The organism is Rhizobium sp. Root1204 (assembly GCF_001424965.1).
Lineage (GTDB): Bacteria > Pseudomonadota > Alphaproteobacteria > Rhizobiales > Rhizobiaceae > Pararhizobium.
Genome location: NZ_LMCZ01000020.1, coordinates 1 through 54668, shown reverse-complemented (window position 1 = coordinate 54668; position 54668 = coordinate 1). Strand labels below are relative to the sequence as shown.

The 54668-nt window shown below is 56.7% G+C and carries 56 protein-coding genes and 16 pseudogenes; 39 read left to right on the top strand and 33 right to left on the bottom strand.

Annotation, left to right across the window (positions count from 1 at the left end):
- Positions 1-212: 212 nt before the first annotated feature.
- Positions 213-530 (top strand): annotated as a pseudogene (locus ASC96_RS33920) (DUF892 family protein); the annotation flags it as partial.
- Between the two features lie 10 nt (positions 531-540).
- On the opposite strand, the pseudogene ASC96_RS33915 reads toward ASC96_RS33920, so the two are convergent.
- Positions 541-776 (bottom strand): annotated as a pseudogene (locus tag ASC96_RS33915) (IS3 family transposase); the annotation flags it as partial.
- A gap of 1 nt (position 777) precedes the next feature.
- Positions 778-1178: pseudogene (locus tag ASC96_RS33910) on the bottom strand (transposase); the annotation flags it as partial.
- Positions 1179-1744: 566 nt separating this feature from the next.
- On the opposite strand from ASC96_RS33910, the gene ASC96_RS18005 reads away from it, so the two are divergent.
- Complete coding sequence (locus ASC96_RS18005; protein WP_060504508.1) at positions 1745-2242, top strand: DUF4142 domain-containing protein; 498 nt, start codon at positions 1745-1747, stop codon at positions 2240-2242.
- Between the two features lie 387 nt (positions 2243-2629).
- Positions 2630-3481, top strand: a complete 852-nt coding sequence (locus ASC96_RS17995) for a cytochrome c (RefSeq protein ID WP_244482157.1) — start codon at positions 2630-2632, stop codon at positions 3479-3481.
- Between the two features lies 1 nt (position 3482).
- On the opposite strand, the gene ASC96_RS17990 is transcribed toward ASC96_RS17995, so the two are convergent.
- The 8 genes from ASC96_RS17990 to ASC96_RS17950 all read right to left on the bottom strand — a co-directional run bounded on the left by ASC96_RS17990 (position 3483) and on the right by ASC96_RS17950 (position 13533).
- On the bottom strand, positions 3483-3809 hold the full coding sequence (locus tag ASC96_RS17990; protein WP_244482155.1) for a c-type cytochrome: 327 nt from the start codon (positions 3807-3809) through the stop codon (positions 3483-3485).
- A gap of 85 nt (positions 3810-3894) precedes the next feature.
- On the bottom strand, positions 3895-4752 hold the full coding sequence (locus tag ASC96_RS17985; RefSeq protein ID WP_244482150.1) for a cytochrome c oxidase assembly protein: 858 nt from the start codon (positions 4750-4752) through the stop codon (positions 3895-3897).
- 319 nt (positions 4753-5071) lie between these two features.
- Positions 5072-5674 carry a cytochrome C oxidase subunit III gene (locus ASC96_RS17975; protein ID WP_060504502.1) on the bottom strand — a complete coding sequence of 201 codons (603 nt, stop codon included), beginning with the start codon at positions 5672-5674 and terminating at the stop codon, positions 5072-5074.
- On the bottom strand, positions 5671-7584 hold the full coding sequence (gene ctaD / locus ASC96_RS17970) for a cytochrome c oxidase subunit I (RefSeq protein WP_060504501.1): 1914 nt from the start codon (positions 7582-7584) through the stop codon (positions 5671-5673). The genes ASC96_RS17975 and ctaD overlap by 4 nt, the downstream gene beginning before the upstream one ends.
- The gene (gene coxB, locus ASC96_RS17965) at positions 7581-8573 is read right to left on the bottom strand and encodes a cytochrome c oxidase subunit II (RefSeq protein WP_060504500.1); all 993 of its coding nucleotides are present in this window, start codon (positions 8571-8573) and stop codon (positions 7581-7583) included. Before coxB ends, ctaD begins: the two co-directional genes overlap by 4 nt.
- Positions 8570-9109 (bottom strand): c-type cytochrome, encoded by a 540-nt coding sequence (locus tag ASC96_RS17960; RefSeq protein ID WP_060504516.1) that lies wholly within the window; start codon positions 9107-9109, stop codon positions 8570-8572. Before ASC96_RS17960 ends, coxB begins: the two co-directional genes overlap by 4 nt.
- A 261-nt stretch (positions 9110-9370) precedes the next feature.
- Complete coding sequence (locus tag ASC96_RS17955) at positions 9371-11767, bottom strand: FdhF/YdeP family oxidoreductase (RefSeq protein WP_060504499.1); 2397 nt, start codon at positions 11765-11767, stop codon at positions 9371-9373.
- Positions 11768-13320: 1553 nt separating this feature from the next.
- The gene (locus ASC96_RS17950; RefSeq protein ID WP_060504498.1) at positions 13321-13533 is read right to left on the bottom strand and encodes a hypothetical protein; all 213 of its coding nucleotides are present in this window, start codon (positions 13531-13533) and stop codon (positions 13321-13323) included.
- A gap of 611 nt (positions 13534-14144) precedes the next feature.
- Here ASC96_RS17950 and ASC96_RS17945 point away from each other — a divergent pair.
- Entirely contained in the window at positions 14145-14564 is a 420-nt protein-coding gene (locus ASC96_RS17945; protein WP_060504497.1) for a response regulator, read from the top strand.
- Between the two features lie 11 nt (positions 14565-14575).
- Here the strand turns inward: ASC96_RS17945 and ASC96_RS17940 are convergent, their stop codons facing one another.
- Positions 14576-15067 carry a sigma-70 family RNA polymerase sigma factor gene (locus ASC96_RS17940; RefSeq protein WP_060504496.1) on the bottom strand — a complete coding sequence of 164 codons (492 nt, stop codon included), beginning with the start codon at positions 15065-15067 and terminating at the stop codon, positions 14576-14578.
- On the opposite strand from ASC96_RS17940, the gene ASC96_RS32780 reads away from it, so the two are divergent.
- Positions 15054-15446 carry a hypothetical protein gene (locus ASC96_RS32780; protein WP_156397634.1) on the top strand — a complete coding sequence of 131 codons (393 nt, stop codon included), beginning with the start codon at positions 15054-15056 and terminating at the stop codon, positions 15444-15446. The two genes, ASC96_RS17940 and ASC96_RS32780, sit on opposite strands and share 14 nt — an antisense overlap.
- A gap of 72 nt (positions 15447-15518) precedes the next feature.
- Complete coding sequence (locus tag ASC96_RS31935; RefSeq protein WP_200956638.1) at positions 15519-15722, top strand: hypothetical protein; 204 nt, start codon at positions 15519-15521, stop codon at positions 15720-15722.
- A 363-nt stretch (positions 15723-16085) separates the two neighbouring features.
- Here ASC96_RS31935 and ASC96_RS17930 read toward each other — a convergent pair.
- A pseudogene (locus ASC96_RS17930) lies at positions 16086-16377 on the bottom strand (transposase domain-containing protein); the annotation flags it as partial.
- 198 nt (positions 16378-16575) lie between these two features.
- Here ASC96_RS17930 and ASC96_RS32775 point away from each other — a divergent pair.
- The 3 genes and pseudogenes from ASC96_RS32775 to ASC96_RS17920 all read left to right on the top strand — a co-directional run bounded on the left by ASC96_RS32775 (position 16576) and on the right by ASC96_RS17920 (position 18180).
- Complete coding sequence (locus tag ASC96_RS32775) at positions 16576-16734, top strand: hypothetical protein (protein WP_156397632.1); 159 nt, start codon at positions 16576-16578, stop codon at positions 16732-16734.
- Between the two features lie 147 nt (positions 16735-16881).
- A pseudogene (locus tag ASC96_RS17925) lies at positions 16882-17703 on the top strand (IS5 family transposase); the annotation flags it as partial.
- Between the two features lie 228 nt (positions 17704-17931).
- A complete protein-coding gene (locus tag ASC96_RS17920; protein ID WP_244482149.1) occupies positions 17932-18180 on the top strand; it encodes a hypothetical protein in 249 nt (82 codons plus the stop codon).
- Positions 18181-18345: 165 nt separating this feature from the next.
- Here the strand turns inward: ASC96_RS17920 and ASC96_RS32770 are convergent, their stop codons facing one another.
- From ASC96_RS32770 to ASC96_RS33900, 5 genes and pseudogenes are all read right to left on the bottom strand, one after another.
- Positions 18346-18507 (bottom strand): hypothetical protein, encoded by a 162-nt coding sequence (locus ASC96_RS32770; protein WP_156397630.1) that lies wholly within the window; start codon positions 18505-18507, stop codon positions 18346-18348.
- Between the two features lie 440 nt (positions 18508-18947).
- Positions 18948-19564 (bottom strand): annotated as a pseudogene (locus ASC96_RS17910) (NAD(P)H-dependent oxidoreductase).
- An 86-nt stretch (positions 19565-19650) separates the two neighbouring features.
- Entirely contained in the window at positions 19651-20238 is a 588-nt protein-coding gene (locus tag ASC96_RS17905) for a cysteine hydrolase (protein ID WP_060504492.1), read from the bottom strand.
- Positions 20239-20433: 195 nt separating this feature from the next.
- Positions 20434-20631: a hypothetical protein gene (locus tag ASC96_RS33905; protein WP_244482159.1), complete on the bottom strand. Its 198-nt coding sequence runs from the start codon at positions 20629-20631 to the stop codon at positions 20434-20436.
- Entirely contained in the window at positions 20607-20765 is a 159-nt protein-coding gene (locus ASC96_RS33900) for a hypothetical protein (protein WP_244482153.1), read from the bottom strand. The genes ASC96_RS33905 and ASC96_RS33900 overlap by 25 nt, the downstream gene beginning before the upstream one ends.
- Before the next feature lie 869 nt (positions 20766-21634).
- Between ASC96_RS33900 and ASC96_RS17890 the strand changes: the two are divergent.
- A pseudogene (locus tag ASC96_RS17890) lies at positions 21635-22084 on the top strand (transposase); the annotation flags it as partial.
- Positions 22085-22476: 392 nt separating this feature from the next.
- Here the strand turns inward: ASC96_RS17890 and ASC96_RS17885 are convergent.
- Both ASC96_RS17885 and ASC96_RS17880 read right to left on the bottom strand, forming a co-directional pair.
- Positions 22477-22950 (bottom strand): hypothetical protein, encoded by a 474-nt coding sequence (locus tag ASC96_RS17885; protein WP_156397628.1) that lies wholly within the window; start codon positions 22948-22950, stop codon positions 22477-22479.
- Between the two features lie 160 nt (positions 22951-23110).
- Positions 23111-23605: pseudogene (locus tag ASC96_RS17880) on the bottom strand (DUF4334 domain-containing protein); the annotation flags it as partial.
- Positions 23606-24404: 799 nt separating this feature from the next.
- On the opposite strand from ASC96_RS17880, the gene ASC96_RS17875 reads away from it, so the two are divergent.
- The 3 genes from ASC96_RS17875 to ASC96_RS17865 all read left to right on the top strand — a co-directional run bounded on the left by ASC96_RS17875 (position 24405) and on the right by ASC96_RS17865 (position 25574).
- Positions 24405-24800 (top strand): DUF1236 domain-containing protein, encoded by a 396-nt coding sequence (locus ASC96_RS17875; protein ID WP_060504489.1) that lies wholly within the window; start codon positions 24405-24407, stop codon positions 24798-24800.
- Between the two features lie 67 nt (positions 24801-24867).
- A complete protein-coding gene (locus ASC96_RS17870) occupies positions 24868-25194 on the top strand; it encodes a hypothetical protein (RefSeq protein ID WP_060504488.1) in 327 nt (108 codons plus the stop codon).
- Positions 25195-25265: 71 nt separating this feature from the next.
- The gene (locus ASC96_RS17865; protein WP_060504487.1) at positions 25266-25574 is read left to right on the top strand and encodes a hypothetical protein; all 309 of its coding nucleotides are present in this window, start codon (positions 25266-25268) and stop codon (positions 25572-25574) included.
- A gap of 736 nt (positions 25575-26310) precedes the next feature.
- Here the strand turns inward: ASC96_RS17865 and ASC96_RS33890 are convergent.
- Both ASC96_RS33890 and ASC96_RS17855 read right to left on the bottom strand, forming a co-directional pair.
- Positions 26311-26672, bottom strand: a pseudogene (locus tag ASC96_RS33890) (IS21 family transposase); the annotation flags it as partial.
- Positions 26673-27153: 481 nt separating this feature from the next.
- Positions 27154-28467 carry a calcium-binding protein gene (locus ASC96_RS17855; protein ID WP_060504485.1) on the bottom strand — a complete coding sequence of 438 codons (1314 nt, stop codon included), beginning with the start codon at positions 28465-28467 and terminating at the stop codon, positions 27154-27156.
- Between the two features lie 250 nt (positions 28468-28717).
- On the opposite strand from ASC96_RS17855, the gene ASC96_RS17850 reads away from it, so the two are divergent.
- Both ASC96_RS17850 and ASC96_RS17845 read left to right on the top strand, forming a co-directional pair.
- Complete coding sequence (locus ASC96_RS17850; RefSeq protein ID WP_060504484.1) at positions 28718-29014, top strand: hypothetical protein; 297 nt, start codon at positions 28718-28720, stop codon at positions 29012-29014.
- Positions 29011-29253 (top strand): hypothetical protein, encoded by a 243-nt coding sequence (locus ASC96_RS17845; RefSeq protein ID WP_060504483.1) that lies wholly within the window; start codon positions 29011-29013, stop codon positions 29251-29253. The genes ASC96_RS17850 and ASC96_RS17845 overlap by 4 nt, the downstream gene beginning before the upstream one ends.
- 221 nt (positions 29254-29474) lie before the next feature.
- Here the strand turns inward: ASC96_RS17845 and ASC96_RS33885 are convergent.
- Positions 29475-29633: pseudogene (locus ASC96_RS33885) on the bottom strand (IS630 family transposase); the annotation flags it as partial.
- A gap of 824 nt (positions 29634-30457) precedes the next feature.
- On the opposite strand from ASC96_RS33885, the gene ASC96_RS17840 reads away from it, so the two are divergent.
- The 5 genes and pseudogenes from ASC96_RS17840 to ASC96_RS34420 form a co-directional block, all read left to right on the top strand.
- Complete coding sequence (locus tag ASC96_RS17840) at positions 30458-30682, top strand: hypothetical protein (RefSeq protein ID WP_060504482.1); 225 nt, start codon at positions 30458-30460, stop codon at positions 30680-30682.
- 151 nt (positions 30683-30833) lie between these two features.
- Positions 30834-31094 (top strand): BrnA antitoxin family protein, encoded by a 261-nt coding sequence (locus ASC96_RS17835; RefSeq protein ID WP_060504481.1) that lies wholly within the window; start codon positions 30834-30836, stop codon positions 31092-31094.
- Positions 31095-31194: 100 nt separating this feature from the next.
- On the top strand, positions 31195-31389 hold the full coding sequence (locus ASC96_RS17830; RefSeq protein ID WP_060504480.1) for a hypothetical protein: 195 nt from the start codon (positions 31195-31197) through the stop codon (positions 31387-31389).
- 1352 nt (positions 31390-32741) lie between these two features.
- Positions 32742-32933, top strand: a complete 192-nt coding sequence (locus tag ASC96_RS17815) for a hypothetical protein (protein WP_060504515.1) — start codon at positions 32742-32744, stop codon at positions 32931-32933.
- A gap of 406 nt (positions 32934-33339) precedes the next feature.
- Positions 33340-33519, top strand: a pseudogene (locus ASC96_RS34420) (sigma factor); the annotation flags it as partial.
- A 192-nt stretch (positions 33520-33711) separates the two neighbouring features.
- On the opposite strand, the gene ASC96_RS33410 reads toward ASC96_RS34420, so the two are convergent.
- From ASC96_RS33410 to ASC96_RS34270, 3 genes are all read right to left on the bottom strand, one after another.
- Positions 33712-33999 (bottom strand): hypothetical protein, encoded by a 288-nt coding sequence (locus ASC96_RS33410; protein ID WP_060504477.1) that lies wholly within the window; start codon positions 33997-33999, stop codon positions 33712-33714.
- Positions 34000-34150: 151 nt separating this feature from the next.
- Positions 34151-35317, bottom strand: coding sequence for a major royal jelly family protein (locus tag ASC96_RS17805; protein ID WP_244482140.1), 1167 nt, complete (start codon positions 35315-35317; stop codon positions 34151-34153).
- 203 nt (positions 35318-35520) lie between these two features.
- On the bottom strand, positions 35521-35748 hold the full coding sequence (locus ASC96_RS34270; protein WP_060504476.1) for a general stress protein: 228 nt from the start codon (positions 35746-35748) through the stop codon (positions 35521-35523).
- Positions 35749-35912: 164 nt separating this feature from the next.
- Here ASC96_RS34270 and ASC96_RS17795 point away from each other — a divergent pair.
- The 7 genes and pseudogenes from ASC96_RS17795 to ASC96_RS17775 all read left to right on the top strand — a co-directional run bounded on the left by ASC96_RS17795 (position 35913) and on the right by ASC96_RS17775 (position 40662).
- Positions 35913-36377 (top strand): annotated as a pseudogene (locus ASC96_RS17795) (cupin).
- A 576-nt stretch (positions 36378-36953) separates the two neighbouring features.
- Complete coding sequence (locus ASC96_RS33565) at positions 36954-37196, top strand: hypothetical protein (protein ID WP_060504475.1); 243 nt, start codon at positions 36954-36956, stop codon at positions 37194-37196.
- A 70-nt stretch (positions 37197-37266) separates the two neighbouring features.
- The gene (locus ASC96_RS32755; protein WP_156397624.1) at positions 37267-37479 is read left to right on the top strand and encodes a hypothetical protein; all 213 of its coding nucleotides are present in this window, start codon (positions 37267-37269) and stop codon (positions 37477-37479) included.
- A gap of 179 nt (positions 37480-37658) precedes the next feature.
- Positions 37659-37875, top strand: a pseudogene (locus ASC96_RS33400) (IS3 family transposase); the annotation flags it as partial.
- Positions 37876-38685: 810 nt separating this feature from the next.
- Positions 38686-39249, top strand: coding sequence for a hypothetical protein (locus ASC96_RS17785; RefSeq protein ID WP_060504474.1), 564 nt, complete (start codon positions 38686-38688; stop codon positions 39247-39249).
- Positions 39242-39658 carry a phage holin family protein gene (locus ASC96_RS17780; RefSeq protein ID WP_060504473.1) on the top strand — a complete coding sequence of 139 codons (417 nt, stop codon included), beginning with the start codon at positions 39242-39244 and terminating at the stop codon, positions 39656-39658. The genes ASC96_RS17785 and ASC96_RS17780 overlap by 8 nt, the downstream gene beginning before the upstream one ends.
- Positions 39658-40662 (top strand): DUF3618 domain-containing protein, encoded by a 1005-nt coding sequence (locus ASC96_RS17775; RefSeq protein WP_060504472.1) that lies wholly within the window; start codon positions 39658-39660, stop codon positions 40660-40662. The genes ASC96_RS17780 and ASC96_RS17775 overlap by 1 nt, the downstream gene beginning before the upstream one ends.
- Before the next feature lie 664 nt (positions 40663-41326).
- Here the strand turns inward: ASC96_RS17775 and ASC96_RS17765 are convergent.
- The 4 genes and pseudogenes from ASC96_RS17765 to ASC96_RS31895 all read right to left on the bottom strand — a co-directional run.
- Positions 41327-41749: pseudogene (locus ASC96_RS17765) on the bottom strand (septum site-determining protein MinD); the annotation flags it as partial.
- 624 nt (positions 41750-42373) lie between these two features.
- Positions 42374-42988: a general stress protein gene (locus ASC96_RS17755; RefSeq protein ID WP_060504469.1), complete on the bottom strand. Its 615-nt coding sequence runs from the start codon at positions 42986-42988 to the stop codon at positions 42374-42376.
- Positions 42989-43022: 34 nt separating this feature from the next.
- Positions 43023-43343, bottom strand: coding sequence for a PepSY domain-containing protein (locus ASC96_RS17750; protein WP_060504468.1), 321 nt, complete (start codon positions 43341-43343; stop codon positions 43023-43025).
- A gap of 253 nt (positions 43344-43596) precedes the next feature.
- On the bottom strand, positions 43597-44046 hold the full coding sequence (locus tag ASC96_RS31895) for a BA14K family protein (protein WP_082512149.1): 450 nt from the start codon (positions 44044-44046) through the stop codon (positions 43597-43599).
- A gap of 320 nt (positions 44047-44366) precedes the next feature.
- Here ASC96_RS31895 and ASC96_RS17740 point away from each other — a divergent pair, with 320 nt between their 5' ends.
- The 5 genes and pseudogenes from ASC96_RS17740 (at position 44367) to ASC96_RS17720 (ending at position 48219) form a co-directional block, all read left to right on the top strand.
- Entirely contained in the window at positions 44367-45005 is a 639-nt protein-coding gene (locus tag ASC96_RS17740; RefSeq protein ID WP_060504466.1) for a BA14K family protein, read from the top strand.
- 122 nt (positions 45006-45127) lie between these two features.
- A pseudogene (locus ASC96_RS17735) lies at positions 45128-46523 on the top strand (sensor histidine kinase).
- Positions 46520-47170 (top strand): response regulator transcription factor, encoded by a 651-nt coding sequence (locus ASC96_RS17730; RefSeq protein ID WP_060504465.1) that lies wholly within the window; start codon positions 46520-46522, stop codon positions 47168-47170. The pseudogene ASC96_RS17735 and the gene ASC96_RS17730 overlap by 4 nt, the downstream one beginning before the upstream one ends.
- 107 nt (positions 47171-47277) lie before the next feature.
- Positions 47278-47679 (top strand): DUF1236 domain-containing protein, encoded by a 402-nt coding sequence (locus ASC96_RS17725; RefSeq protein ID WP_060504513.1) that lies wholly within the window; start codon positions 47278-47280, stop codon positions 47677-47679.
- A 348-nt stretch (positions 47680-48027) separates the two neighbouring features.
- Complete coding sequence (locus ASC96_RS17720; RefSeq protein WP_060504464.1) at positions 48028-48219, top strand: hypothetical protein; 192 nt, start codon at positions 48028-48030, stop codon at positions 48217-48219.
- Between the two features lie 10 nt (positions 48220-48229).
- On the opposite strand, the gene ASC96_RS17715 is transcribed toward ASC96_RS17720, so the two are convergent.
- A complete protein-coding gene (locus ASC96_RS17715) occupies positions 48230-48661 on the bottom strand; it encodes a hypothetical protein (protein ID WP_082512143.1) in 432 nt (143 codons plus the stop codon).
- Between the two features lie 400 nt (positions 48662-49061).
- On the opposite strand from ASC96_RS17715, the gene ASC96_RS17710 reads away from it, so the two are divergent.
- Positions 49062-49355, top strand: coding sequence for a hypothetical protein (locus ASC96_RS17710; RefSeq protein ID WP_060504463.1), 294 nt, complete (start codon positions 49062-49064; stop codon positions 49353-49355).
- 347 nt (positions 49356-49702) lie between these two features.
- Here ASC96_RS17710 and ASC96_RS17700 read toward each other — a convergent pair whose 3' ends face one another.
- Positions 49703-49915: a hypothetical protein gene (locus ASC96_RS17700; protein ID WP_060504461.1), complete on the bottom strand. Its 213-nt coding sequence runs from the start codon at positions 49913-49915 to the stop codon at positions 49703-49705.
- 30 nt (positions 49916-49945) lie between these two features.
- Positions 49946-50071 carry a DUF6766 family protein gene (locus ASC96_RS34265; RefSeq protein WP_280140016.1) on the bottom strand — a complete coding sequence of 42 codons (126 nt, stop codon included), beginning with the start codon at positions 50069-50071 and terminating at the stop codon, positions 49946-49948.
- 156 nt (positions 50072-50227) lie between these two features.
- Here ASC96_RS34265 and ASC96_RS17695 point away from each other — a divergent pair, with 156 nt between their 5' ends.
- The 6 genes from ASC96_RS17695 (at position 50228) to ASC96_RS17670 (ending at position 53845) form a co-directional block, all read left to right on the top strand.
- Positions 50228-50590, top strand: coding sequence for a hypothetical protein (locus ASC96_RS17695; RefSeq protein WP_060504460.1), 363 nt, complete (start codon positions 50228-50230; stop codon positions 50588-50590).
- A gap of 403 nt (positions 50591-50993) precedes the next feature.
- Positions 50994-51902 carry a hypothetical protein gene (locus tag ASC96_RS17690; protein ID WP_060504459.1) on the top strand — a complete coding sequence of 303 codons (909 nt, stop codon included), beginning with the start codon at positions 50994-50996 and terminating at the stop codon, positions 51900-51902.
- Between the two features lie 54 nt (positions 51903-51956).
- Positions 51957-52451: a ferritin-like domain-containing protein gene (locus tag ASC96_RS17685; RefSeq protein ID WP_060504458.1), complete on the top strand. Its 495-nt coding sequence runs from the start codon at positions 51957-51959 to the stop codon at positions 52449-52451.
- Between the two features lie 55 nt (positions 52452-52506).
- A complete protein-coding gene (locus tag ASC96_RS17680; protein WP_060504457.1) occupies positions 52507-52962 on the top strand; it encodes a hypothetical protein in 456 nt (151 codons plus the stop codon).
- A 174-nt stretch (positions 52963-53136) separates the two neighbouring features.
- Positions 53137-53340, top strand: a complete 204-nt coding sequence (locus ASC96_RS33875; protein ID WP_244482151.1) for a GFA family protein — start codon at positions 53137-53139, stop codon at positions 53338-53340.
- 154 nt (positions 53341-53494) lie between these two features.
- Entirely contained in the window at positions 53495-53845 is a 351-nt protein-coding gene (locus tag ASC96_RS17670; RefSeq protein ID WP_060504456.1) for a response regulator, read from the top strand.
- A gap of 618 nt (positions 53846-54463) precedes the next feature.
- On the opposite strand, the pseudogene ASC96_RS33560 reads toward ASC96_RS17670, so the two are convergent.
- Positions 54464-54668: pseudogene (locus ASC96_RS33560) on the bottom strand (hypothetical protein); the annotation flags it as partial.

Sequence of the window (54668 nt, the reverse complement as noted above, 5' to 3'; positions counted from 1 at the left end):
CTCGAATTGCATTTCATTGATGATCCCGATGGCCGTGATCCTCCTGGCGTGCCTAGCATCCATGATGTCCCAAAGCTCGGTTCCTAACCCGGCGCACCTCAATCATGCGCACTCGTTCGGCCGACTACGATCTTAATTATCTCGAAGATCCCTCTGGAACTTTTACCCGCTGTCACTGTTCGTCAGCGCCAAAATCACCGGAAAGGAAAACCATAGCAGAGCAGACTTTGGACGACCTGTTCCTTAATATGCTGAAGGACATCTATTATGCCGAAAAGCCCATCCTGAAAGCACTGCCGAAGATGGCACGCGCCTCGTAGTCGGAAGAAGGCAAGGCGGCGTTCTTCAAGCACAAGGAACAAACCGAGGGCCAGAGAGCGCCTGCAACAGGTGTTTGAATTTATTGGCAAGCCGGCCCGCGGCAAGACCTTCGAGGCCATTCGGGCATCATTGCCGAAGGCGAAGAGATCGTGGAGGAGTTCAGGGGCTCGGTCGCTCTGGACGCTGGCCTGATCGCTTCAGCCCAGGCTGCAGGCCGCGCACCTTCATCACCCGATAAACGCGTTTGGCATTCGGCCATAGGAGGTTCTCGCTGCGCGCTTTACGGCGTAAGATCGCATGAACCCGGCGATATCCATAGGTCGGCATCTCGGAGATGATCGCTTTGATTTCATCGATGAGATCATCATCGGCGAGCGGCGGCCGACCACGGGCTTTGGAGGGACGCTGTTTCACACGCTGAGCCATGTTTGACCGGGCAACACCAAAAGTCTCGCNGAGATCATCATCGGCGAGCGGCGGCCGACCACGGGCTTTGGAGGGACGCTGTTTCACACGCTGAGCCATGTTTGACCGGGCAACACCAAAAGTCTCGCACACAGCCGTCATCGGGAACTTCCCTTCGGCAATGACAGCGAGCGCAACAGACGTTTTTTTGGGCCGGTGGCGATCTCAAGCGGCTCTCTGAGAATCTCGCCTTCCATCGTCTTCTTGCCGAGCAGGCGCTGCAACTCTTTGACCTGGTGCTGAAGGGCACGGTATTCGGACGCCGGAACGACATCTTCCTCGGCAGCAGTTGCCGTCAGAGCCCCTTGAGTGGCAAGCTTACGCGAGGTGAATAACTGGTTCGGCTGAATGCCGTAGCGGCGAGCAACAATGCTCACCGTAGCGTCCGACTCACATGGCGATCCCGTCCGGAAAAGCCCTTGCTGCTGCCTGATGAACAACCCTGTCCGGACCATGGACCCCTTGCTCACATTCCGCCTAGCAAACAGCGTCAAGTGTTGTGATGAGCGGCGATGGGTCTGGCGGCTTTGGCCTGCCCGATCTGGCTCGGCAACAGGGCTTCAGATTTGAACGTGATCGACAAACGCAACATAACCCATTTCAGTCGCTCCATTATCACGTCGCAACCGCGGCCCTCTCGCCTGCAACATCGCCGAGCTGTCCGCAAACCCTCTGCTCCTACAAGATTTTCCGAAGGTTAAAGGGGAAGTTGACGCATTAAGCCCGTTGGAAGCGTGGTGTCACTCGGTGTGTCAGTCCCCCTTTAACAAATCAGGTGATCGTCAGCAATTAGCACACACAACCTTTCTTGCAAGAACCTACGTGCTGGCGTTACCTCACCAAACAGCTTAGCGTCCGCCTGATCGACGAGGACAAGGCTTGTTGAGGTCAATTTCCCTGCAAGGAACTTTCGGTCGACATCAAAGTTCGATCCCGTCGCTAAAGTTGGGAAATTCCGATGCCAAAAAACACTATTTTCCTCGCGCTTGTTTTTGCCATGATACAATCATCTGTCTTGGCCCACGAAAGCCTGTCCCCACAGGACTTTGCGCGAGAAGCCGCCATCTCTAACACTTTCGAGCTCGAGGCAGCCCAACTTGCTGTTGAGCGCGCCAATGATCCTCGAGCCGTGTCATTTGCGAAAGATATGGTTCGTGACCATGGCAGGGCAGCCACAGACTTGGCGGAAGCGGCGAAAACGGATGCTGTTCGTTTCACGTCTCAACTCGATGAACGGCGAAAAAAGCAACTCGACGCGTTGGTCGGCGCGGCAGAAACCGATTTCGACCAGGCATATTTCTCTACTCAGGTCACGGCCCATGAAGAGACAGTCACCTTGTTCGATACCTTTGCAAAAAGCGGCAACGCCGGGGCTCTGAAAACATTCGCGCAGAAGACACTCGGGACGTTGCACATGCACAATGTTCGGGTTCATGACCTAACGGATCAGGAATAGCTTTAAAACGCCGTCACGCCGCCTCGCGCGCATTGAGGCGGGTGGAGCTTGAAGAATCGCAAGCGTTTGATCTGAGCCGGCAGCACAGGGAGTCGAAGATGCGGAAGAGCACAATGTTGCTAATCGCTTTCACTGTTCTGGTCGTTGGGCGCCTAATCTCTCAGCAGCTTCTTCACCCCGATCCATTTAGGGACGATCGCCAACCGAAAACGTCGGAATAGCTGACGACCAATAGACGTCGATCGGTCGTACGCGCCCATACCGCTGCGAGAGATGCTGAAGGCAGGACGGATACAATGATCCCTAACCGGAAGGAACGTCATGCGTGTCAGGTTTACCCTAATCGCCCTGCCCTTGGCAGCAATCGTTGGTCTTGGCAGCCTATGGATGCTCACGACAGCTCGCCCCCCGTTTGGCCTCAGCAATCCGTTCCCCCTTATGGCTGGTGACACCGAGCGCGGGCGCCAGGTCTTCAATGCGGCTCATTGCGCGTCTTGTCACGCAACGCCTGGGCAGCCAGATCGCCTGAAACTCGGCGGCGGCCTTGCACTCGCCTCGCCCTTCGGCACTTTTCGACCGCCAAACATCTCTCCGGATCCCGTCGACGGGATTGGGCGCTGGGGCGTTTCCGACCTGGCGAATGCACTTGTAGCAGGAGTGTCGCCCGACCGGCGTCATTATTATCCGGCTTTTCCCTATACAAGCTACACCGGCATGACCGCCGCTGACATCAGCGACCTGTTCGCATATTTGAAGACCTTGCCAGCGGTCTCTGGACGGGCTCCACCGCACCATCCCAATATTTTGTTCGCGATCCGCAGATCCGTCGGGTTATGGAAACTACTCTTCTTTGATCCATCACAGCCGAAGCTGAGGAGCAACGTTGAAACTGTTGGTATCGATCGGGGCCGGTATCTCGTCGAAGCGCTGTCGCATTGTGCCGAGTGTCATTCGACCCGTGATGTTTTCGGAGCCATCAAGTCGAGCGCGCGGTTCGCCGGCGGAATCGATCCGCAGGGTACGGGCTTCGTTCCGAACATCACCCCGGTGGGGATCGGCGGTTGGACTGAATCCCAAATTGTTAGAATGCTGGAGACGGGTGACACACCCAATCACGGACGCGTCGGCTCGTCGATGGCCGATGTTGTCAGCAATACCGCGATGTTGTCCGACGATGACCGCAAAGCGATTGCCCAATACATCAAATCCCTGCCCGCGCGTCCGACCCCTGAACCATGATTCAGCGCTGGTACAGGTATGCGGCGACATCCCTCGCCTCGGCCTCGGTAATCCCCGTGATTGGCATCGCGGTGTTCGGAGAGAATCTTTGTGGAGCAACGATCCACTCAACCATATGATCGGACGAATTGGTGAGCACACCACCAATATAAACACGGCCTGAAAGTCCGGAAAGAGGTCCTCCCACCTGGCCGTCCGCGCCTGGTACGCCTGGGATCGTATGACATCCGGAGCACCCGAATTTTCGCAAGAGCGGCAATGCCCGTGAGGCGCCACCGTTTGTCAAAGCCTGCGCAATTCCGGTTCGCTCCTGACGATCGGCAATCATGCCGGCAACCACAAAGACGGTGACAGCCGCAAACAGGCCTGCAGATAACGATAAAAGCAACGTCAGCCGGGTTGCAGCCTTCAGGTCAGACATGGCTCAAATCCCGCGAGCCAGACGCTTTGATCCAAAGGGCCAACATGATCAGCGCCGCGCCCGCATAGACCGTTCCGGCCGGCACCCACATCAGCATGCCGGCAAGCTGCTGGTCCTCCAGAGGCGTCAGTCCCCATGCCCGCGCGTCCGCGGTCTGGGCGAGGTAAAGAACCCTTGGGGCAAGCGCCATCAGGGCTCCGAGAATACCGGTGTGTAGCATCGTCACTAACAGGTGCCATGCGGCGGCCCCATGGCTGCAGCGCCAAAAAATCGACCACCAGAACAGCAGGGCGGTGATCAGGAAACTCAGATGCTGCAGGCGATGCAGGCTGATATCGGTGACGGAGGCATCGAACAGCCAAGGCAGATGCCAGGCCCAGATCGCTACCCCGTGCAGCAACGTGGCGTTTAACCCACGGGTCGACCAGTCCCAGATCCTGCGCATCGCTGCGCTCTTCATCGCGGCACCAGCAATGTGACGCCCGCGCCTCGGCAGGGCCCAAACAAAGGTTGACACCGGACGCGATAAGGCAAGCAGAGGGGCAGACACGGCGATGATCACTTCGTGCTCGATCATGTGGAAGGTGAAGAGGTGCTCGCCCAGCCAATGGAGGGGCGATGTCAGCGCCGCAGCAAGCGTCGCCCATCCACTTATAAAAAATCCGAGCCGCGAAGCGAAAGCGCCGTTGCCATGTGCTACGCGGCGCACCATCTTCACCGATCCCATGCCATAGGCAATCGCCATGATCGCGAGAGGTGCGACGATCCAGGGGTCGAAGGTCCAGGTTGCTCCGTCGGAATGCGCGTCTGTGCCATGGGCCGACGCGGGGCTCATCGCCATGACGAACATGAGGACAATGATCATCTCTCGCATGGGCTTATCAGCAAAGCTGCTGCTCCCTGTAGGAAGACGGCAAAACTAAACAGCAGGCCTCCACACCACCAGAGGATCCCGAATTGGCTCTCTTGATACCCGTCTTTCGATTGCGACGACCTTGCTCCGGCACCCACCGCAGATAGGGAAACGATCACGGCCAAGATGCTGGCAGACAGGGTCAAAGCCGTGTTGCGATTGCAATCGACCGAGGGCAAGATCTGCCCCAGTTGCGTGGTCACACCCCAGAGGCCGACGGGAACGAGCAAAGCGGCATATTGGACGATCCCAGTTTTCATAGCCGCGGAACCCAGTAGATGCAGACGTAGATCGGGATCCAGGTGGCGACCACGAAATTCCAATACATCGCGTTGTCGCTGACATCTCCGAAGCGTCGCAGATTATCGCCGTGATGGGTGAACATCAGGCAGGTGAGAACGAGGGTCTCGACAAGGTCGGTCAGGATGTGAGTCGTGTGCAGTCCGAGCAGCAGCCACACCACCGATCCATAGGCATTTTGGTCCCACTGGATATGCATGGCCGGAAACTCAAAGATCCGGACGACAAGCGGTGCAATCCCGAAGAACGACATGAAGATTAGACCAATACGCACCTTGAACATATCCCGCTGCTTGGCCCACCGGGAGACGAGGAGGTTGGGAACGAGGCTTGCCGCCAGGAGAGCGGTCATGCCTGTCCCGGCGCCCAAGTCGGGCGGTTCGACCCCGATTGGCCAGACCGGCGCGAGGCTCATGAGATAAAGATAAATCACGATAGCCAGTGCGAACCCGGTGCCCTCTATGAGCATAAAGGCAAGCGTACCCCACCATGCAGGGCTCGCGCTGCCGTCGCAATGTCCCGTCAGATCGGAAACGTCCAGAACTACGACCTCTTTCACGATTCGTCCTCCGGTTCGCCCTTGGGCCAGAACCACCCCGTCAACGCTATGGCGACCGGGATTGAACCCCAAACGACCGCCCACGGTGTAAAGATCGACCAGATCAGTACGATGGTGGTGGCGATTGCCGACCAGAAGGGCCAGACCGAGTGACCTGGTGAAGACTCGCGGGCTTCTGGCGACGCATTGACCACCCCCGTGACCAATAATTCACGTCGATCGACCCGCAAACCGCTTGCAACGGTCAGGACTTCGCTGTCAGTCCAGAGTGGCCTGCTGTCGCTAACCACTGGGATGCGCTGAAAATTATAGCACGGCGGAGGTGACGCGGTCGACCATTCGAGCGTCGATGCCCGCCAGGGATTGGCTCCGGCGGACTGGCCGTGACGTGCGCTTCGAATGACATCAATAAAAAACAGCAGGAAACCGGCCGTCAAGATCAAGGCGCTCAGACTGATGAACATGTTCAACCCGGCCCAGGGCATCTCGGGTTGGTAGGTGTAGATCCTTCGCGGCATGCCTTGCACGCCCAGAATGTGCATCGGAAAGAAGGTCAGGTTGAAGCCAACGACAATCAAGCCGAAGACCCACCTCCCCAGCCGCTCGCTCATCATCCGGCCTGTGAACTTCGGGAACCAGTAGTAGATTGCGCCGAGCAGCGGAAACAGGGCGCCCCCGACCAGGACATAGTGGAAATGGGCGACGACGAAATAGGTGTCATGAACTTGGGTATCGAACGGAACCGAGGCGACCATGACCCCGGTCAGTCCACCGATCACGAAGGTAAAGATGAAGCCGAGGACGAACAGGAACGGCGTTTTGAAGATCGGACGGCCCCACCAGATCGTCGCGAGCCAGCAGAAGATCTGCAGGCCGGCGGGAAGCGCGATCGCCATGCTGGATGCTGTAAAGAAACTCTCGCCGAGCCGAGGCAGGCCGGCGACGAACATGTGATGCACCCAGAGCCCGAACGCCAGCACTCCCGTGGTAATCAGAGCCATGACCATCGCCAGATATCCGAAGACGGGCCGCTGCGTGAAGGTCGCGACAATTGTCGAGACCATGCCGACGGCTGGCAGGAAAATGATGTAGACCTCTGGATGGCCAAAGAACCAGAACAGATGCTGCCACAACAACACGTCACCGCCCTCAGCGGGATTGAAGAAGTGTGTGCCGACCAGTCGGTCGAGGATGAGCGAGGTGCTGGCGATCATGACGGCCGGCATGGCAAGTATGACGAGGAAGGATGTGACCAGCATCGACCAGACAAACAGTGGGATGCGATTGAGCGACATGCCGGGAGCCCGCTGTTTGAAGATGGTGACAACTAGTTCCAGCGAAACCGCTAGGGCGGAGATTTCGGTAAAGGTAATCATCTGCGCCCAGATGTCCGCCCTTTTTCCGGTCCCGTATTGCGGGCCAGCCAGTGGCAGATAGGCAAACCAGCCGACATCGGGACCGGTGTCGATTGCAAAAGCCACCCAAAGCAGGATCCCTCCGGCCAGAAACATCCAGTAGGAAAAAGCGTTCAGTCGTGGAAAGGCGATATTGCGGGTGCCAACCATTATAGGAACGAGATAGATCGCCATCGCCTCCATTACCGGCACGGCGAACAGGAACATCATGTTCGTCCCATGCATTGTAAAAATCTGATTGTAACGATCGGGACCGATGAAGCGGGCTTCCGGCTGGGATAGCTGCAGCCGCATGGCAAGCGACAGGAAACCGCCGAGGGCTAGAAACACGAAAGCCGTGACGATGTAGCGCCGACCGATAACTTTGTGATCGACATTTGACAACGCGCCCCAAAAACCGCCCGGCGAGCCCCATGTCGCGTTCAGATGTCGCTCAAGCTCTGCCTCGGTAAGTTGGCTGTCCCGGGTATCCCGATCTGGACTAATAGCGTTCATTTGAGACTGTCCATGTAACGGGAAATCTGGCGCAGTTCGTTGCTTGTGAGTGGTACCATCGGCATGTTGTTGCCGGGTTTGAGTGTTTGAGGGTCGGCAATCCAGGCTGCGAGCGAGCCTGGGGTCGTCTCAAGGAGCCCGGCGCCGATGGTCTGGCGGCTCCCGACGTGGGTCAGGTCGGGGCCGGTTGTTCCCGTGGAGGACCTGCCTCGGACAGTATGGCAAGCGGCACAAGGCTTGGCCAAGAACACTTTTTCGCCGGCCGACGCTTCAGCGTTCATGGTTTGTGATTGGTCTTTTCGCTGCGAGGCGAGCCATCGCGCATAGGACGCCTCGTCGTCGGCCACGACCAAGATTCCCATATGGCTGTGCTGCAGGCCGCAAAACTCGGCGCATTGGCCGCGGTAGATCCCGGGCCGCTCGGCGCGAATGAGCAGGGTATTGCTACGGCCGGGAACGAGGTCCTGTTTTCCGGCAAGACTTGGGACCCAGAAGGAATGGATGACATCGACGCTTTCCAGCTGCAGGCGCACGTCCCGTCCGACAGGAATATGGATCTCGTTGGCAGTTTCGAATTCCAGCGCCGGGTCCCGGTTTGGATACCGGATGCGCCACCACCATTGCTCGCCCTTGACGGCGATCGTGATAGCTTCGCCATGGCTCCCGTCGATCGCGCGCGTCGTGTAAAAACTTGCGATTGTCAGTCCAGTGATGATAACGGCGGTCGCCACCACCGCGCAAGACACCACGATCTTCGTCCAAGGACCGTCCGGTTGGGTTGAAGCATCCCCGGTGCGTGACCTCACCAACGCGTAAATTAGCGCAACGATGACGAGCAGCCACACAAATCCGCAGATCCAGACAAACGTTGTCATCAGGCCCTTGAGATGGATCGCTGGCGCGCCGTCCACATCGAGCGCTGATTGCGAACCGCTGCAGCCCGCAACGCTCGTCAGGACAAACAGAATGAAAAATGCGACCGCTCTCATGGGTTCGGTCCCTGGTCGGGATGAACACGGGTCGGGACTGGCTCAAACAGGATCGCAGCGGGTGCACGGTTTTCAGCGGGGCGGGTTTGCCTTGCATCGTTGCGGCCAGGCGCTGCGACCTTGGCCTGATAGGCTCCAATTGACTGCACATATCCTGCCAGCTGCCAGATCTGCTCGATCGGGATCTTGTCCTTGTAAGATGGCATGCCATGCGGCCGCCCGTCGCGGATGGACGATATAATCGACACCATTTCCGGCCCATACAGCCACCAGCCGTCGAGAAATGAGGGTCCCTTCCCACCCTGACCATCCCCGTGACAAGTGGCGCATCCGAACCAGGAGTACAGACGTTTACCTTGGGCAAGGTTATAGGAAGCGTTTTCATAGGGCTGGCCGAGAGCAAAATCGACATCCGGCGGCGCGCCGCTGATCCCGTTTGGCATGAGTCGGATCTTTTCCAGCTCCGAGGTGACGGCAGGGTCCTGGCGCAATTTCAGGGGTTCCCCGATGTAGCCAAGGAGAGCAGCTAATCCCATGCACGATAGGAAAGCCACAAGGATGCCGAGCCAGTGACGCGTTTTATTGACCGGTTGAGCGAAAGTGAAACGCTGGGCGCCCGGTCCAGAAACGCCAACAAGCGCGCGACTGCCAACCATCGGATTTAGTGTCGAGATTTTCAAAGCTATTGTGGCGGCAAGAGTTGCAGCCAGCGCAGCCGTAGCGAGCTGCCAGAACACCAAACTCAGCCGACTTTTGCGCGTGCGCGACGACATCATCAATCCTGGACCAAGAAAGCTTTAATCGTGAGGCAGTTCGGACGACGGTGTAATCAGGATGGGAAGAAGCTTGTAGGACGGCGTTTTCGATTGGATGTCGTGATGGCCCAGGGGAAACAGCGGATTCGTTTCAGGGAAATACGCCCCGCATGAGCTTCTCGGGATGTTGTATTCGACGACGCGGAATCCAGTAACTGTTCGTACCCTCTCCTCCTCGATCGCCGTGGTGAGATCGACGCTCATGCCATTTGTCAGCCCCATTGCGGCTATGTCTTCGCCATTCATGAAAACCACTTTCCGCGTCCCCTCCACACCGCGGAACCGGTCGCTATAGCCGTAGATAGTCGTGTTGAATTGATCGTTTGAACGCAGGGTCGCCAGATGTAGCACGTCACTTCTCCCGGAGGTCGAGAGATCAGGAAACAGCTTGTCGGGCGTGATGAAATTGGCCTTGCCACTGCTGGTGACCCATTTGCGCTCCCGCGCCGGCAAGGGCCGCGGAAAACCGCCGGGCTGGAACAGCCGCTTGTTGAAATCTCTAAAGGTCTCAGGATAGGTTGCCTCTATCGCATCTCTAATCGTCCCGTAGTCGCCAACCCATTGATCCCAGGGAACATGGGTTTCACCGAGCGTAGCCTTGGCGATACCCGCGACGATCGCGGGCTCGGACAGGAGATCGGGGCTAGCGGGCTTCGTTTTTCCGCGCGACCCGTGGAAGTGAGCGATCGAGCTTTCGATCGAGACGGCTTGGGGACCCGTCGCTTGCTGATCAACCTCGATCCGGCCGAGACAAGGCAGAAGGTAGGCGACTTCGCCATGCAGGACATGGCTGCGGTTAAGCTTGGTGGCGATTTGTACCGTCAGACGCAATTTCCGCCATGCCGCCTCCACCGCTTCAGTTTCCGGGATTGCCTTCAGGAAATTACCGCCGAGGCTCACGAAGGCGCGGCTCGACCCGTCGATGATTGCCTCACAGGTTTCTACAGTCGAGCGGCCCGTCCAGCGCGGCGGTTCGAACCCGTAGAGTTCAGCCAGCTTGTCGAGCGGTGCTAGGCCCGGTTTTTCCGTAATGCCGACCGTTCGTTGCCCCTGAACATTCGAGTGGCCACGCACCGCGCAGATATTCGCACCGGGCTTGCCGATATTACCGCGCAGAAGAGCAAGGTTCACCAACATATGAACGTTCTGAACGCCCATCAGGTGTTGGGTCAGCCCCATGCCATAAATAGTCAGCACAGCGTTTGACTTCGCATAGGTCACGGCCGCCTCGGCCATTTGCACTCGGGACAAGCCGGAAATGCGCTCGAGCTCCTCCCATTGATGTCCGCGCGCAGCTGCGGCAAATTCCTCGTAGCCGGCGGTGTGCTCGTTGATGAAATCGTGATCGAGAACATGCTTCTTGTCGGCGGCGGCCATCGAGGCGGCAAAAGCCACCATTGCCGCGCTTTTGGGATCGGCTGGCTTGTCGTCCTCACCCGCAACTTGCGACAGACTGGATGCCTTGAGCGCATCGTCGGCTTCGATTAGAGCCTTGCAAACGCCGAATAGCGCTGCGATGTCGCCGCCGTTCCTCACCTGATAATAGTCAGAGGATATCGTCGTCTCGTGCCCGGTCAACATCTGGGTCGGAGATTGTGGATTGACGAAGCGCTCAAGCCCCCGCTCACGCAGCATGTTGAAAGTGACGATCTTTGCGCCGCGATCGACCGCATCCTGAAGATCGTGCAGCATCCGAGGAGATGACGTGCCGACGTTCTGGGCGATGTAGAAAATGCAGTCAGTGTTCTCGAAATCTGACAGGATCGCCGTCCCAACGGACGCGCCGAGGCTTTCGGGCAGAGCCACTGACGAACTCTCGTGACACATGTTGGAACTGTCGGGTAGGTTGTTGCTGCCATACATTCTAGCAAACAACTGATACATGTAGCTGGCTTCCAGCGATGCCCGTCCAGAGGTGTAAAGATCGACCTGCTCGGGCGCCAGCGCCTGTAACTCCCTACCGATCTCGGCAAAGGCCTGCCCCCATGGAACCGGAACATATTTGTCGGACGCGGCATCCCATTTCATCGGATGTGTCAGCCGACCCTGCTCTTCTAGGTCGTGGTCGCGCCAGATTTCCAGCTCGGTCAATGTATGGGCGTCAAAGAACGCCCGGTCGGCACGGCGGCTGGTGACTTCCCAGGCCGTTGCCTTTGCACCGTTCTCACAGAACTCCAGCGGATGTGTTTTTGCGGGCTTGGCCCAAGCGCAACTGACGCACATGTAGCCTTCCGGTTTGTTCTGGTGGCGCAACAGTCTGACGCCTCGCACGGGCACATGTTCCCGTAGCAAGATTTCCTTGACGGACTTTGCTGACCCCCACCCGCCGGCGGGTCCAGTATAGGTACGAACTGTCGGCGTGGAAGAACTACCACTCATGACGGAGCCCTCCGCTTGCCTTCACACGAGACCCTACGCTTATACAACGGGTTCAAGCACCGCCTGCTCAATGTCCCATCCGCGCGGTACCCCTCGATCGCGACGAGCAAAGGCGGGTTGAGTGGGCTTGAGCAGACAAAGTGGGCGCCGTAACGCACTTGGAATTCAGAAACGGACGAAAGACTTCTAAAGTCACCAATTGCGCACTTTCGCTCCGACCTAGGCTCGTCGAGTGCAAGGCGCAAGCGACGCCCCCTTCCCCTTTGGAGAGAGTCGGACAAAAACATCGATGCCACCAAGACATTTGGCGGCGCATCTCCTGGCCCGTTGGCGTCCGATGAATGATGCTCGTATGCTAGGAGACCTGAAACGACAGCATCCGACCTGCTGCAGGAACGGTGAACGTTTTGACAGAGCGAAGATGGGGTTCTCGCCCCGATCTGATTGCTAAGTCCATCGGGGCAATAGGTCCGGCCGTATTTGATGTCCACCATTGTCAATCCTCAGACGCATGCAGCACACTAAGGGTACGATTGTATTCGCAATTCATGTGTCGGACGCCTCTCGCCTGGCTCACAGTCTCCTCCACCGGCTCCAAATTCCGGTTCGACAGCAGCGAACCGACACAGCCACTAATAGTTCCGTCGCCGGGAGAAAATTGGGCAGCGCGATGGCAAAACTTCCGGTTCGGCGGCAGCCGACCGTTGGATAACAGCGTACACCTTCAACGACACCCCGTGGAGTCCAAGCGACTTCGAGAGCCCGCTCAAATGGTGTGGAACAATCTGAACAGGAGCCGGTTGGGCGAGGGTCGATTAACGGGGAGAAGTGTGCGTTATGGCAGATGGAGGGCAGGGACCAACTTGGTGGTTTGCTTGGGTCGGCCACATCAACACAAATCTTGGGATGTTGAGATTTCTGGCTGTGCCAGTGACGTTTATAGTGGTTGGCGGCACCATAGCTTGGCTGACCTTTCCATAGCTGAATATTCCAAACGGAAAACCAGCCACAGCGATTGTAGTGACCCTAGAATCTGGGCCCGAATCACGGACGTCCACAGCCACAAAGGTTGTCCGTCGCCGAGATGGCGGGCAACGCTGGCTGATTCTTTAACGACGGAGCAGGAGTTACCGTACTTCTTACCCTTCGTGGTCTTCAGGAAGCGAGACATTCCTCGCAGATACCACAGCCATCAGTGTCAAGGACGGTTCGACGTCCACAGCAAATGCATCGCTCCGTACAATCACCCCCCTCGTCGCGCTGCGGCGGAATTATCTCCACCTCCGCGACGGCCATCAATTGCGCAACCTGGTCTTCCATCTCGAGGCTCCAAATTCGAGGACGGATCTGAGATAGTGAAAGCGTGGCGATGGACAAGGGGGAGCGCATTCATCGCCACCCCGTCATCTGCAAAAAAGCCTGAATCACCCGACCAGGCGATCAAGGTCCGTCAGGTTGCCGAGGGCAGCTACGTCGGAAGGTGCAGGTGCGGACGCAAGCTCGGAGGGATCGCGTACGCTTGCGATAACACAGGGGATGCCGAGTGCCCATGTTCAATGGCGACCGGCGTCACCGTTCGGCCGCCGGGCGGGCATCGAGAACGGCTGCATCAGGGCATTCGGCCTTAAGGAGATCAAATCGTTACGGACGGATCCGGCAGGCCCCAGAACGCCGAAATCGGTGTCGCAAGAGGGCACGAACATTTCGTCTTCGACCATTAGGACAAGCTTCCCGCGTTCGAGGTGGAACACCGCGGGATGGTCCATCAGACCTCATGTACATTGGAATTTTGAGGCGTGCCGTTGGACCTCAGGACTCGTATACGAGTTCCATCGCCCCCCAGCCTGTATCGATGCCCCCTCGATGAATTGCCTTCCATAGCCCTTGCGCGCGGGCGGAGAAACAGGTGGCCCATTCATCTCGCGCCACTCACAGTGGAGAAGGGGCGCCCATTGGCATCGGACTCGATCGCCTAATCGACGTGTATCTCGCCCCCCGGCATTGAGAGAGCGCCGTAATTCACGGCATTGTTCCCCAGTCCGTGGAGGATCATGCTGACGGCCATCACTATTGTTCCCGCGGTCTCGACCGACGAACCGCGGCATGAATTCGGCCTCCATCCATAACCCCGGTCCAATTTTTCAGGATTGAATGTCATTTCCGCACTCTTTTTTGGCAGCAAGTTCGTGCGCGTAAAGCGAGGTCCTCAAGAACCATCCTTGCTTCCCTTACCTTGCCGGCGGCTTCTACCATCGTCGCCGATCTTCAGAGATTGTAGCAAACATAACGCGTCCCAAGCGGATTTATACCGATGACCGCAGTTGGAACAAAAACGCTCAAAGCCTGTTCAAGCTTGCGGAGCGCGAGGAGCCCTTATATGCAGGTGTTCCGCCACGGAAGGACACCCCCGTTGGAACACTCAATTATTCCGCTTTTCGCGGGAAAACACGTACTTATCGTTGAAGACGAATACTTCCTAGCTGATGAAACCCGGCAGAAGCTGGAGGCGAGCGGAGCCATCGTGGTCGGCCCGGTCGCAACCGTTGGCGCTGCGCTCGAGCTACTTGATACAGAACAGGTCGATGCCGCGATTCTCGACATCCATCTGGGCGATGAGCTCGTGTTTCCTGTCGCGGAAGAACTCGAACGACGCGATATCCCGTTCGTGTTCGCAACGGGATACGACCCGTCAGTCCTTCCCGTGAGGTTTACAGGGTTTGCCTTGTGTGAAAAGCCTGCTGAACTTGAGGATATCGCAAATGCACTGTTTGGTAACTCTGGTATCGAATTGCATTAGGTCTGTACTTCCTAAGGATCCAGTGCCTTGCTCAACTGGATCCGCGCCCGATTGACCCTGCTTTTGATGGTGCCCACAGGGACATCACATTCCTCCGCAGCGGCTGCGTAGCTTAAGCCCTGGATAAGAACGAGGTCGACGACGACCCGGTGATTGTCGGGCAATGCGGTGATTGCTCTCTCCAACTCGCGTCCTTGGATTTCCCAGTCTTGTGTCGGAGGTGAAGACGCGCGCGCAGCGCAGTCGTCGACTTCACCGACCTGCTCTCTCCTGGCGACTTTGAACTTCGTACAAAACGTGTTTCGCATGATCGTGAAAAGCCATGATCGAAGCTTCGTCCCTTGTCGGTAACTGCCTGAATGTGCGATCGCCTTGGCCAAAGTCTCTTGGACAAGGTCATCGACATCGATCGTGGATTTGTGAAAGCGACGCGCGAACGCGCGCAGGGCCGGCAGATTTTCCAAAAGTTCAGCGTCGGTGAACCCTGTCATGCGATCAGACATTGTTTCTCTCCTCAACGGAAAACAACTAGATCAAGCCGACCTCGTTCCACACGCCGCGAACTTTTACTACGGTTCGCCCGGCCGACGTCCAACCCTCAACGCATCAGCTCTACACGACTTGTTGGACGTTCTCAGCACCAAACAGCAAACCGCCTCAGCATGGAACACTACCTTGGCAAAATTTCCCTCTCTTCGCAGCCGGTTGCAAAGTAAGGGGAAGCTTTGTCCGCAATTCCCTGCTGTTCAAACCTTTGCGCGTTCGAGCGAGGATGATCAGAAAAAGCGTTTGATATTCTGGATTTACTGCTTCACCGCCATGCTGCGGGTATGTCGCGATCCTAACAACCGGCTCGCATCGGCAAAACTTTTTTCTCAGTGAGGGAACCGCGCGGACATCGCGTGGTTAGGCCACACGTCGCCGAGGAGCGACGCTCAAAAGGAGGAATACCCGATGACTAATCAACAGCAGGGCGGTGGCCAGGGTGGCCAGCAGGGCGGCGGCCAAGGCGGCCAGCAGGGCGGCGGCCAAGGCGGCCAGCAGGGCGGTGGCCAGGGTGGCCAGCAAGGCGGCGGCCAAGGCGGCCAGCAGGGCGGTGGCCAGGGTGGCCAGCAAGGCGGCGGCCAAGGCGGCCAGCAGGGCGGCGGCCAGCGATAGCATCATCGAAGGAGGGAGGCCCGCTGGGTCTCCCTCCTTTTCTACTTCGCTTCCGCCCACGGACTGGAACGACTCTACTTCAATAAGACCTCGGGCATTTTACCGAAGGCTGGGGTCCGTTCTCACTTGCACAGGCTACTGTATGTGATGGAATGTAACCGCCCGATTGCTACCGCATAGATTTTGCTTTGATGCAGAGCGACGAGGAGCTCGTCGTCAACAAAGCTGTCGAGGAAGGGTGTAGACGGAGATGATGCTGCCATAGATTATCATCGTTGGGGACGTTTGCCTCAACAAGCTCCGGGTCCTCTTCGAGAATTTCTGCAACAAATTTGATCGTACGGACGTGCGTAACTGTTGCCATCAGGCTGCCTCGGCAGAGTTTGTGACGAGCGGTGACCAGATCCACGGCAGCAGCTCGTCGAGTCGATTGATTTTGTGATCGTGGATGCGATTAAGCACATCAGCCAAGTATCCCTGTGGATCAAGGCCATTCATCTTGGCCGTCTCGATTATCGCAATGGCCCGCACCAAAGTCTCCGGCCCCGGTGTCGGTTCCCGCGAATAGCCAGTTGCGCCTTCCAACGCCTATCGGATGCAGAGCCCGCTCGGCAGCATCGCTGTCGACCGCTACGCGACCGTCTTCGACGAACAGGCAGAGCGAGGACCATTGCATCGCGGTTCCCCTTGCACAAATTCCCCGTTACAAAACGTCTTGCAATCCGAAGGCGACCGCATCCCTCAAATGAGGTAGAGTTTGCGCGATTGCTCTTTTGATTTTTTCGCTGTGTTGGAACACAATGCGCCTGAACACGTTTGGTATCGCTTCAAAATGTCAACTCGATGTATTCCCATGATTTTGGTAGTCAGCGCTATTGTGATCGCCGCATTCGTGTTCGGCACCGCTTTTGGGCACGGCATCAATCCTGGCAAGCGCTTGAAGCTCAAGGCGGTCGAAAAAGATTTGTCTCAGGCGAACAAAGAACTTCGCAACGGCTACCGCGACGATTGAAGAATACCACCAAATTTTCGAAGATTGGGAAAAGCGCAACGCTTCGCGTAAGTCGGCTGTGGTCTTAGAGCCTGGCTGAAAAAGAATTGAGTGAAATCAGCCAGTTGTGATTCCTTCGGATTTTCTTAGGATTCGATGGAGACCGCAATGGGTTGGACTGATTTCACCCGTCGCCAATATGGCCGACGGAAAGGTCGTTACGCAAGTGATCTGACGGACAGGGTGTGGTCGCTGGTCGCTCCGTTTATGCCGAGGCCACGCAGGCTCGGTCGACCGCGCAAGACGGAATTGCGCGAGGTTCTTAACGCAATGCTTTATATCGCGTCGACCGGATGCCAATGGCGGATGCTTCCGAAGGATTTTCCACCCTTTTCAACCGTTCAGGGTTACTTCAACGAATGGCGCACGACTGGTTTGTGGCTGAGGATCAATCATCATCTCGTTATGGAGACGCGAGAGCTGGAAGGAAAAGAAGCCTCACCAACCGCAGGGGTGATTGACAGTCAGAGCGTGAAAACCACTGAAAGCGGTGGGATTGCAGGCTATGACGCGGGCAAGAAGATCAAAGGCCGCAAGCGCCATATCGTCGTCGACACGCTCGGCTTGATGGTAGGGCTGGTCGTTCACCGTGCTGATATTCAGGACCGCAATGGTGCAGCGACGACTCTCAAAACTATCCTCAGACGCTGGCCGTGGCTCAGGCATATCTTTGCTGACGGTGGCTATGCCGGACCGGAACTGCGGGCGGCGTTGCGCAATGTCGCGAAGTTCACGTTGCAGATCGTCAAACGAACAGACAAGGCAAAGGGCTTCGAGGTGCTGCCGCGTCGCTGGGTCGTGGAGCGCACATTCGCCTGGCTTGGAAGATGCAGACGACTGGCCAAGGATCGGGAGAAATCAATCGCGTCCGCTGAAGCCTGGATGCTGGTCGCCCACATCCGCCTTCTCACCCGTAGGCTCGCAAGATACCATGTTATTGAGTTCTTTTCGAGTCAGGCTCTTAGCGTTCAAACGCAACCCCTGAACCGAACAGCAAAGAAACGGCAGAGCGATGGTGCGGGCTGAAATATCGCTCTGCCGCGAATGGCTCAGCGGGAGACATCGCTATGAGCCATCGTTAATATACATCAAGACGCTGTGGGTAAGCAAATCTTGGCTTCAGCGAGTGGCTGTCGTATCTTCACGCGCTAATAAACGATGAGCGAAAACGCTATGCCACTTTACTTTTTCAATGTGCGTAATGGTGACTATTATAATGAAGATACGGAAGGCTTAGAATTGCCTGATGTAGACACAGCACGAAAAGAAGCCAAGGACGCCGCTCGCGAAATGCTGGCAGAACAAATCGCGCTCCGTGTGCCGGTTTGCGGTCAAACCTTGGAAGTGACCGACGAATACGGCGACATCCTCTTCACCCTGTCCTTCAAGAACATAATGCACAGTTGAGGGCGTCTCAGCCAGCTTCCCGCAGCGGCTACAAGAAAACACGGCAGAATGACGGGAAGGGTTTGCCGCCACTCTGCCGATGCTCACAGCGAAAATGGGGTCTCGCCACTTGAGCAAAAACTAATCTAATACAACGAATGAAATGCAATGGATCAAGATGAACGGTTATTTCGCTTTAGCAGCGCGTTCTTCAACCGCTTCCCAACCGGCAATCATTTCACTGAGAATGACATGTGTTTCTTGCAGCGACGTTCCCCGCGCCTGCTCGACTTCTACACGCGCAGCCCACAATCGAACGACAGCCTCACTTGGTCGCTTGTTGACCATAATATCTCCTACCCCGCGCAACGGAAGGATTATACGCCTTTAAGTAGCCGAAGGCAATTCTAACGAGGTTCGGCACACATTACGAATGGACTGCCAAATTGGACATCATAGCGGGCGGCACGTCGAATATGTCCGGGAATCAGCCAGCATGAGCGCAAACGACCGGCGAAAATACGCCATGTGAATCGTCGTTGGTTCGTCTGACAATTTCGCGCTCTGGTACGAAAACGTACCCCAAGAGTGTTGTTGCCCCATAACGAGGGCCTTCTCGGCGGCGAGTGTCTGGGGTGTTTCGGCGAGTTGCCTGAGGATGGTGGCTGGCTTGCGTCGCATGCGCACCCGTTTTTCTTTTCGTTCATGCCGTCAGTTTGCAGGTTTACGGAGGTGAAGCAATCTGGCTGACCGCGACAGTTTAAAATGGTAGGCCACGCATGATCGCTTCAGCTCTTTTCGCCGGGGTACTCCGAGTTTTTTAAAAGAGTTGCCAGATGGGCTGTGTTGCGCGCGAGCATCGAGATCATTGTTTGAACCGCCTCCGGCGTCTGCTCCAGATCGACAAAGTTCGTCGAGCCCATCGCCTCACCCACCCAGTATGCGACCGCGTTGGCCGGGATGGTAAAGCCGACGTCGTTTAACGCCTGATAGACCTCAGCCGAAACATATGGGCGCCGTCTTCATTGCCGACAACGGCTACGGCCGCGACTTTCCCGTAAGAGACCATCCGCCCCCGATCATCCGTCTCTTCGAGAAACGCATCCATGCGCTCAAGCGCTCGCTTGCATACGCTCGACGGCTGGCCGAGCCATATCGGTGTTCCGATCAGAAGAATGTCCGCCTGAACCACCTTTTCACGGATTTCCGGTCAGGCATCGCCCTCGCCATCGTCCGAGGTCACACCGGGCCTGATGTCGTGGTCAGCCAGACGGATGGCTTCAAATTCAACGTCGTGGTTCTTGAACTCTTCTGCGATGAGCTCCAGCAACTTTCCTGTCGAGGACGCTTCCGATGCATTTGAAGATTTCAGGGTGCTGTTAAAGGCAAGGGCTTTCAGCGGCATCAGATTTTCCTTCAGTTGATGAGAGACAAAGCGTTAGTCGTGAGGATCCGGTCGATCGCAATCGGCTTTGCGAGGTGCTACGATCCCTATACCCGCACCTCCGACAGGAAGTCCTCGGTCTTCATAAGGTCGAGCTGGACAGAAAAGCGGTCACCCAGCAAATCAATGGCGGTGTCGTGTGTTTCGTCAGCGCCGCTACAGACGGCATCGCTGAGCATGATCACGCGAAGTCCACGGTCGATGGCGCCAAGCACGGTCGCAAGCACGCAGACGTCGGTCTCACCGCCAGTGACGACGACGGTCTGAACCGCCTCGCTACCGAGGTGAGACAACAGTCTGCCATCTACCCATGGGGAATAGGTCAATTTGTTGAAAACGCGAGCCGGGGGAACGACGGCTTGCAAGGGTGGAGCCAACCCGAACAGCTCCTGCGGAAGATGCTCACCGGTCATCATCCAACATTTGCGGTAGTACTCTTTCCAACCCCCGGCCGCTTCGTTAGCTCGGGCGGGCGTCATGAAACGGGTAAATATCGTCCGCTCCGCATATCGGTGTGAGACTTCCGCAAGCTGGGGGAGGACACGCGTCATCCAAGGCACGTGCCAAGGGGTATCTTCAGCAAACATTCGCTGCGCATCCACGCAGATTTGCCGCCCTTTTCCGATATCCCTCATTTTCTCCTCCATTAAAACCGACAAACCTGCGGTAAGATCGGAAGTTCCCCTTTAGTCAGGAACATTGTCCTTCAGCTCCTTGAACCATATCCACTCGTTTCACCTCCCCCTCCGTCCGCCAGCAAAAGACGGATGGTCAGACGAAATAGGTGGGGGGTAAAAATTGGGCTCTGACGCGCATATGGTGCCATTCTCTCACGTCGCGCCGATCAGGCGGGCTTGAAGCAGATCAAGCTTTCCGCGACCGTACATCTGGCGCTTCACCAGCTTGAGCTTAGTGATCTGCCCCTCAGTTTGTCCGTTGGACCACGGTGAGACGATCGCAGCTCGGACTGCCTGACCGGTACGGCGCACGATTTCCTTTATCGTCACACCGTCCTTTGCGAACGCCATGCCGCGGTCAGTAGCTTGGGATTAACGCGCGTTGCGCCGAGTGTCTTGCGGATTTGCCGCATCGATTTGCGGACGGTGTCCAGGAATTCACGGCTGGCATTTTCCATCAGATGCCATCGATCAGCGACCTGCACTGCATTAGGCAACGCCTTTGCTGCCGCCACCCCGTAAGCGCCGCCACGGTCACGCGCAATAATCTAGATTTGAGGATTTCCCCGCAACCCGGCCTCTGCCGTCGCTGGCTCACGGTCCGGTATCAGACGGATCGGCCGCCGACGCTCCAGGTCACACACGATCGGGCCCTAGCGATGATTGCGCCGCCAGGCCCAGTCATCAATGCCGATCACCGGGGTGGGATCGATGATGGTAACCCTTGCCTGCGGATAACTCGTAGCAAGGTGTCGTTACTGACGGGAAGCATCAGCCGCTGGGCAAACCGCGCTGCCTGGCGTCCTCCAAGTGCAAGCGCTAAATGGTGGACAAGATGTTCGAGACGCCCGGTTCGTCTGGCGTAGGGAGGCAGCACATCGACGAACCGCTCGGAGAAAATTTGCCTGCCGCAGAGCACCGCGTCAAGGGTAAAGCTCCGTGTGCGGACAAGAAGTCGGACACGCCTTCCCGAAAGGGGGAGGTCAGCGACCTGGCGGCAATAGCGGCTTCTAACCGTCGCGACATTCGTCCGCACGCCGGACATGACGCAGTAGCGCCGGCTCGGGAAAGTAAGATGCAGGTCTCATCTTCAATGGGGGGATGCGTTCGGCGATGAAACCTGCCGGTACAAAATCAGATGCGCGAAACTTGGTGCTCATCAGGCTGATTCGTTTGTGGAAACCATCAAGGCAGCATCGTCACGACTGCCTCAAAACTGAGTCAGATGGGATATTCGGCTTGAACCCTATATTTGGCAACAGCGACTGAGGGGCTGCGCTTCGAGCTGATGATGGAACGTGGTCTATATGAGCAGCCACAAGCATCATGAAAGGAAGCGCAGCATGATGCCGGACTGGACGTTTCTGTGAAAGAGACGGCGATCTGCATTATCGAAGAAACCGGGAAAATTTGCCGCGAGTTGAAGGTTACGAGCCACCCAGACGATCTCGTTTCGTCTCTTAGGAACCGTGCATATAACCTTGTTCGGATAGGGCTTGAAGCTGGTCCTCTGTCTCAATGGTTATTCAGCGGTTTGACTGAAGCTGGGTTGCCTGCGGTTTGTATTGAGACCCGCCCCACCAAGGCTTTCTTGAAAGCGCAGGTGAACAAGACCGATCGCAACGATGCCCGCGGCATCGCACAAATGATGCGGGTCAATCTGTTTCGACCCGTTCACGTGAAGACGTTGACGAGCCAGAAACGCCGCGCTTTGCTGACAGCAAGTAAGCTTCTGCAGGAGAAGGCGATTGCCATAGAGAATGATATCCGCGGATCGTTACTCAACTTCGGCCTGAAGGTAGGATCATCGGAACGGTCGGTTTCGAAGCTCGCATACCCCGGCAAAAACGCTCCGCAGGTCTTTAGCCTAGGCACCGTCGCTCATAGCAACCAGCCCCAGTTCCGCCGATAGCCATGGATCCACCGACAGATCCTTTCGGATTAGCCCATGACTCCAGCGGTTGCGGGACTGAGGCGCATGCCAAGGCGGACAATCGACAATAGGATACCAGCAAATACCAACCACGTTGGCCCCGTGGAACCTGGCGATATCGACCTGTTCGCTGACATGCCGCAACCAAGTGCCCTTGTTCAACCCCGGATAGCGGTGGTGATGGACGGGATGGCCATCATGCCAGCTGGTTTCCGACACCATGATTGGTTTTCTGTAGCGGCGCCAGGTCGCCATTAGCACCTTCACGAGCGACGTCCGCGCCGTGTGGGGTAGTAGTTGACCCCGATAACATCGACATGAACCGCGGAGACGATCGCGTCGGTCGCTTCGAACTGACGGTCGCCCACACCGGTGATGGGATCGTTTGTAAGGATGGCGACATCGGGATGATGATCTCGTGCCACACGAGCCATGCTGATCGCCATTTCGATTGCTTCGTATCGCGGCATCCCAGCGATCGACGGGTAAAGAGATGGCTCATTCACAGGACAAAGCCACAGCCTGCCCGGGCCATTCACGGTCAAGGACGCCTCGGCAGCAATTCTTGCGCAACGAACCGGGTCCTGATTGCGATGGTAATGCGAGAGATCCCAGATGACCTCGATGCCGGCACGCCTTGCAGTAGCAAGACGCTCAACCACATGATGCCCCGGCACGAGCCCGTCACGCACGGTCGTCATCCGATGTTCACGAGCGATCCGGTAATGATCGAGCATGCGGGATTGTGAGGTGTGGCGGGTTGTGACAAGGAGGTCATGGCGACCGCCATGCACCAAGCCGCACTCGAACCCCGCTATCAGCGAGCTCTGAAAGACCGGTTTGGCTTGAAAAGGAAGGGTATGCTGCAGATGATGTAATCCTTGCCGTGGCTTAATTCTACGAGGGCTGGCATCGCACGAAATCAACCTCGTTAACGCGCTCAAGTTCGAAGAAATAGACGCGGTCGTCGCCTTCGATCACCATAGCTCCCATGACGCGATTATCATCGACCTTACGGAAATAGTCGACGATGGGCTGGGTGTCATAGACCATTGCAGCACTTAACACCCCGTGAAACGGAACGCCCTTCAACGAGGCTACCGGACCTTTGGCTCTCAGCCTGCGCAACAGATAGGAAAACAGGTTGCTCGCGGCTCGGGTCCTGCCGAGCTTGTGGAAACGGAGTGCAAGACGGAGCCGAATCCGGGCCGGATCGATGGCGACCAGGCGCTTATCGCCTCCGCGGAACAATAGCGCATCAGCACGCATCTGAGCCGAAAACCGTTTGCCAAATCACCCGAGGTTTTCGAGCACGCCGTCCAGAGTGTTGCCGGACGGAATACCCCGCCCCGTCCACAGTCCAATCATCTCACCCGGCTCCACAGGTGGAAGCCCGTGAAACCTTCCATCTCATTCATCGTCTACCCGCTCAACGGAGTCTCCAATCGACCCTCATCATCCTGCCGTCGCTGCTGCGCACGCCGGTTCGATCTGGCCTTCTGCCGTGCAACCCTCAGCTCGTCCAGATCCGGGAACCACCAGCCGCGAGCCACTTCCCGCTCGCCCGGCGGCGTTCGGGCTGGCCAAGTCTATTGGGAGCTTAAAAGAAAACGTGGACACAATTTCCGGCTCTGCTAGTTCGCCCTGCGTATCGGTGAAGATGACGATGCCCGCATGCGTACCGATGGCACGCTTAAATAAATGTCGCTTTACGCCTGGAAAGTCATGGCTCCCCGCAAGGCCGCCCCCACGAGAAGTTCGCCACGCTGGATGAACTGGAAGTATATCTGGTCGCAAGAGGGCTTCAGGGCGCGAGCCCGGCGCAACCTATCGTCGAAGGAACCCATTGAACGAAGAAGGGTGTTCCCTTGAGGGGTCGAGCTCCGCACCGGCGGGTAGGCGCGTACCGCGTAATTGATAGGTTAGGGTCCTCCGGGAGTGGGACACGGCCTGGGAGACAGGAACGATCATTGACCGCCGAGTTCGAACAGCGGACATGGGAAGGGTTAAGGTCATTGTCACCAACCAGACTGAGATCCATCCCTATCTGCCGGCTCGCACCTGCGGTGGTGCGATAAAGGGAGGTCAGGTTAATCGCTTGGCTTTCATTGCTGGACACGCGCGTTGCGAATCTGGAACCAAAGTTAATTTGAAACATTCCTCTTGCGAACTAACGCAGAGGAGAAGAACCATGAAAACGCAAATCTTGATCGCGTCCGCCGTCGTTCTCAGCATGATGCCTATTTCGGTACAGGCCGAAGACAGCACGGCAACTGGAATGGTGGGAGGCGCCGCAACTGGCGCTATTATCGGGGGTCCGGTTGGAGCAGGAGTCGGGGCAGTCGTTGGTGCTGTTGCAGGCGCTGCTCTTGAACCGCCGCCACAGAAAGTGGTCACCTATGTACAAGAGCAGCCGGCCTCACAGTCGATCGTTCTTGAGCAGCAGGTGGTTGTCGGCCAACCACTCGCACGCGAAGTTGTATTGACGCCGGTCGCTGAAGACCCGCGTTACGCCTACGCCATCGTCAACGATCAACGTGTGATCGTGGATCCGAAAACGTACACAGTGGTACAGGTTGTTCAATAAGCGCGGAAACGATAATCACGGAAGAGGTCGGGCAATCACTCGGCCTTTTTCGTTCAGGCAAATTGACTTGGCTGCAGCCGTCCGCAAATTGGCCCGCATGACTGATATCTCTGCCTTGATTCCAGAACTCATCCGCGCTGCAAACCAAGTGAGCAAGTTGACCGTACTCGAAAAGGGCAGTCTCCTTGGAAGGTCGATCGTAGCTATTCGAGAGTTGAATAGTTGTGCGGCGATAAGTGAAAATCCGTTGGCCTTTAACGAAGTTGTCATTTTGCAAGTTGCTGCTGCCACAATTGACAGCTTGCCAGACGAGGGCGTGACAGCGACCTTTCTTAAGGCGGCTGACAGTCTCCGCAACCTAAACACACTTCTGCGCGCGGAAGACAGGCGGTAAACAATCGCGCAGGAGTTCGCCCAATTTGCTTTTCCGATTGACTCCCCCCGCCGTTGGCAAATCATCAGCACATGTCCACCACAACCGATTTTATCTCCGAATTAATCCGAGCCGCGAATGAAATCGGCAAGGTCAGCGTCGGTGAGCGCATGAAGCTCATGTCCAGAGGATCGCGCACCATTCGCGAGATGAGATTGCAGACCGGCGTCCGGCATGGTCCCGGAAAGGACGCACTGAACGACCTGGAGATTGCGGCGCTGAAATGTGAAAAGGGGTCAGACGACGATGCCAAGGCGGTCCTGCTTGGGATGGCTGCTATGATCCGGTCCCTGAAGATTGTGCTGGATGCGAAGGATGAGGTTTTGAGGGGCGGGGGATAACCGACAGCCCGTGTCGCATGGCGGATTATTTTAGCAACCGTACCGGAATCGCGGAATCCGGCCTTCCCAATTGCCTGAACTTTCTTATTGTTGCGGCGCGCTGCCCTCCCACTCTCTGGGCCGCCACGTCCCTGCATCTGTGTGAGCCTATCCCAGAAGCAGTTTTGCCCCGCCCTTCCCGGCGGGGTTTTTTCTGCCTGCTCGACAGGACGCTCAAACCTCCGCCACTCGAAGGTATTTATCCAGTAATCCATGCAATCGGAGAACCAAAGCAAAAGGGCCTCCGATGCTAATCTAAACGGAAGCCCTTCCTTGCCCACAGCGTTCGAGTTCCGCAGGCTGCTCAACCAACATCGCTGAACGCCGCACGTCAACTGGTTTCTGGTGTCTGAGGGGACCGGCGCGGCGAAGGGTTGTGGTTTGAAACACGTTCCGAAGTCATCCCCCCAAAGCCAACCGATTCCGAAATGAAGATCAACCAGCGGCTTTGATCTTGCGCGCGACCATGCGGCGATCCCGGTCGATCAGTTCCAGCTCGGCGAGCCACAACAGATAGCCGGTATGATCCACCCTCGGCAGCACTCTGTCTGACGACCTTGTCGTATTCGCAGCAACGTCGGCAGCTTCACCACTTTGAGATAATGGGCAAGCAGGATTTGCGGCGTGTCGCTCGTGGGTGCGCTCCCGACAGCAGGCTCAGATAGTTGCCCGGTGAGGCCGCGCGAGCGTTGGGCAGTTAGGGGTAGACGGTCATGTCGAGCCTTGGCGGTATGCGCTCCACATGGCACAACATCCAATGCTTGACGGCGTCAAAGCCGATCGTCCCGCGTTCCAGCGCCGCCTCGATGTCCGCGATCACCTGCTCCTGCCGAAAGACCTCCATCAAGCGCAGAACCTGCACGAAGTCACGCTTGCCCTTTTTACCCATCCGGGCTTCCATCAGGCGACGGATGGTGGCGAGCATTCCGGCAGGTTTCAATCTTGCAGCGGCGCGGCCTGATCCAGCGCATTGGTCTTTCGCTCGATCAAAGCGAGATAGCGGAAGGGGTCGAAGACGAAGTCCTCCGTCTCCCAGGATCGGTAATGGCGGGCGATCTCGTTGGCCGTCCGTCAATTGATCTCGAATAGTCGCGCGGCCTCTCGGCGGCTCATACCGTCCACCATCACCGCATGGCGGACAAGTGCATAAAGTTCCAATTGCTTCATGCTCGCCCTCTGCAAAACGCAGAGGAACAACCCAAGTACCGTCGCTCAACGACCGTCTCCGACCCGACTCTCAGGCCGCTCCCGTAGTGCACTTTCTTACAGGCGTTATCAAGAATGGCCCCTCCGAACACGCCGGTGCATTTCGAGCATTGGTGCGCTGCATTGCACACTTGACAGCTGCCTATTGGTATGGCCTCCCAATAGCACAACAGTAGCAATGCGGCCCCGGCCGCTCCCCGCAAGGGCCTAAATGCTTGGTTGGTCAAATGCCTCCAGCGCTCCGACCCGATGGTCACTGTGTAGACGCCTGATGGAACTAACCCGGCGTTAGGGTTATTTGATAAGGTGAACGTCGGCCGAAGGTACGCCCTCGCTAGACAATAAAAAAGTCATCGGCCGTCAAGCCCTCTCGATTTTCTACCGTGGCGAAAAGAACGCGTCCGCCCGCTCCGCTGCCGTTGCTATCGTAATAGAGCTTTCCCGTATCGGTATCGTAAATAATTCTATCATCGCTATCGACTGCCAAGCCTGTTGTATTAGCCTGGAAAGCCGCGCTCGCAAGCGCTCCAGGGGTCGTTAGAGCCGTGAAAATAGCATTTTCCAAACGTATGGTGTCCGCGGCTGCTTCGAAATCTTTTATGATGTCAACGTTTGTTACGGAATTGAGGGCGGTGTTGAACAGGAACACGTCGTTTCCCCCTTCCCCGCGGAGTTGATCGTTGCCCCGACCTCCAGACAGGAGATCATTTCCATCGCCTGCGTTGAATTTGTTGTCGAGGGCATTCCCGTACAGTTTATCATCCGCGCTTCCTGTGCGCGCACCCTCAATACTTTTTAGGGTGTCAGTTTTGCCAAACCCGTCGGTAGCCTTTTGGGTTACCAGATTGACGGTGACGCTGCCTGTGCCGCCCCGGTTCTCGTCCCTGTCGTATCGAACGACATCAAAACCACCACCGCCGTTGATCGAATCACGACCGCCTAGACCCATAAACTGTTCATCTCTGACGGAGCCGACAAAGCTGTCCTTAAACTGCGTTCCACGGAAATGTTCGAACCCGGAGAAGGTCTCGGCATTGCCCCAGGCATCGATCACAGTGCCTGTGGTGGAGTTTAGCGCGATGCCTCGATAGGCTGACGCGGTATAATATGCATCATCGAAGGCAAGCGTGTCGTAGTCGCTCCCATTGCCGTCATAAGTGTCCTTGCCTTCGCCACCTTGGACGAAATCGCCCCCTGCTCCTCCAATGAATTTGTCATTACCGGCATATCCTACCAGCGTCTGATCGCCGGCGTTTCCTCTTAGCGTGTCGTTGCCGCGCATAAGGAACCGCGCCAAATCGTACTGATTAAAGCTTGCGGCAGCATCAAAGAAAGTTTCCAGCGAGACGTTCAATCCCGTCAACTGCTGCATCTTGGTGGTACCGTTGTTGAGATAAATGACCATTCCGGTCAACGTACCTCCGGTAGCGTGGCCGCCTGCGTCAAATGTGAACCCGCTGCCGGAGAGTTTTAATTTCAATCCATTCGACAGGTCGAACTTGATCGCTGTAGCGGCCCTCGCCGTCTGAGTGGCTTGATTGAAATTAACAATTTCATCGAAGAACGGTAGATAGTCGAAACCTGGTATGGGAGGGCTGTAGTGATCTGGATAAACATGACCCGGAAAAAACGATTTAAAGTTTGCCACGGATATATCCTCCCATTTAACGAGCTCCGCACATTAGGTCTTTATAATATACCCTTAACTGGAGAGCAATATGTATTGGTAATTGCAACAGCCGGCGGCCTTGGGATGCGCGGATTAAACAGGGCAGCCATGCAGCCTGTTAGAAGAACTCAGCACAGGGCCCCGGTTGCCCGACCAACGTCGCATTAAGTGCCTCTCCATGGGAACAATACCAACGTCTTCCGGTTTCCCGCGGAACGGAGGAATTGCCATGATCAACCAGCCCAAATTTCCGGCATCCAATGAGGACCGCCATCTTTTGTGTCCGGAAGAAGTAGACGGGCCACTCCAAGACATACTCGACCAAGCCAACACCCATGGATGGGCTACGCTTGAGGCAATATCTGCCATGGAGGAGGTTCTGAAAAACCTGCGCATCGCCTATGCCGAAGACCCCGATCCGGCAGAAGGCCCGCCGAACGATAGCGGTGATGTCAACGATTTCGGCGAATTTCCCGCAGCAGAAGGGCTTTTGAAAGCGACGATCGAAGGCAAGGATAAGCCATGACGATATATGCGTGGACCATCAAAGTGCCGGGCCGCCAGGATGTTAAGCACGTCACGGAGCTTTCCGAGCTATGCGATTTTCTGCGTGTCATGGCCCTTCCGGGCGGGGCGCCACCGGAATTCGTCACCCTTGACGCAGAAGTCTCCGATCATGGCACGTATATCCACAACAAGGGCAGCAAGGACGAATGGTCGCTAACGTGGACGAAGGTTGACGGCGAAACCGAGATTATAGACTAAATTTCGGCTGACGCAAAAAGAGCCCCCGCCGTTACCAGCGAGGGCCTAAATTTATTCGTGCTCAAATGCACCGAGCGCCCTACCTTACCCGACGCGACCAAGTTGGCCCATCTTCGCCTCCCTGCTCGTTTACCTCTTGTTAAGGTTATGCCCTAAGGGTAAACGGCGGCGTTTCACCCGCATCAGCCAATCATCGTTTTCGGATCATCTCCTTCTCAAGTTACCACGTCGCCGGGCAACACGGTCAGGGCGAGCTGGGTTTCGATCCAGGCCCCAAAAAAGCCACCGTTCATCGGGGCATCGATGATCCAGGGCGCTGTCAGGCAGTGACAGCGCAGGCCGGCGATGAAGCAGTGGCTCTTCCACGCGTCGAACGGCGCATGGGTACACTATCTTCGGCCCCTTGCAGGCCATCCCGTTCGTTTTGTCAGCTTCGTGTTATGTCCTGAAACTGCATGATTCTCTCCGGCGTCATGCGCAGCACGGCAAGCATTGAGAAGCTCGACATGCGCGAGCATTCGATAGATCGCGATCCAAGTGCTGATGACGCGGGAACAGGCAAAGCTGGATGCTACCGAAGTCCATGAAACGGACGCAAGCTGAAAACACTCTGATTTATGCGGCGACATTCTTTGGGGCGCCGTTGATGACCAGGCATATCAACCGCAACAGCCCATGCAGATCATCAGCCAGCGAAACGTGTTCTCATCAAACAGGGCGTGGAATACGCGAAGGAAGGTTGTTCGAAAACCGGGTCCGGCAGCAACAGAGAGATACCCCACGCGGTCATGATCGTGCCCATATCCACTCCGTCATGCGCAGCCCGAAACGGTGCTGTATGCGGGTCCAGATTCCCGGTCCGCGTAGCTTTCCGCTATCATCATTTCTGCCCCGGCGCCGCGTCGATGAATGGCCGCTTGATCAGGGCGTAAAACACTGCAACAGGCCAACGATTGCCGAGACGATGATATGAGGTTTTCACCCTGGATAGCGTTATGTTGGGGCGAAAAACAGCCTGTGTGAACATGGCCCCCGTCTCCGAGACCCTGAGATGCCGGACGATGACGGAACGTCATGTGTAATATCCATCGCATGCTCCTTGCACGAGGCGTAAGCCGCGCAAATTGATGTTGATTTTGTGAAAACTTGGGGTGTATTTTCACTTCACCACGGTGCAGCATTGGTGAACTGGGAGGGTTGACGGATGCATCCGTTTCGTTTTCGGTTGAGTGTTTTTCAAAATGGGGCTCTTGCGAGAGACCCGGAATTGATGAGCCGGGCGGAGTTGCAGGACGCCCTCCTTCGTGCCTCGATTTTTGACGAAGCGAGAGTGAACTTCATCGTCTCGACTGTCGATGAACAGGGCGCTTGTGAGATGGTGAACGGGGACGACCATCCCAAATATCTGATAGAACGAGTGATGGATTAACCAGAAAATCGAGCCCCTGGCTCAGCCTGCGCCGCGCGCCCTCGATTTCTGCCATTGGTGGAGCTGCGCTGGCTCGCAGTCACGCGCTTGTCGGTAGACTTCCCCATGCGCTGCGATATCATCCTGATTTTGACATGTAGGGAGCCTGGAAATGGCGGCAAGTCGCAAAGCCCGCAAACTGCCTCATGATAAAGTTCAGGAAGTGCTGGACTATCAGGCCACAAAGGACCGTCGTCGCTCCTATCCTTCCAGGAACCAAAAGGGGCTGCTTTCTGTCCGCATTGATCAAGATGTTATCGATTATTTCAAAGGCACAGGCGAAGGCTGGCAGTCTCGTATCAACAGCGTGCTTCGCCAAGCTTCTGGCATTGACGATGTGTCCTTTACCGCCAATGATTACAGCGATTTTTGATCACGGCAGCCTCTGATTTCACCTTGCCATTGGTGAGCGCCTGAGCGAATTTCTCGTGGCATTTTTAGGACTGGCATGGAAATCTTTGTGAGGGGCTGAGATGAACGAAGATGATAAACTGATGGCAGAGATTGCGCGCCACGCCGACCGAGCAGCGGAGAATGCCTCGCGCGAAATGGACCTGAGAGCCTTAGCCATCAGCCTTGGGCCGCGCTTTCACCATCGGACAGTAGAAGAGATTCAAGAGCAGCTCATCACTGTTTGGCGTGCTCGCCGTCTGGTCTGGCGGGTTTGAGCGAAATCATCTCTCCTCGCCGGTGGGCCATCCGCATTCGCGAACTGGCGCGACGCAATTCTGGTCCAAATGGACAGATGCCCCCTTTACGGTCCCCTGCACACATTCTGGCCGCCCCGATAGTGTCAGCGACTTCCCTCTTTGCGATGCATGTGACGGCGATTGACTGCCGGGCGGTTAAGCCCGGATTTCGCGCTACCGCATTCGTTCGGGTTCAAGGGATAGCCCTGGTTGTCGTAGCTCTCGCGATAGACCGACCTAAGATATAACTAATGCGTCGTGCTGTTAATCATGGCAATCAGTTCGATTTGCGAGCGGGGTACCCCGCTTGTACTCGCTGATTAGTATCGCGGCTCCGCCGTGCGTCACGGCGAAAGATGTGATTCTGAAAGCACCAGGCGTCCAGAACGATCTGCAACATGGTGAAGTCTTTGGCGGTATTGCGGTCCCGGAAATTTGCATCATTGTCCGCCCAAGGAACTGACACTGGTGGACGCCGCCTCCTCGCGAACTGCCGCAGGAGCATTTTCAGCCAGAACTGGCAGCGGCACAAGGTAATCATGACGGGTTTTGTGAAGTACGTAGCCGATTTTCGCGACCCCAAGATGAGGAAATCACGGCGTGGGTGCTGGGGCACGTCGCAAGCTGGAGTAACCACCTTGCTTCGAGTTCTGAACAAAATGAGGAGTCCTCATAATAAGCACCAAACGAGAATCCGGAAGATAACGATCTGGAATCTCAGGACGCGCTCGAACCGTTATTACTAGCCATTATCAACGAGGCCATCGAAGCCGGATGGGCCCGCTAGCAGCTGATCACCTCTCAAGGTAGCCTTGTCGATAATCTTTGATTTGAAGATCAAGCCTTCCGGATGATCCTAGCTTAAAAGATAGAGCTACCGGCGGTGGGACCGTGTTGTAAACGCCCCGTCTCTGCCTGGATGGGTCGTTGTTCTGAATGTTTTGCCCGGGTTTGCCACTCGCTCAAGTGACCAGCCACCTTTCTCCACGACATCGTCCAAATAGGCGACGATTTTTTCATCAATGTTGGGCACTGCGGCTGCAACGCGGTTGCAATGGAGGTAGTAGGGCTCGCCGGTCTTGTCGCTCTGCCCCGCATGTGCCTCCATGGCAATTTCGATCGCTCTGTCCAATCGGTGCATTATCCCCTCACGTCTTTGACTTAGGTACGAAATGCGACTTGCAGGGTACCGTTTCAACGTTCTGCGATCAACTGCAGGGCAGCTGTCGCGACGAAACAGGTACCTCAACCCAACGAAAAACTGTCTGGACCGCTGTGAGGCATGGGAACATCATATCTGCTTATTGGTTTTTATGCAGGAGGATCGTGTCATGACCAAACACATTGATAACCGTCAGACTAGCCATCACGCCAAACCAGTTTATGACGTCGGTGAGCATTGCAAGAAAAACGACATTGAAAAGGCTGAAGCCCGCAAAATCTCACAGATGCTAGGCCGCTTCGCCAGCCGACACGAGCTTGAGATCAACGCTCCGCCACGCAAGCCGAAGCATCGAGCGTAGTAACCGGGAAAGCGAATGTCGGGCCACGCAAGGGGCGGGACCAATCGGCGTCTGAAATGGTTTAACGGCATTAAATTCAGGAAGATGGTCCACGGTCACATACACTGACGAGCGCGGCGCCCGAGCCGACGCGGCGGAAACTGGTAAGTCGTTGTCGAAACACCGATCGAAGCCTGGCAGGGCGTCCGGGGCCGCCCCGTTTTGATGGTATTGATTGGGGCACCTCCTTGCAACGGTCGCATGGGGCATTTCGGAAATGTACGGCGAGGCCGTCGATAGCGATCAACCAGACAACGACTACCACGCCGAATGCCGTGGTCAGCCCGACGGACCAAAGGGTGAGCGATAATACACCCCCAGCTGGGGAAAAGACGCAGACACCCAACAGCGAGAAAACTTTTCCGTCTTGCCGAATGAAAAGGAGTATCGTTATGATGACGAGCGAGCAACCTTTGCAGGACGAATTGTCGCATTGATCCCTGCCCTTCGCGCTTTCGCGCGCCGGTTCCATCCCGCGAAATCGAATGCCGAGGAACTGGTGCAGGAAACGTTGATGAAGGCACTTGGAAATCTCGACAAGTTCGATGCCGGGAGCAGCATTGCCGTTCATTTCGTGGATGTTTTCGACAACCCATGTGTATGCCGCCCGGGAGTCGTCATGCGCTGCAGGGAATTTGTGCTCGGGCACATGCCGATACTCGACGGAAACGACGATGGCATTGGTACCGAGCGCCAGCGCCCGCGGTGCGCTGTCGTAAACATTGATGTCGGCAACAACCTAGCCGCCGCCGTGATAAGACACGATGACCGGGGGCGGACCCTCGCCGCCGGGTATGTAGACGCGGGCGGCCAGTGTCCCGACCTTGGTCGGAATTGCGATATCCTTGGTAGTGACCTGCGCTTCGGGTTCGGATGAGATGAGCTTGTCCCACGGAACGGCGTGGGCCGCGTCGGCAGGAGTTGCCTGAATGCGTGCCTCGGGAACGCTCAACGTGGAAAACGGCTTTGCTTCCAGCGCACCGCGCTTGTCGAGCACGGCCTGCATTTCGGTCGTGGGCTTCGCCATCTCCTGCGCCTGCCCTGTGGTGGGGAGCCAGAGCAGTGCAGAGGCGAGCAATCCTGCGCGGATCGCGGTTGTACGGGTTATTGGATCGTCTACAGTGCTCGAGGTGCGGACTGCAACCTCAGCTTCAATTGAATGTTCCGCTCGCATATGTTCACTTCGGCGGATTGAACTTGAACAGCGCGAAGTCGTCATCGGTCCAATCCTTGTTGAACCACGGGGAATCCTGGATATGCGACGCGGTAATGTAGATCGCGCCGTCGGGACCCTGGGCGAATGTGTCCGGCCAGCGTAGCCGGCTATCCTGAAGGAAAGAGGTCACCTTTCCGTCCTGGCCTAGGATCTTCACGCCGTTGTTAGTCATTGTGCTGAGATAGATCCGATTCTGCTTGTCGATCCACAGGCCATCGGTAGGCTCAGTATCTGCAAACTTCTCGGCCTTGACGGCGCCGGGATCCGACGCGGCCTTTTGCAACGCCTCGGTCGATATTCGGTACATCGTCTTGCCGGTGAGAGCTTGCCAGTAAAGCGTCTTGCTGTCTGCGGTGAGCGCAATCCCGTCGGCATTGAACTGTGGCTGACGGCCGTCCGGCCGGCGCAGCGGCTTGCCATCTACCTCAACGACCACGTCCTTTTCCGCCTGAGTGGACGGATCATCGCTCAGCACACGCCACGATTTTCCGGAGGTGAGGTCGAGCACGACGAGACCGCCTGGCGAGCCGGAGTCGGTGAAATACGCGAAGGTGCCATCCGGCGCGATGCGAACATCGTTCAGGTAGCTCGCGGGGCCTGCTACCTCGGGAGGAAACGGGTAGACCTTCTTCACGGTATTGGTTTTCAGATCGACCTGGACGAGCTTCGGCCCGCCCTTGACGGTCTTCTCGCTGTTGGGTGCAGCCGGATCAACGACCCAGAGCGAGCCCTTGCCGTCAGCGACGACACTTTGCACCGTGACAAAATGGTCTGTCGGCGAAATCTCCGACATCTTGGCATTGCGCCAGGCGTTCCATTCATCGTCGGGGTAGGGTTTGATCGAGCCGTCTTTCATGACTTCGGCGACCGACACCGGAACATCTTCCGACCAGCGCGGAAAGTTGACGAAGATCCGGCCGTCCTCCGAAACTGTCACTCCGGTGACCTGATGCTTGAACGTCGTAACCTTCTCCAGACGGTCGTCCGTCTTGCCGGTGATCGGCGCCACGATCTCCTTGGCGGTATCGCTGAGCTTTTTCAGAGCCTGTGCATCTGCCGCAAAGGGTTGAAGACCCAGCGCCAAAAGGGCTGTTCCGGCAAGAAAGGGCGTGAGTAAGTTTTTGAACATTGATTTCTCCACTGGATGGCAGCATCGAACCTTGCCGTTGCAACAAAGTTCCTTGCTGGACGGCGGTTGAGGACAGGTCCGGTCGCAGCCGCGTGACAAGACTGCCGAGATTTCCCGCGTTACGTTTCAAACGACCTGAACCGGCCGGGCGTCGCCCGGCCGCTCTGATCCAGAACCTCAGATTTCATGAGCAGCTACCTCGGTCAGCGGTTACCGCCACTGGAGTTTTCGCCGCCCTTTTTGCCGGCCTCCGAGGCCCGTTCGGGGTCGTTCTTGAAATTGCCGCCGGAGGCCTTGCCGCCTTCGCTTGCGATATCCTTCTGCTTGTCGTCGTCCATTGAAGCGAAGCCGCGCTTTGACGTATCACCGCCCTGATTTCCGCCCTGCTGGCCGCTTTGATTGCCGCCCTGGTTGCCACCTTGGTTTGCCATGATGTTTCTCCTTGTCGGGAACGATTCCCCGGCGGCCTAACCGGAGCGCATATCGAGAGTTCCCCCCGGTGCGGTAGCGTACGGTCCGACTTCGAACGGTTGACTGCCGCGCACCTCTGAAAGTGTAGAGTGTTGATGCAAGCAACCCACACGGAGCGATCCCATTGCAGACTGAAACCGTCACGTTCCAGCCAAGTGAGTGGGTACCGAACAATCAGACACTTCCGGTCCTCGTCTATGCCGAAGTCTTCAGCGGGGCGGAGGTCACACAGAACTTGGAACGATTGTTCGCGGAAAATGGCTGGAGCGGCCTATGGCGGAACGGCGTATTCGACTACCAGCATTACCACACCGGAGCACATGAGGTTCTCGGTATCGGCTGCGGGAGCGGGAAATGCAGGTGCGCGCTGGCGATTGCCTGGTGCTGCCTGCGGGTACGGGTAATTAAAACCTTGGATCGACGTCAGATTTCCTCGTCGTTGGGGCATATCCCACCGGACAGGCATGCCGATATCCAGCGGGCCAAGCCATCAAGTGAGCAGCTCGACACCATAGCGGACGTAGGCTTGCCATCGAGCGACCCTGTTCAAGGCCCGTCAGGCCTTCTCACAACCGCGTGGCGCCGTTGAAAACGCGGCAACCACAGCCCTTGCAGCAATCTCGGCCAAGTTTTCGCCGAATTACAGAGCGCTATGTTCGATGAGGGACCTGGGCGGCGAGGATCGCCCAATTGGTTGGCTTCGTGCCCAAGCCTTATCTGGTCGACGAGATTGTACATTGTCTTAATGCACTGAGCGCGCAAGGGGCGTGATGAACAGCGTGAAATGGCCTGAAGCTGTTGAAGTTGGGTGTTCGGACGAAAGCACTCGAAATGTTCAGGGACCGGAGGATGCACTCCAGATGCTCACGTCACATTTTCCGCAGGTTTCCAAGGAGCGATCGAAACAGCTAAACGAATTTGCCATGAGGCAATCGACGGCAAGGTCGTTGCCGACAACGCGCGCGTAGCCTTCATTTTGGCAGTAAAGGACGGTGGCATGCGGGTTGGGTATGCGCGGTTGATTTGGAACCAACTCGCAATCGTTTCTAGCGTTGCCAGACGCTCGCTGGAAAGCCTAACGCAAGGTCAGGGTTGTACGTTGTCACCGAAGTCTGGATTGACCCACCAGCCATCTGAAAGAGTTCACTTAATTGAGGGTTTACCCGTGAGCACATCCGTCTCGGACGCAGTTTTCCTTCCGGAGGATCTGAATATCCTGCAAGCATTTCTTGACGCGTGGTGCGAGGAAAATTCCGTCACAATCGATGACGATGCCGCACAAGAGGTCGCAGTCGGGCTGATGAACTGGTATCGGCAAAGCCCGCCTCATAAGATCCGATCATTAGGTGACGCCGACGGATCTTTCGAGTTGCCAGCGGTGCTACAATCTCTGTTGGAAAAGCTGTAGGAAAATCTCAAGCAATGAGGAGGACCGGTTTTGACACCGTCCCCTTCAGCCTCCAAATAGGATCCATGACATGTTTGATATATTGGCCAGCCTGAATGCTGAGGAGAGTACTTGCGACCATACGACAGCAGTGTGCGGTTTGATGGCTGCCCGAAGCGCTATTCGCTGCCACCGTGTGACGCTATATGAAAATCAAAAGGCCCAATCCAAGCGTAAGAAGCTTGACAGGATATTGCGATCTCGCCAGCAAGTGCTGCAAACTCTGCATGACATTCGTGGGTGAAACTGGGGCATCGACGTTTTAAAATTAAACTTGGCTTTTCACGGCGATCAGGTTCTGACGTCTTTGGCGCAGCGCGTCGGCTCGATAAGCAGCTGTGAGGTCGAACATGGCGATTTATGTGTGTCTTGCGCGGAACGACGGAAATGCGGCCTGCCGTTCAACCGTAGATCTGGCGTGTCTACCCTAGCCGCCAAAAGCTTTCTGCTAGGATTGAGGAATATGAGCCAGGCGGTAGGCGGCGAGTTCGCATTGGCAACTCAAGCGGTACCTTCAGATCGGGGCAGCAGAAGCGAACGGCCGTGATCGATTTGTGCTCCAGGCGTGAGAGTGCCCGCGGTAGCTCAGAAGGTAGGCGTGAGCCGGCAGACGTTGTACGACTGGAATGAGCATGTTGGCCTTTGTCTTCGGCATTCTGGTCCGGATTGTTCTTCATCCGATTCTGGAGACGTACTCGCGACGCGCTTTTCGCGGCCTTTGCCGCCGCGTTCTGGCTGTTGGCCCTTAATCAGGCCCTTCTTGCCTCTCCAATCTGCCGGTTGAAGAAAGAAGCTGGTTTTATCTGCTGCGTCTTGGTGCTTCCATTCTTATCATTTTTGCGATCGGATTGAAGAACCGCCGCAAGTAGCTCTATTCTGCCCAGTGATGAGGAGCCGACACGGCAACGTGACGATGGTGGATCGACGCGCATCAGCACCGAGCGTCGTCGCCAGCATAGTGAACGATGGAGGTTGATTACCGCCTTCGTACAAAGACCTGCAATCTGAACTGGCCAACGTAAAGCGATATTTGCTTTCGGCTATCTCTTGCTGGTTAATTCGAAGAACGCGCTGGCAAAGACAAGGCAGCGCTGACTGTCGGAAAAATCTCGCCTCTCCGAACGAAATTGAAGACCGGCCATTCTGCGGCTTTCGACTGGAAGCCGAAGGTCAGTTGCATATAACGTTTCCCATTCGTGGAGGCGAATTTCCGCGCTTCCAATCCTGGCAACGATCTTGATACTTCGTTAGCCGTGTCTCTTTCATCGCCGCTGCGCCTCATCATCTATAAATTGGCGGCTGAGACGATTCTCGATCGTTTCTGCTCTCCCTCGGCTGCATCCTGAGCGCGGCGCGGCTGCTTTCTCATTATGCGCGGACGGAACAAACCTCGTTTCCCATGGTTCACGAGTGCGCCCAACCGCAATTTCCTGAACCATAGGAGGTTTAAATGCAAAATGAGTTCATTGATCCCCCTGTCGGATCGAATCCAGGGTCTTTAATATCGAACGCGCATACGGCTTCACCGGATGGCTCAGAAGACGTTGCGTCGTTTTCAGACCTGAAGGAAAAGTTGACCGAAGATATTTCGAACGCGTCGGCCGCCATCAAAGCGGGAGCAGAAAGCGCTTCGGAGAAAGTCAAAGACGCGATGTCCGATCAAGCGACATTTGTAGCGACGCAAGTCGGAGGCGTAGCGACTGCGCTTCAGAAAGTCGGGTCCGAACTTGAAGGCTCCGAACAAGCGGACATCGGCAAATACGCAACGCAGATTGGACGCAGTGTTGAAGGCTTTGCCAAGCGAATGGAAGGCAAAGACATCGGCGAGATTGCAAACATGGCGGAAGAGTTCGGTCGTAAGCAGCCGCTGGCTTTCCTTGGTATCGCAGCTCTGGCGGGTTTGACTGCCAGCCGGTTCCTGACCGCCTCGGCGAAACGGACCAAGTCCAGCTCAATAGCCACCTCGAATACTTCCTTTGACCCGAGCATGACGGAAGGACGCGGAAATGGCTAAGTCTTCCGAAAATGCTCCTCTCTCCGAATTGGTCGGCAGCCTTGTATCCGACGTCACCGGGCTGCTACGCAAAGAAATTGACCTTGCCAAGACCGAAGCATCGGAGAAGGTATCGCAAGCGATGAGCGGCGTCGAAGTTCTTATCATCGGGCTTGTTCTCGCCATTGGCGCTGTGGGTGTCCTGCTTGCTGCCCTTGTGGGCGCTATTGCTGCTTTCCTTGTTGAACAAGGTTTCAATGACACGAGCGCGAGCGCACTTGCCTCCCTCGTAGTCGGCATTGGTGTCGCATTGATCGCGTGGGCTTTGGTCTCGCGCGGGATCGCAGCGCTGCGCGGAACCAATTTAGCTCTCAACCGCACTGCGACTTCGTTGCGTCGAGATGTCGAGACCGTAAAGGAGAAAATCTGATGGAAACCAATGAGAAAACGTCAGCCGATCTTCAGCGAGAGATTGATCGGGATCGCGAGCGTATCGGACAACGGATCGATGCGATCCAGGAACGGATGTCCCCAGGGCAGCTTGTTGATGAAGTGATCGCATATGCAAAAGGCAGCGGCGGCGCGGAGTATGTAAATAACCTTGGGCACGCACTCAAGAACAATCCTTTACCTGTCGCTCTGATGGGTGTGAGCCTCGCATGGCTGATGGCCAAAGGCTCGACGTCTACCGAAGCAAACGCGGCCCCATCCCAGGTGTCCGATTATCCATTGTACCAAGCTAACGGACCAGTTCGCCGTCTTGGACCTCCCGAATATGAATTTGGCTCACGATACAGCCACTTCTCAGACAATTCGGGAAAGCGGCTGCGCGCGCTGACCGATGAAGCCGGTCGGCGCGCCGGTCATTTCGTCGATGAAGCCGGTACAACCTATCGGGGATTTGCGGATGCCAGTGGCAAACAAATCGACCATATTATGGATGAGACAGGCGCTGCATTCGACGCGGCATCTGGATGGCTTTCCGAAAAGTGGGAGCAGACGAAGAACACAGTCAGCAGCATTGGGACAGCGGCGAGCGATACTGCTCATTCTATGTCCGACCGGGCGTCATCGACTGCAAGCTCGGTACGGGGACAGACGGACAAGCTGAATGAGATGATATTGACTCAGTTCCGGGACCAGCCTCTCGTTGGAGGTGCCCTGGCGTTCGCTGTCGGAGCGGCAATTGGCGCGGCGCTCCCCCACACGGAGGTCGAGGACAAGCTTGTCGGTGACGCAGCTGACAGTACCAAGGAAATGGTTTCGGCTGAAGCGCGCGTCGGAATGGAAAAGACCAAGGAAATGGCCTCCGATCTTAGCGCGAAGGTGGTCGATGCAGCCTCAACTGCACACGACGATCTTCGTGACCGCGTCGTCGAGGAAGTTGATGCCCTCAGGCAAGGATCATCAGATCGGAACACCGACCAAGCTTAAGGCGATCCATCGGGTCGTGTTTCTGGCTCGGCTAACAGGAAGTCGGGCCAGTTTTCCTCGCGAACGACATTTGTGCCCTCCGCACGAATTGCCGCCTTCGGACGCATCCGTGGCAAGACAGCGGCTAGCCTGCCCGCAGGGCTGCGCATCGTAGCGAAGCGAATAACTCAGTCGGTTGCGACAACTGGTCCAACCGTCGAAACACGTGTGATCGGAGAAAATTAAAGAGTGCTGACTGCTCCACGACCAAGGGTTCGACAGGTTGGGTAAGTTCCTCGACAGCAAGATCAGCGGCCGATGTACGCCAGAACAGACGACAAACGCGCACAGCAAGCGCTATCTTGGTGGCGGCAAGTTGCAATCTCCGTCGGCCGCTATATTCCAAAGTGATTGCAAAGACGGTGAGCCGAGTTGGCTCCTTCCCGGCACCTTGGACTTTCCATGCGTTGGGCAAAACACGTTTACGCGCCGCGAGCGCAGCGTTTCTCCTGTTCTTCTTGTCGGCATCGACTTCCATGTGATTTGAAATCGCGCGGAGGATTTCTTCGCGGAGCTTTGTGACCAGCTCGGGATCGCCGGTAGAAGCGCGGTCCGGCGCGAGCAGGACCTGAAGCCGCTTGGGGCTGCGGCTCCGGATTGCTGAGGAAGAAAAAGCGGAGGAGGTTCATGCAACTCTCCTTCCGAAGATCTTGCCGAACAGGCCTCGTTTGTCGCCGCGGATAACTACCGGGAGCGCCTCGCCGTTGAGCCGTCGAGCGGCCTCGAAATAGGCGATCGCCGGGGCACTGCGGCCATCAGCGAGGGTCACGGGCGAACCTACGTTCGAGGCCCTCAGCACGTCCATGCTCTCCGGAATGATGCCAGGCAGCGGGATCGACAGGATTTCCAGAACGTCATCGACCTTCAGCATGTCACCGCGTTCGGCGCGTGCGGTCTCGTAGCGGGTCAGGAGTAGGTGCTTCTCCATCGTCTCGCCATTCTCAGCCTCCAGCGACTTGGAATCCAATAGGCCGATAATGCGATCGGAGTCACAAACCGAGGAAACCTCCGGATTGGTAGGGACCATGGCCACATCCGCGTGGCGCAATTGTCGTTTTGCAATTAATCGCAAGACTCACGATTAAACAATTTCAACAGGATAGTGCGGCACTTAAATTGAGATCGGGCACTTAAACTGAGATTATAGGTTCGGTTTTGGTACCTAATGTGAGATTCGTCGCCGTGGAAAAGATGGCCATCTACAGCCAAGATTCAGTGGAAAATACCAAATATCACAAAGGTTGTTTCCGACTCTGGGAGCGTCAAGCGCCGAAAATCGAACCGAAGAATCTCAGATCAAGTGTCATAGCCTGCCGGAACGGTCGCATTCTCACAATTAAATGCCAAACCACAGTCCGCTCCGAGGCATCGAGCCGCTCCTTCCTCGATGCCCATCAGCTCCACGGCGATCTACGCCCACTTACGAAGGCTCCCCTGCGCCGCACGGCAATGCCTCATAAGCAGCGGCCCAAATTTCAAGAATATCGCAAGGGCCGCCTGACAGAGGCCACCCAACCGGCGCCGGTGTGAAGCGCGGAATTATCGCGGCCTCTTTCGAACCGATCTGTAAATCCCACATTGTAGCATAAGCAAACCCCGCCGATATTGACGGGGTTTGTTAGCAGTCTTACGGGGGTTTAAAGGCCCTGTCTTCGTGGCTAGAATTTTCCCTTTAGACCGACGTTGCCCGGCCGGCATAGCGCGCCCGCTCGGCGTCGATCTCCGCCTGCGAATAGGGATCGGCCTTGTCGTCGAAGGAGGTCCACCCCTGACCTTCATAAGCGCTCCGTCGTGCCGGAAGATCGACCCAGTTCGAGCGCTGGAGAATGGCTTCGACTTCCGGCGCACGGGCATCATCGACTTTGGCTGTCACCAAGGTACCGCCACGGCGCACCCCTTCGGCATAGACATGGGCATCGCGCTCGTCGACACCGGAATCCGTTAATGCGCCGACGAGGCCGCCCGCTGCACCACCGACGACCGCGCCAGCAACAGCGCCGGCAGCCGTGGCCGCAAGCCATCCGGCGGCGACGACCGGACCGACGCCCGGAATGGCCATGATCCCTAGGCCAGTGAGCAGACCGCCGACCCCCCCCACGGCAGCACCGATGCCGGCGCCGGTGCCTGCATCTTCAGCCACATCATTGTCGTTGTCCTTGAAGCGTCCGTCCGAGTTGTTGGAGACTATGCTGATATCTTTGTCCGAAATGCCTGCCGCTTTGAGTTGGTCGACGGCCGAAGTTGCATCGGAATAATGGTCGAAAAGGCCGGTTACGGTCTTCGTCATGGTGTTTCTCCTCATTGTTGTTCTTGAGACGCGCTTACTTGGCGACGATGTTGCCCTGGTAGTCCATTGACACCATTACGGACTTGCCGTCCTTGGTCGCCTTGGCCTGCCACACGCCCTTGTCATCCAACTTCAAGTCGGTGACGTCGGCATAACCCGCTTCGGTGATGCGATCCTTGGCCTGACCTTCGGTAAAGCTGTTTGCGCCTTCGACTGGCGCGGTTGCGTTCTGGTCGGACGGGGTCGCGACTGCTGGCGTATCGCCGTCCGGATTTGCCGCCGGCTTGGTTTCCTGTGCGAATACCGAGGTTGCGGAAAAAGCGACGGCCGCCACTGCGATTAGAGGTTTCTTCATAGTGTTCTCCTTGCGGGATCGTTGAATGATCCTCGGCAACAGAACACTCAAAGAATCAATTGGTTCCGAGGATCGGGGTCGCCAATTACGCACTGGACCTTTGCCCGATCCGTCCCAGACCAAAGTCTCATATCGTACGACTGCCGGACCAAGAGCAGATGGTAATTGTCAGTCGCAGTGTGGTGCTCAAACTTTTTCATCCGGAGCACGGCAAGGAAAACCCAGCCATGCTTGTTTGAGCGATTTCGCGTTTTTAGTATGGCGAATGACACTGGCGTCTCGGTCCATAGTTCGGCTGATAGGTGTTGTCGTAGGCGCGATAGCTGCGATACCTGTTCCCACACCATTCGACATGGCTGCCACCGTACCGAACTGGTCGGTCAACCACGACTCCACCGATGATTGCCCCGGTGGCAAACGCGGCGAGAGGAAACCACATTCCATTGTATTCACGATAGCCGCGGCGGCGCTCGTGATAACCACGGTGGCCATTATAGTAGGCTGCGTCACCCCGACGGTGGAAGCCGTGGCGGCGGATATCGTCGTGGTGACCCCGACGGTGCTGCACCGTCTCGACATCTAGGGCAGGCAAACCGATATGGGGCTGTTGAGGGGCGACGAAAGCGTGTACCGGACCGAACGACGTTGCGAACATGATGGCGGAAAGCGCCAGCGGTGCTACTCTTAAAGCTGAGATGTTCATCTTTATCTCCTGATTGAGCGGTGAGGTCATCTCACGCTTCGTCTACTGAATGATCCCCTCCCCTATCTGGTTCCCCGCTGACAGCCTTCTGCGACCTTTGCTTTGACACGTAGGGCTTTCGTCTAGCTTTCTCGAAGCAAAGGACCAAGAGGCGCGGTATCGACGCTCCAAACCGGAACCCTGTTCCAGCAGTTGCGTTCAGTGGCTCAATGATAACGCTATCGGGATGCGGCAGGTCGTTTCGAGTTCATTCTGAACCCTTCCCAAGATGACCGGCCTCGCTTGCCTCTCGGGAGCGGTCGGAACGCAGGAGCCAATCGATGACCTATCCTATCCTGCCCGTTCTGGGCATTACACTCTCTCTCACCGCGATAGCGGGGAGTGTCATGGCGATCCCTAACTACATTCCCGAGCATGACGCTAAAAAGCTGGCCAACATAGACGTCACATCGCTCTGGACCTCCGGTCCCGTGTCGGTCGATCCCAACAAGCAGAATTTTGAGCGCCTTCCCGCTCTCACCGTCGAGCTGCCGGAATCAGCGGAGATGAGTGTTGACAACACCGTCACAAGTGCGATTCAACCTGCGAGGCAGCTTTTCCGAACTCACCTCTCCGGGGATGGCAAAATGGCGAGCGTCGGCCTGACCTCCAATTATCAGGTCGATCCGGAAGTGGCAGCGTGGTGCGCTGACCGTTACAGGTCATACCGCGTTTTGGACAACACATATCAGCCTTATAGCGGTGCGCGTCGACAATGCCGACCACCGTTCACTGCGTCGGTCAATGGTACGCAGACCGCCGACGTCGTCCAGGACGCATCCGACATCGGTGCGATAGGCTATTCCTCAGATCGCCATTCACAGTGGTGCTTCGCGCGCTACCGCTCCTATGACCCCGGCAACAACACCTACCGGGCATTCAGCGGCGAAATCCGCTCCTGCGTGTCTCCATATATTTGACCGGGCGGCGAGTGTAGATTCGTCGCCATTCCCGCTCCCACTCGTTGACGAACCGCCTCCCTGCCATAGTTTGTGACAACAGTTCGCAGGCAAACAATGCTGGGTGGGAGTATCTGACATGGATGAACGCTTTCTACAAAGGCGGTTACTGGAAAGCACCGTCGCTGGCTCAGCAGTTCCTACTCTTGGGAGGCCTGGTCTCGCTCGTCGCGACCATCATCGTCGGAGCGTTCGTCACAAGGCTGATTGAGGATGCGGTCACCAGAAATTCCGGGGCGGCGACAGCCCTTTATGTTGATAGCGTTATCGCACCTCTGCTGCCGGACATGCAGGCCAGCACCGATCTGAGCGATTCCGTGAAGCAGGCGCTTGACGAGACGTTGAGTCAAGGGGCGCTTGGAAAACGGCTGATATCATTCAAACTCTGGCGACCCGACGGCACGGTTCTTTATTCAAGCGACAGAGAACAGATTGGAGAGAAGCTGCCACTCAGCGATGGCCTGCAGACAGCGCTTACCGGAAAAATGGTAGCGGAGTATGACAACATCGACGATGTCGGGAGCGAGAGCGAAGTCGAGAGCGGTATGCCGCTCCTCGAGGTCTACAATCCCGTTCTGCAACCTTGGTCCGGCGATGTCGTCGCGGTTCTTGAGTTCTACGAGATTGCGACTGATTTCCAGCACAGCCTGAACCACGCTCGGCTACAGAGCTGGATTGCTGTAGTGGCTTCCACCATGACATTCTTCGCCATTCTGTCCGCGCTCGTGTTCAAAGGGAGCAGAATGATCGACAGCCAGCGTGAGGCTTTGAAGAAACGGATCAAAGACCTGTCAGACCTACTCACGCAGAACGGCGAACTCAGTGCGAAGCTTCAGCGTGCGAGCCAACGCACCACGGCGTTGAACGAGCGATACCTGCGGCGGCTGGGGGCTGAACTTCACGATGGACCGGCACAGCTTGTCGCTCTCGCGGCGCTGAAGGTCGACAGCGACGCCATCCGCAACCCGTTTACGGGACAGCGAGATCTCATCGATCAAATCCAGTCTGGATGATGCGATGCACGAAATCCGAACCATTTGCAGTGGTCTTGTCCTACCGCAAATAGAAGGAGCCGATCTTAAGGAGATTATCGAACGAGCCTTGAAAGCGCATAAGCAGCGTACGAACACCACGGTGAGGCTGTCGATGTCTACCACGTCACCGCCGCTCTCGGCGCTCTCGTTGTCCGCAAAAATCTGCGTCTACCGTTTCCTACAGGAGGCGCTCAACAATGGGTTCCGGCACATTGGCGGAGCTGGACAGTATGTTGTCCAGACCTTTGACGGTGAGAACGTGTCCATAACTGTCGGTGACAGCGGTCCGGGCTTCGAGCCAGAGAAAATCAAACCGTCCAGTCTTGGGCTGTCGGGCCTGCGCGAGCGGGTTGAAAGCCTCGGTGGACATTTCGACTTGAAAACATCGAACCAAGGGACGGTGCTGCGCATGTCCCTGAATCTGCATGAGATGGAGTCAGCATGAGCAAAGAGATAACGATAGGCGTCGTCGACGATCATCCGCTGTTTCGCGAAGGCGTCATGCGTATACTCGCGGAAATCCCAGGCTTCCGGATCGTTGGCGAGGGATCCACCTCCGAAGAGGCTCTTTCGTTGAGCTCCACCCTCAAGCCGAGTATCCTGCTCATGGATATTTCGATGCCGGGCGGTGGGTTGAATGCGATCGAGCCTATCCTGCAGGCTAACCCTGCCCAGAAGATCATCATGCTGACGGTATCGGAAACGGGCGATGACGTGATGAGTGCGTTGTCGAAAGGTGCGAAAGCCTACGTGCTGAAAGGCGTCGGGTCGCGGATTCTGGCGGACATCGTGAGATCGGTGGACGCGGGCGACACCTATGTCTCGCCGTCGTTGTCGGCGCGGTTGCTGTCCGACATGTCATCATCTGAAGCCTTGGCAAAGCGGGGAAACCCGATCGACAATCTGACAACTCGCGAACAGGAAGTCCTGAACCTTGTAGCCGAGGGCCTCAGCAACAAGCGGATAGCCCTACGGCTCAGCGTGCACGAGAAGACGATCAAGCAACACATGACCCACATCTTTGCAAAGCTGGGGATCAGCAACCGAACGGAAGCGGCCATGACGCTACGGGACGCTACGGCCCGCACTTGAGAGATTTGCAGGACTTAAGTCCCGTATGATCACGGCATAGGTCGTGGCCGGGAACAGCTTTAATTTCAAGACGTTCAGCTCCTGTGAAAAAAACAGTGGAGACCGCCATGAACACGAAACTTATTCTCGCGTCCGCCTTCGTCACGCTCGCTCTAAGCGGCTCAGCCCTTGCCGATGAAGCCAACAGCACAGTCACAGGCGCCGCAGGTGGCGCAGTCACAGGTGCGATCGTCGGCGGCCCGGTCGGTGCGGCCGTTGGCGGTGTCGCTGGCGCGATCGCCGGAGCTGTGATTGATCCGCCGCCAGAGCGCATCGTCACCTACGTCCAACAGCAGCCTATTCAGAATTCCGTCGTTGTGAAGCAGCCAATCGTCGTCGGCAAACCTGTCCCGCAGGAAGTGGTCCTGATGCCGATCGCTGAGGATCCGCGCTATTCCTACACCGTCGTCAACGACCAGCGCGTCATCGTCGATCCGCAGACCCGCACTGTCGTGCAGGTCATCCAGTAAGGCTATAGCTTTCGCGTTCTTGGACGCGACGGACGCCAACGAGGAAGATGCGAACTGAACCACCTGATCTGCCTCGTTGGCGTCGTTGTCGTCATCGGCACACAAGCGCCGCCCCGGTATTCCCCGACCGAACCGTGCAGCCACAGACGAGATACGACAATGTCCTACGACGGGGCATGCTCAACACCTCGGAGCGACAGGCGAAGGTCTTCATCCCCGTCGCGAGCGATACGCTAGCTGCGAAAAAATAGTTATGGCAGGTGCAGTCGTCCGCAGCACGCTGCTGTCAACCCGTCTCACGCATGCGACCGGGGACCAGGACTTCGGATTTTTGAAGGACATGTGGCCATGTGGCTTGAACTGACGTCTGAAAGCGATGAGAAATTGTACATGAATGTCGACCAGTTCGTCGTTATCTATCCTGTCAACAAGTACAAGCTCACGAAAGTTCTCACGCCTGCGGGGCCAATAATAATCAAAGAGCCGCTGGCGTTCATCCAGTCCAAACTCGAACACTTGGCTGCCCAAAAGTCGGTTTGATCCGCAGCGTTCAGCGGCGAAAAAACCGCAGCCGGATCTCATCTCCCAACGTAGCACGGCGGTTGACGATGGTGCGACCCTTGGAGTCTTTCATGATGTATCTGCCATTGCGAACGACTTCGCTCATTCCATCATCGTGACGAACCGAGAGCGATGCCGGGCTGCCCTGGGTGGTCACGCCCTTGCTCTTCGCTCCCTGAGAATTCGAGTTTCCGCGTGTTTCGCTCTTACCGCCTTTGTTGCCGTTTCCTCCCCCGTTTCCATTCCCTCCGCCGTTGTTGTTGCCACCGCCATTTCCATTGTTGCCGTTTTTTGCCAGTGCGGTCTGCAGAGTAAGGCCGATGGAGTAGTCCGATATGCTCACCGAACAAGGAGCCGTGACGATAAACGCACTCAGGACGATCAAAAGCTGAAACTGGGCGGTCTTCCGGCGCGTTGGCATGGCTCACTCCCTGAATGGAAAATCACACTATCCGGCCGTCACCAGCAAAGCGGCTGAACGACATCCGAGACGGCGAGCGCCTCTTTTCCACATATACTCTGGGTGCGCCCGACTGGATCGTCAACGCAAGGCGTCGGCTTTAGGGGGAAAACGCGACCTTTCCGTTGGTTCACGTGAGACCAAGGTCCCGTGAAGGTTGGTTGAAAGTCCCACTCCGCAGAGAAATGCGACCTTGAGCATATGGACGCGCCTGCCCGGGCCAGACGCCGAAGGTCTCGGTCCCATGGAGGACTGAAGTCGGATGCCTTGGTGAGAGCACATTCGCTATGATGATCCAGGGACTAAGACGACACCGCATAGCGTGCCGTCGAGCAGGCGCATCGCAGTGGAGGCAATTCGTATGACGGACGGGTTCACGATCCACGCCTACACGTTGGGGAACGGAAGTTCGCTGTCCTATGGCGCGGACGAAACGCGCGCGTATAATGATGCTCGCAGCCATCGCCCGTTCCTGCACGGAGATCCGAACCGACGCGTTCCCGAGCGGACGCGAATATACCGGGTTCAGCTGCGCTCCTTTCCCGTAGAAGCGATACTCGACATCCTGAACGATTACGGCAGCGTGGTGGAGAGGTTTGTGGAGGCAATCGAGCCCATCGGGACCGTTGCCGATTTGGAGGAAGTGGCACCGTGACGCATTACGCTTGGACTATCAAAGCGGGCGGGCAGCAAGACGTCCAGAAGGTCACGACGTTGCCGGAGCTTTATGATGTGCTCCAAATGCTGAAGCTGCCTGGGATAGCGCCCCCGGCGTGGTTGACCATGGATCCCTGGCGAGACGAACTGCCTTCTGATGGCCGTTTCGTCTGCAATGAGGGCTGCGCGAATGAGTGGTCGGTGGTCTGGACGAAGGTAGCATACGGTCCGGGGGACAAAGACTGAGTCTTCCCGATGGAGTTTTATCGTCCAGCCCGGCCTATTCTGAGAGGAAGCTGGCCCTCCCGATCTGAAAGGGCCTTTTTTCTTTTAAGGCTGTCGGTTTCAACGAAGACCGAAGAACGACAGGATTGCGATCACGATAACAACGAGGCCGACTATGTAAATGATGCGGTTCATGGCGGGTCCTTTTATTTGAACGATGATGAAACGCTCGGCTAATGTTTTGGTTCCTGGGTACCGCAGCGTCAATCTCTCCATCCCCTTGCGGCAAGGCTGCGCTCGCTTTTCATACTGGCTTAGGCCGCCGTGCGGCATGCGACCGCTTTCATCGATCTTTACTTGAGATTAGCGCGCGTGCTCAGCAAGTTCATGATCGTAAACCGTCCATCCTGTTAAAAGCATGCCCCCGATCGTGAGCACCGACAACACTGTCAATACGATCGTCAGGCCGTTGTCACGCATGAATTTCATCGATAACTCTCCGCTGCGCCCATCAACCAGATTTGGTTGGATTGGTTCCAGACATCGATGTAATCCTCATGGAACCAAATGGTCCCCTGCCGGTTCCGCGCCACGCAACGCTCGTGCCGAGAACACTGGAAATGCGTCACTTATGGAAAGCCACTTATGACATTCACAGATGCAGCCAAAGCTGATGCCCATGCGATGTTCAACGACCAACGCCCAGCCCCGGAGGGATTGACCGAAGAGGATGTTGTCGGCTTCGTGAGTGCGATGTGCTATCGTCCGATGGAAGACGGGGAGATGGTAATTCGGCTGGCCGGCGAGGAAGGGGAACTCATAGACTTACGCACAAATCCTGTTTGCGCAGGGCGTCTCGCGATCGCATTGCTTGATCTTATCAACCAAAACGGCTGGTTTGACGTTGATCTACGCCTCAGCGACCGGGGATCGGATATTGCTCGGATCAAGCCCTCTGCCAGGACCACTATTGTTTGCGATCCCGCAAATGATGCAAACAGTCAATGACTGCGTGATTGGGCGGATCGGCGGGTCTGACCGCGGCGATCTCTCTCTTACTATATCGCCTCGATGTTGGTGGGATTGATGAATGCTGTGGTCGCGCCGCTACGATACCGCTTTCAAAGAATCGTGCGGCCCCTGAGAGGACAGGGGGCTGAACGCTGTTCTTTCGCCTTACGTCAGCCAATTGGATCGACATCCGTAGGTCATGACCAGCACGTCGCACCCTCTTATCACAGGCCTCGAAATTGAAGTGACTGCCGTCAACTCGCTGCCGAAACCATCCTCGACGATTGAGAAGCTTTTTTCTGCCTCCAGCTAGCGCATCTTAAGCCTGCGCTCGGAACAATTGTGGCAGCTCTTAGTTCTTCCGCCATCACAACAGTGTGACCGCAACAAGGACCCGAACATGACCACCCCAATATCAACCAACCTCCCTCACGACCCGTCCTATGGCGTCGACTCGTCGGCGAGCGCCGCTTTCAACAAGGTTTCATGGGGAGCAGTTTTCGCTGGCGTCGCAATCGCGCTCAGTGCCCAATTTCTGTTGAACCTTCTTGGGGTCGGCATTGGCGCGGCCGTGCTCGATCCTGGCACCTATGATAATCCGGAAGCCAGCACGTTTTCGATTGCGGGCGGCATCTGGTTCGTTGTTGCGGGCATCATTGCTTCCTTTGCTGGCGGCTACGTTGCCAGTCGACTGTCGGGCCGTCCGAGCAACTCGACGGGGGGCTACCAGGGAGTGACATCATGGGCCGTCACCACGCTCATTGTGCTCTATCTGCTGACGACATCCGTCGGCGCTCTCGTCGGTGGCGCGTTTAGTGGTCTTTCGTCCGTCGTAAGTGGCGTCGGCTCCACGGCAGCGACCGCCGTAACCGCAGCGGCGCCAGCGATCGCCAACTCGACCAATCCAATGGGCGGAATCGAACAGCAAATTCGTTCGACAACGGGGAACGATCCGCAGGCTTTGCAGAACGCCGCAGTGTCGGCGATGCAGGCAGTCGTCATGGGCGACGAGGCAACAGCAGAGGACGCCCGCAACCGCGCGGCCGATGCTATCGCCAAGGCTCAGAACATCCCAGCCGATCAGGCGCGCACTCAGGTCGACCAGTATGAGAAGACCTATCGCGACAACATCGCGGCAGCCAAGCAGAAGGCCATCGATGCGGCTCAGGCCGCAAGCGCCGCCGTCTCGGCCGGAGCGATCCTCGGCTTCATTGCCTTGGTTCTGGGTGCGATTGCCGCGTGGTTTGGTGGCGTCTACGGCACCAAGCGTGCTCTTCTCATTGATATCTCCGATCGTCGCATTTCGTAATTACCAGCCGCTGGCATTGTGCAAGCGGCCTCTCCAACAAGAACGGAGGCCACATTGGCCGAGACTAAGAAGCTCCAAGACCTGTTTCTCGACACTTTGAAGGACGTCTATTTCGCCGAGCAGAAGATCGTCGAGACCCTTCCAAAAATGGAAGAAGCGGCCACGAGCGTCCAGCTCAAGGACGCCTTCACTAAGCATCTGGCCGAAACAAAGGTTCACGTCGAGCGTCTCGAACAGGTGTTCGAGATCATCGGCGAAGAGCCGGAAGCCAAGACCTGTGACGCGATCCTCGGCATCACCGACGAAGGTGCCGAGATCATTGAAGAGTATGATGGCTCCCCCGCCCTCGACGCTGGACTGCTCGCCGCCGCTCAGGCGGTGGAGCATTACGAGATGTCGCGCTACGGCACTTTGCGCACTTGGGCGCTTGAGCTCGGGCTGACCGACGCTGCCGGGTTGTTGCAGACGACGCTGGATGAAGAACAGGCGACTGATCTTACCCTGACGTCGATTGCGACGTCAGTCGTCAACCAGAAGGCTGAAGGCTGAACTAGAAACTTCAGGATCCACGCTTGGCGGTGGATGCTTCCCATCGGAGAATGACATGGAAATCGTTGGCAAGAAGGTACACGAAGAGAATTCCGGTGTAACGGTCGAGTTCGTCGGCGAAGGTGGCGACGTTGTGTCGGTTCACATGAAGAACGACGAGAACGGAAACCTCAACCGTCTCAACGCTGAAGAAAAGGCGAAGGCGGTGATGGTCCAGATCGCGACATTTGACACCGACCTGGAGGAGGCCAGCGAGGCATCGGCTGAGTCGAATGAACAACCCTCGCAATCAGCTCATACCGCATCCGTGCCGGCCACCTACGCGGAGAATCCCGAGACGTCTCCAGCCGTTTTGTCCCTAAGAAGCGCACGCGCAGCGCAGGATACGGGCACGCTTGAGGAGCATCTTGACGAAGGTCTGGAGTCATCGTTTCCGGCCAGCGATCCTGTTTCTGCAACGGTGAGCTCTATCCCAAGCGGTCGCACGGATCCCGACGCCAAGGTTGATTGAGAAACCGGACGGGACGACGGGAGATGTCCAGAATCGAACGGGGTTTTGCTTTGGCGGCGCGATGGAGATCTACGCCATCGGTGAGCCGTTTGGATCAACTGGGACCATGACGATGACCGCCGAAAAGCGATCGGCGGTCGTTTGACGATCTGGGTCGGCTACAAGACAGGTCTAGTGGTCAACATTACGGGCATCCCGAAGACGTATTCAAAGACACCGGGCGTCGTGCGGACATTCTGCGGAGAGTGCGGAACCTCGATCGCCTATCAAGATGAAGGGCTCCCGTCCGAAATCTACCTCTGCATCGGTTTTATGAATGCGCCCGAGCGCTTCGAGCCAGAGGCGCATGGTTTCTGGGAGCAGCCTTCCTTATGTTGAGATGGCTGACACCTTGCCCCGCGAGGCTCGCTATACGCGTCGTCGTGAGGGTCAGCACGCCTTTCCCCGAGATCGCTAGCGGAAGCTACGACGTTCGCACGACGTCAGGAACCATGCGCTGAACCGAGAGTTTATCCGCATATTGGAGGACGAGATGCGAAAAGTTCTGGTTGTGGAAGACGAGCCACTCATCAGGCTCACTGCGATAGGTGCGCTCGAAGATGCGGGGTTCACCGTTCTGGAAGCCGGCTCCGCCGATGACGCGATGGATATCATCAGTGAGGAAGCGATCCATTTCCTGTTCACCGATATTCAGATGCCGGGCGTTCTTTCAGGCGTGGATCTGGCACACGAGGTTCACCAGCGTTTTCCGGATGCAGGAATACTCGTGGTATCCGGGCGATTGACCCCGGCGGATTTTGACCTTCCGCCGAACGCACAGTTCGTTTCAAAACCCTATCGGTTCGACGATATTGCTCGCCGACTGAAATCGATGGCGGCCTAGATCACATCGCGTTCTCTACGCTCTTGTTTCCGGGCGGCAGATGAGTGTGAACGGCGCTTCGCAATCTTCCACGGGATCAGTCGGCGATAGATCTGCGGTGATTGTTCCAGCAGCGCAGACCTTGAGGCAAGCCAACCTGAACGCAATCGATCCCCGACTTCCGTTATTTAGACAGCGGCTAGCGGGCTCCTGAACCAATGCCACTCGAACCGCTGCAAATCCTGTGATCAGCGCAATCTTCGCTTCAACGCCACTGTGGCCATCGGGATGGCTGCCGCGGCGATGGACCCGAGGGGCAATTTCCGAAGCGATCGGGTTACGACATATGATGCAGCGGTCAGGGCTGCAAACTTCGCCCATGGATAGGCACCCAGTTGCGACCGCGCGCTCGCGTGAATCCAGGTGCCGCCCGATTTCGCAACCGCGCCGACTTGAGCGCGAACGATGTCCAGCCTCGCACGGAGCAACTCGATTTCCTTGTGGAGAATTTCATGCCGAAGCCGTGCATTATCTTCGGGAGATCCTGCCTTGTCGGTAACCGAGACCTCGTCCTGTCGTCCAGATAAGAAAGTTTCTTCCTGGCGGATGCCCTGTCTTCTCAACAACATGCCCGAACTCCTACTTCGACGAGTGATGATCGCCCTGGTCGCCTTCACCCGGCTTGGCTTTCGTCTTCGACTTGGTCCGCCGATCGGCGGATAATGACTTGCCGACATCCACGGACTGAACCGCACCGGGTTTGCCGGAGGCCATTTCGTTTAAGTTATGCGGCCATGGCTGGCTCGTCCAGCATGGCGTAGTATCGCTCTTCGGCTTCGGCTGG

What these genes read in the sequence shown, in the direction of transcription:
- ASC96_RS31895 (WP_082512149.1), bottom strand. Translation starts at nt 44,046, where the DNA reads ATGAACATCTCAGCTTTAAGAGTAGCACCGCTGGCGCTTTCCGCCATC.
- ASC96_RS17940 (WP_060504496.1), bottom strand. Translation starts at nt 15,067, where the DNA reads ATGTCTGATCGCATGACAGGGTTCACCGACGCTGAACTTTTGGAAAAT.
- ASC96_RS17905 (WP_060504492.1), bottom strand. Translation starts at nt 20,238, where the DNA reads ATGAGGGATATCGGAAAAGGGCGGCAAATCTGCGTGGATGCGCAGCGA.
- ASC96_RS17680 (WP_060504457.1), top strand. Translation starts at nt 52,507, where the DNA reads ATGGAAATCGTTGGCAAGAAGGTACACGAAGAGAATTCCGGTGTAACG.
- ctaD (WP_060504501.1), bottom strand. Translation starts at nt 7,584, where the DNA reads ATGAACGCTATTAGTCCAGATCGGGATACCCGGGACAGCCAACTTACC.
- ASC96_RS17835 (WP_060504481.1), top strand. Translation starts at nt 30,834, where the DNA reads ATGGCGGCAAGTCGCAAAGCCCGCAAACTGCCTCATGATAAAGTTCAG.
- ASC96_RS17730 (WP_060504465.1), top strand. Translation starts at nt 46,520, where the DNA reads ATGAGCAAAGAGATAACGATAGGCGTCGTCGACGATCATCCGCTGTTT.
- ASC96_RS17690 (WP_060504459.1), top strand. Translation starts at nt 50,994, where the DNA reads ATGACCACCCCAATATCAACCAACCTCCCTCACGACCCGTCCTATGGC.
- ASC96_RS33410 (WP_060504477.1), bottom strand. Translation starts at nt 33,999, where the DNA reads ATGGCGAAGCCCACGACCGAAATGCAGGCCGTGCTCGACAAGCGCGGT.
- ASC96_RS34270 (WP_060504476.1), bottom strand. Translation starts at nt 35,748, where the DNA reads ATGGCAAACCAAGGTGGCAACCAGGGCGGCAATCAAAGCGGCCAGCAG.
- ASC96_RS17840 (WP_060504482.1), top strand. Translation starts at nt 30,458, where the DNA reads ATGCATCCGTTTCGTTTTCGGTTGAGTGTTTTTCAAAATGGGGCTCTT.
- ASC96_RS17750 (WP_060504468.1), bottom strand. Translation starts at nt 43,343, where the DNA reads ATGAAGAAACCTCTAATCGCAGTGGCGGCCGTCGCTTTTTCCGCAACC.
- ASC96_RS34265 (WP_280140016.1), bottom strand. Translation starts at nt 50,071, where the DNA reads ATGAAATTCATGCGTGACAACGGCCTGACGATCGTATTGACAGTGTTG.
- ASC96_RS32755 (WP_156397624.1), top strand. Translation starts at nt 37,267, where the DNA reads ATGTTTGATATATTGGCCAGCCTGAATGCTGAGGAGAGTACTTGCGAC.
- ASC96_RS17695 (WP_060504460.1), top strand. Translation starts at nt 50,228, where the DNA reads ATGACATTCACAGATGCAGCCAAAGCTGATGCCCATGCGATGTTCAAC.
- ASC96_RS17995 (WP_244482157.1), top strand. Translation starts at nt 2,630, where the DNA reads ATGCTCACGACAGCTCGCCCCCCGTTTGGCCTCAGCAATCCGTTCCCC.
- ASC96_RS17715 (WP_082512143.1), bottom strand. Translation starts at nt 48,661, where the DNA reads ATGCCAACGCGCCGGAAGACCGCCCAGTTTCAGCTTTTGATCGTCCTG.
- ASC96_RS32775 (WP_156397632.1), top strand. Translation starts at nt 16,576, where the DNA reads ATGATTTTGGTAGTCAGCGCTATTGTGATCGCCGCATTCGTGTTCGGC.
- ASC96_RS17710 (WP_060504463.1), top strand. Translation starts at nt 49,062, where the DNA reads ATGACGGACGGGTTCACGATCCACGCCTACACGTTGGGGAACGGAAGT.
- ASC96_RS17725 (WP_060504513.1), top strand. Translation starts at nt 47,278, where the DNA reads ATGAACACGAAACTTATTCTCGCGTCCGCCTTCGTCACGCTCGCTCTA.
- ASC96_RS17960 (WP_060504516.1), bottom strand. Translation starts at nt 9,109, where the DNA reads ATGGGATTAGCTGCTCTCCTTGGCTACATCGGGGAACCCCTGAAATTG.
- ASC96_RS17740 (WP_060504466.1), top strand. Translation starts at nt 44,367, where the DNA reads ATGACCTATCCTATCCTGCCCGTTCTGGGCATTACACTCTCTCTCACC.
- ASC96_RS33905 (WP_244482159.1), bottom strand. Translation starts at nt 20,631, where the DNA reads ATGGCGTTCGCAAAGGACGGTGTGACGATAAAGGAAATCGTGCGCCGT.
- ASC96_RS17700 (WP_060504461.1), bottom strand. Translation starts at nt 49,915, where the DNA reads ATGCCGCACGGCGGCCTAAGCCAGTATGAAAAGCGAGCGCAGCCTTGC.
- ASC96_RS17720 (WP_060504464.1), top strand. Translation starts at nt 48,028, where the DNA reads ATGTGGCTTGAACTGACGTCTGAAAGCGATGAGAAATTGTACATGAAT.
- ASC96_RS17830 (WP_060504480.1), top strand. Translation starts at nt 31,195, where the DNA reads ATGAACGAAGATGATAAACTGATGGCAGAGATTGCGCGCCACGCCGAC.
- ASC96_RS32770 (WP_156397630.1), bottom strand. Translation starts at nt 18,507, where the DNA reads ATGGTCAACAAGCGACCAAGTGAGGCTGTCGTTCGATTGTGGGCTGCG.
- ASC96_RS17955 (WP_060504499.1), bottom strand. Translation starts at nt 11,767, where the DNA reads ATGAGTGGTAGTTCTTCCACGCCGACAGTTCGTACCTATACTGGACCC.
- ASC96_RS17775 (WP_060504472.1), top strand. Translation starts at nt 39,658, where the DNA reads ATGGAAACCAATGAGAAAACGTCAGCCGATCTTCAGCGAGAGATTGAT.
- ASC96_RS17670 (WP_060504456.1), top strand. Translation starts at nt 53,495, where the DNA reads ATGCGAAAAGTTCTGGTTGTGGAAGACGAGCCACTCATCAGGCTCACT.
- ASC96_RS18005 (WP_060504508.1), top strand. Translation starts at nt 1,745, where the DNA reads ATGCCAAAAAACACTATTTTCCTCGCGCTTGTTTTTGCCATGATACAA.
- ASC96_RS17780 (WP_060504473.1), top strand. Translation starts at nt 39,242, where the DNA reads ATGGCTAAGTCTTCCGAAAATGCTCCTCTCTCCGAATTGGTCGGCAGC.
- ASC96_RS31935 (WP_200956638.1), top strand. Translation starts at nt 15,519, where the DNA reads ATGACTAATCAACAGCAGGGCGGTGGCCAGGGTGGCCAGCAGGGCGGC.
- ASC96_RS17945 (WP_060504497.1), top strand. Translation starts at nt 14,145, where the DNA reads ATGCAGGTGTTCCGCCACGGAAGGACACCCCCGTTGGAACACTCAATT.
- ASC96_RS17885 (WP_156397628.1), bottom strand. Translation starts at nt 22,950, where the DNA reads ATGCTCGATCATTACCGGATCGCTCGTGAACATCGGATGACGACCGTG.
- ASC96_RS17815 (WP_060504515.1), top strand. Translation starts at nt 32,742, where the DNA reads ATGACCAAACACATTGATAACCGTCAGACTAGCCATCACGCCAAACCA.
- ASC96_RS17985 (WP_244482150.1), bottom strand. Translation starts at nt 4,752, where the DNA reads ATGTTCGTCATGGCGATGAGCCCCGCGTCGGCCCATGGCACAGACGCG.
- ASC96_RS17850 (WP_060504484.1), top strand. Translation starts at nt 28,718, where the DNA reads ATGATCAACCAGCCCAAATTTCCGGCATCCAATGAGGACCGCCATCTT.
- coxB (WP_060504500.1), bottom strand. Translation starts at nt 8,573, where the DNA reads ATGAGAGCGGTCGCATTTTTCATTCTGTTTGTCCTGACGAGCGTTGCG.
- ASC96_RS17845 (WP_060504483.1), top strand. Translation starts at nt 29,011, where the DNA reads ATGACGATATATGCGTGGACCATCAAAGTGCCGGGCCGCCAGGATGTT.
- ASC96_RS17755 (WP_060504469.1), bottom strand. Translation starts at nt 42,988, where the DNA reads ATGACGAAGACCGTAACCGGCCTTTTCGACCATTATTCCGATGCAACT.
- ASC96_RS17865 (WP_060504487.1), top strand. Translation starts at nt 25,266, where the DNA reads ATGTCCACCACAACCGATTTTATCTCCGAATTAATCCGAGCCGCGAAT.
- ASC96_RS17990 (WP_244482155.1), bottom strand. Translation starts at nt 3,809, where the DNA reads ATGATTGCCGATCGTCAGGAGCGAACCGGAATTGCGCAGGCTTTGACA.
- ASC96_RS17920 (WP_244482149.1), top strand. Translation starts at nt 17,932, where the DNA reads ATGAGCGAAAACGCTATGCCACTTTACTTTTTCAATGTGCGTAATGGT.
- ASC96_RS17785 (WP_060504474.1), top strand. Translation starts at nt 38,686, where the DNA reads ATGCAAAATGAGTTCATTGATCCCCCTGTCGGATCGAATCCAGGGTCT.
- ASC96_RS17875 (WP_060504489.1), top strand. Translation starts at nt 24,405, where the DNA reads ATGAAAACGCAAATCTTGATCGCGTCCGCCGTCGTTCTCAGCATGATG.
- ASC96_RS32780 (WP_156397634.1), top strand. Translation starts at nt 15,054, where the DNA reads ATGCGATCAGACATTGTTTCTCTCCTCAACGGAAAACAACTAGATCAA.
- ASC96_RS17950 (WP_060504498.1), bottom strand. Translation starts at nt 13,533, where the DNA reads ATGGACCATCCCGCGGTGTTCCACCTCGAACGCGGGAAGCTTGTCCTA.
- ASC96_RS17805 (WP_244482140.1), bottom strand. Translation starts at nt 35,317, where the DNA reads ATGTTCAAAAACTTACTCACGCCCTTTCTTGCCGGAACAGCCCTTTTG.